Origin of the sequence: Sphingobium sp. SYK-6, from assembly GCF_000283515.1 — a bacterium.
Lineage (GTDB): Bacteria > Pseudomonadota > Alphaproteobacteria > Sphingomonadales > Sphingomonadaceae > Sphingobium > Sphingobium lignivorans.
In genome coordinates, this window is the sequence record NC_015976.1 from 1309012 (window position 1) to 1366682 (window position 57671).

Consider the following 57671-nt stretch of genomic DNA (forward strand, 5'->3'; position numbering starts at 1 on the left):
TTCCCAACAGTTATTCCGGTGCGCCCGGCATTCGCGTGGGCAATCTCTTCATCATGGCGGGCGTGCCGCACATCACGGCAGGCATGTTGGACCGGCTGACCGGCCAGCTCGAGGGCGGGGCGCCGCTGCTGTCCCGCACTGTCGGCTGCTGGGTGCCGGAAAGCGAGATCGCGGATCTCCTCGGCGCGGTCGAGAAGGCGCATGAGGGATGCCAGATCGGCAGCTATCCCTTCTTTCGCGAGGGGAAGGTCGGCGCCAATTTCGTGGTGCGTGCGACAGAGCAGGGGCGGCTGGACGCCTGCGTGGATGCGCTCGTCGCTGCCCTTGCGGCGGCCGGCTATCCTGTCGAGGAAGGCGGCATCTGAGCTCAGGGCTAATCGACATCCAGCGCTGGCGGCCTGCAAATGGCGCTTTCCCGGGCTTCCGGCTCCCGAAAAATCACCATTTTCGTCCCGCCATCATCTGGAGCCGAAGGCGTCCGTAGGACAATGTCGATTAGCCCTGGCGTTCTGGTGCGGGGGTGCCCCGCTCACCCCGAAGCGCGCGGGCCATTGTTCCGGAATGAGACATTCGGCCTCCGCCGGGGTCGCTGGAATGCCACGTTTCGGCGAGTATGCCGCGCATCTCCGGCGATCCCTCCGCCCGCAACACGCACGCCTCTTGTGCAAGATAATACAATATGTTGTATCGGTAATCTCATATAAGTCATGAGCATTGGCGCTCAGGCCGGCGCCAGCTTTTCGGCGCGCCGGCGACAATTTTCCGGGATGTGAATCCGCCGTTCGTTCGTTTCTGCACCGGAGCGGGGCTCGCAAAGGCCTCGCCCGGAAGGAGACCAACGATGAACATCAAAGCGATCATCCTCCCCCTCGCATCCCTGGGCATGGCCGCGGCTGCGACCGCCACTGTGCGCACGTCCGTGGTTCTGGACGAGGAGCGGATGGCCCGGCAGGAAGAGCGTCACGTCATCGCGACGCCCATCGCCGGGATCGAGAACCGCTTCTGGTTCAATTATCGCACCGACATCAACGAAGCGCGCAAGGAACTGACCAGCGACCTGCGGCGCGCCAGCGATACCGAGGACCTGCGCGATGCGTGGGACGAATATCGCCACGAACTCTCTCATAATCGCGGCCGCTACGTGAAGGAGATGGCCAAGCGCGGTTACCGCTACGGCACCGTTACCGTGGGATCCTGACGGTGCCGGGGTCTGCGGGCCTGGCTCCCGCCGTCCGCAGACCCGAAGCGCCGGGGTTCCCCGTCCATCCCGGGCTCAGCCCGTGCGCGCATCCAGCGGCCGGGCGCGTCGGGGGTTCGGGAGCGTCAGCAGACGCCCCAGCGCCGCTACTGCGAAGACGCTCGCCACGATGAAGCCGGCGCCCGCGCACTGGAAGGGCGCGGCGGGCGAGGTGAAATAGGCCATGGTCGGGTTGATGAGAAGTGGTGCGACAATGCCGCCCATGCCCTGCGCCATGGCGGCCATGCCCTGCACTTCGCCCTGCGCATCCGCCCCCGCCCGATTGGCGAGGATCGCCATCAGTGCCGGGCCCACCATCGACTGGGGCACGAAGCCGATCATGATGGCGAAGGCCATCCAGCCCTGCGTCACGAAGGCATAGGCCAGGAACGTCGCGATCCCGCCCGTCATGCCGATGATCGCCGCGCCGCGCTCGCCATAACGCCGAACGAGGCGGCCGGTGAGCACCGTCTGGCTCAGCGCGGTGATGGCGCCGACCGTCGCCAGCGAGGCGCCGATCATTCCGTTCGACCAGTCGAAGCGGGCAATGCCGTAATAGGGCCAGGTCAGCGGATAGACCGCCCCGGCGATGTACCACAGAGCGACGATGAGGATCGCCGCGGTCATGCCCGGCATCGCGCGCATCGAGCGCCAGGCGCCCAGCGCATTCGCCCGCCGCCACTCGAAGGGGCGTCGATTCTCCGGCCGGAGCGTGTCCGGGAAGACGAACACGCCGTAGAGCAGGTTGACGAAGGTCAGCACCGCCGCCGCGATGAAGGGCATGCGCTCGCCATATTCGCCCAGCAGCCCGCCAATCGCCGGGCCCACGATGAAGCCGAGGCCGAAGGCGGCGCCGACAAGGCTGAAATTATGCGCGCGGTCCTCCTTTGCCGTCATGTCCGCGATGGCGGCCTGGCAGGTGCCGATCGTGCCCCCGAACATGCCGCCCAGCATCTGCGCGACGAACAGCACCGGCAGGCTCTGCGCCACCGAGAGCAGCAGGAAATTGAGCACGAGGCCGGTGAGCGCGATGAGCAGCACCGGCCGCCGCCCGAACCGGTCCGAGAGGTTGCCGATCACGGGCCCCATCAGGAACTGCACGACGGCATAGGACGCCGTCATCCAGCCGGCGAAGCGGATCGCGGCGCTGATGTCCACATCGCCCACATTCATGATGAGGCGCGGGAGCACCGGCCCGGCCAGGCCATAGCCCATCGCATCGATGAAGATCGTGACGAGCACGAACCAGATGGATTGTCGCTTGCCGCTGGCTGCCATTGACCGTCCGAACGGGCCCCGGCGCCCGTCCCCCGCGGTCGGTCCCCTGCCTGCCCGTACCGGCCATGCCGGGCGAAATGGGCAAAGTCAACTTGGGGTGGGGCTGGCGCAGCAAGGGCGCGCGCGGCCATGGGCGCACTGAAGGGCTCGGAGGGAAGGGAATTAAGCTGGAGCGGGTGAGGGGAATCGAACCCCCGTCGTCAGCTTGGGAAGCTGCTGCTCTACCATTGAGCTACACCCGCGCTCGGGCTGTCCGGCGCGATTGCCACAGCCATGCGGGCGCGGTCAATGATTTGCTTGTCCTGTAACTGCGTTGCTTGCTCCTGGGGGCTGATCCCGCCAAGGTGGGGCGGTCGGGCATGTTTGTCCCCGATTTCCTGCGCCAGGGGATGGGCGGGGGAAGTCAGGGGCGGCATATCCATCGCGTGGGTTGGGGGAAATACATGCAGGCGGAAACGCGCGCATTGCTGAAGTCGCTGGGTTGCGAACTGACATATGGTCTCATCGAGCAGACCCAGCAGCGCCTTGCCGCTGCCCTTTCTCCCCCTGAAGAGCAGCCGCTCGTCATTCGCGACTTGCCTTATGGCCCGGATGCCCGCCACCGGCTCGATCTGTTCGCACGCGCCGGCCTGGAAGGCGCGCCGGTCCTCCTGTTCGTGCATGGCGGCGGCTATGTGATGGGCGACAAGTGCCTGGGCGGCCTGCCTTTCTACGACAATGTCGGGACATGGGCGGCCGCGCGGGGCTGGGTCGGCGCCACGATGAACTATCGCCTCGCGCCTGACAATATGTGGCCTTCCGGCGCCGAGGATGTCGGACGCGCGGTCGCCTGCCTGCGCGATCAGGTCGCGGAGCATGGCGGCGATCCGCGCCGGATCTTCCTCATGGGGCAGTCGGCCGGTGCGACGCACATCGCGACATATCTTTCCCTGACGGGCGTCCAGCCCGCCAGCGGGCCGGGCGTGGCCGGCGCGATGCTTGTCTCGGGCACTTATGATCCCGCCTTGTCCTCGCCCAATCCCTATCAGCTCGCTTATTACGGCCTGGAGATCGAGCGCTACGGCGATTTCTCGACCGTCCCCGGACTGGTGAAGACGACGGTGCCGCTGTGCTTTGCCGTGTCGGAATATGACGCGATCGACTTCCGCCGGCAGGCCGCGCTGCTGATCGGCGCGTTCGGCCGGGCGCGGGGCGACATGCCCCGGTTCCACTGGCTGCCCGGGCATAATCATCTCTCGCCGGTCCTTGCCATCGGCACCGCGCATGATGCGCTGGGGCCGCTGGTCTCGGATTTCGTCCGCGCCGTCTCGCCGGGCTGATCGCCGGGGCGCCTTCGCCACTTGCCTCAGGCGGCGCTAATTCTTCATGGCGGCCGGCGATCGGGCGCTCGGCCATTGCCAGGCGCGCGCATCCGGTCGATCGTCCACTGGTTTCGCGAAACGAACGGACGGGAGAGGAAGAGTGAACAGAGGAGCCGTGCGCCTGCTCGCCGCCGCGCTGCTGGCGAGCGCACCGGCCGCGCCGCTGACTGCCCAGACGCGCGCCGAGATCGATGCGCTGGCGCGGGACGTGGACAAGGTGGAAGCCATCCGCGCGATCAAGGATCTGCAGCGGCTCTATGCCCAATATGTCCAGCTGGGCCAGTGGCAGGCAGCGGCCGATCTTTTCTCCGATGGCGGCCGGCTCGTCCGGGGCACGGACGCGGTGCAGGGCAGGGCGGCGATCCGCGACTGGCTGAAGGCGCGCGGCGGCGGGCAGGATGGCCTCCCGTCCGGCGCGCTCCACACCGAGCTGATCGACGAACCGCTGCTGTCCATGTCGGCGGACGGGCGCACCATCCAGTCGCGCTGGATGAGCCTTTCCCTCACGGGCGACGGCAAGGGCGCGGCACGGCTGGAAAGCGGCGTCTACGAGAATGACTATGTGCGCGAGAACGGGGTCTGGAAGATCGCGCTCGCCCATTATCATCCGCAGTTCGAGGGGGATTACGCGACCGGGTGGACCAACATCGGCGGGGCGGACCTGCCGATCGTCCCCTATCACATCACACCGGCGCAGACCGGCCGGCCCATCCCGCCGTCGGCCGGCGCGCCGCCGCGCTCGGGCGAGACGCTGGCGGGGCTGGAACGCCGCATCGCCGCACTGAACGACGAGGATGCGGTCCGCAACCTCCAGCACAGCTATGGCTATTATGTCGACCGGCGCATGTGGGATGATGTGGTCGACCTGTTTGCCGAGGGCGGCGTGGTCGAGATTGCCGGTGAAGGGCGCCACGAGGGGAAGGATGGCATTCGCCGCGCCCTGGAGCGCATGGGGCCGGCGGGGCTGAGCGCCGGGGAGCTCAACGACCGCCCGCTGTTCGGCACGCTGGTCGAGATCATGCCCGGCGGCACGGAAGCCTATAGCCGCGGCATCGAGTTTGGTATGCTCGGCAGCCAGAGCCGGGATACGGCCGGGTGGTCAGTCACCATCTTCCGCAATCGCTTCGTCAAGGAAGATGGCATCTGGAAGCTCCGCGAGCTGCGGCTCTTCCCGCTCATGGCCGCGGATTATGCGCGCGGCTGGGGGGATGGCGGCACGCTCCGCCCCGCCGCCCTGCCGGCCTTCCTCTCGCCGCATCCGGTGACGGGCAAGGCGGTGCCGCTGCCCGGAGCGGTCGCTACGTCAGGGCCGCTCACCGGCGCCGCGCCGGGGCCGCGCGCCTTGCCCGCCGGCCCGGGCTCCGCGCGCTATGCGGACGCGAAGCGCCGCCTTTCCCGCTCGCTCGCCTTCGATGCCGCCGAGAACGTCTCCTCGGCTTATGGCTTCTACATCGACGATTTCATGTGGGACGAGATGGGCGCGATCTTCGCGGAGAAAGGCAACAAGCAGTCGCCGTTCGCAGGCTATTATCTGGGGCGGGACAGGATCATGGGCGCGGTCAACGCCACCTGGGGCCCCACGCCGCAGACCCGGCCGGGCATTTCCTATCACTGGCGCACACAGCCGGTGATCCTCGTCTCGCAGGATGGCCGCTCGGCAAACCTGCGCACGCGCCTGTTCCAGCCGCGCACCGGCAAGGAAGTGGATGGCGGCTTTTACGGCGCGGTCTTCTCGAACGGCATGTATCCCAACGACCAGCTCGTGCTGGAGGGGGATGTATGGCGGCTGTGGAGCCTCACCATCGACGAGCCCTATTTCTCGATGAAGACCTGGAAGGACGGCTGGAACGGCGTGAAGGCCGGCCCGCCCGGTCGCCGGCCGCCGCCGAGCGCGCTGATCGCCAAATATCCGCCGGACATCCTGCTGACCGAGCTTGGCGAGCGGGAAGCGGGCTTTCGCGGCGGCACCGGCGAGACGATCGAGTGGCCGGGCATCCTGCCCATGTGGTTCAATTACCGCAATCTGGTGAGCGGCCGCACGCCGGAACGCTACTGGCCCGATTGCGTGCCGTGCGGAATGCTCCCCGCCGCGCGCATGACCAGCCATGGCTACCAGATGCCGCCCACCGGCCCCTCCGTCGACGGGGTGGAGGTAAAATAGCACCCGCGCGACACGCCCCGGTCACGAGCGGGCAACTTCTGGTGCCGGTCCAAGCAAGCGGCCGGGCTGGCGCGCGGCGCACACACGGGCCATGGTCCGCATCGAAAACCGGGCCACTTGTCGCGCGCCTCTCGCGGGCCGCGCGTCGAATGGCCAGACAGAATAGCCGGAGGGGGCGCACACGATCATGATGACCTGGTACAAGGAGGCCGACAAGAAGACGCGGCGCGTCTTCTGGACGTGCAGTGCCGGCTGGGCCATGGATACGGCGGACGCGCTGGTCTATCAGTATATGATCCCGCTGCTCATCGTCGCGCTCGGCATGACGCTGGCGCAGGCGGGCGCCATCGCCAGCGCGAATTATTTCGCCGCCGCGCTCGGCGGCTGGGTCGGCGGCTGGCTGTGCGATCGTTATGGGCGCGCGCGGGTGCTGCGCCTCACCATCCTGTGGTTCTCGGTCTTCTCCTTCGCGTCCGGATTCGCGCAGACCTATGAGCAACTGCTCGTCATCCGCGTGCTGCAGGGCCTGGGTTTCGGCGCCGAATGGGCGGTGGGCGCAGTGCTGCTGGGCGAGCTGATTTCGCCGAAGCATCGCGGCAAGGCGCTGGGCACCGTGCACAGCGGCGCGGCCATCGGCTCGGGCATCGCTGCCCTGCTCGCCGGGCCGTTCGCGGCGCTGTTCGATCCCGATCTGGGCTGGCGGATCGTCTTCTGGATCGGCATCCTGCCCGCGATGCTCATCTTCTTCGTGCGCAAGGGTTCGGACGACAGCGAGATGTTCCGCCAGGCGGTGCAGAAAGCGAAGGAAAGCGGCCAGACGATGAGCCTCGCCAGCATCTTCCGCCCGAAGGTGCTGCGGATCACGCTGCTGGCCTCGCTGCTCTCGCTGGGCACGCAGGGCGCGGCTTATTCGGTGAGCAATTATCTGACGCCGTTCCTCAGCATGGAGCGGGGTCTGTCCATCTCGATGGCGGGCCTGTGCGTCATGTTCAATTCGCTGGGCGGCTTCTTCGGATTCCTCACCAATGCCTATCTCAGCGACATGCTCGGGCGCCGGGGCGTGTTCCGCCTGTTCGGCGCGGGCTTCATCATCACCTCGTCCATCTATCTGTTCGCGCCGCTGGGCGGATCGGTCATCCTGCTCATCCCCACGGGGCTGATCTACGGCTTCTTCCAGTTCGGCATGTATGCCTCGTTCGGACCCTATTTCACCGAGCTGTTCCCCACCGAGCTGCGCGGCTCGGGGCAGGCCTTCGCCTATAATTTCGGCCGCGCGGCAGCGGCGCTGTTCATCATGGCGGTGGCACTGGCCTCGCAGACGATGGTGCTGAGCGCCGCGATGGCGATCTTCGGCATCGTCGGCATTGCCTGCGCGATGACGGCGACCTTCTTCCTGCCCGAGACGGCGGGGCGGCAATTGCATGGACTGGACGATCTGGATGGGGACGAGGCCGGCGCCCCCGCCGCGCCTCCCGCCGTCGCGAAGAGCTGAGCGGCAGGCCCGTTCGCTGCCAGGCGTCGGGAAGCAGGGCGCGAAGAGGAAAAGGCAGGAGAGTGACATGAAGCCGATGACTGCCATGCTGCTGGGGCTGGCCTTGCTGTCCGCCCCGCCTTTGCTCCTCGCCGCGCCGCCCGCGCAGGCTGCCGATGTCGCGCGCGAGCAGGTCGCCCGCGTCGCCGAGCAGCTGCGGCGCGCCGAGGCGGTGCGGGAGATCAAGCGGCTCCAGCACAGCTATGTCCATTATCTCCAGCTCGGCCTGTGGGACGAGGCGGCGTCGCTCTTCGCGCGGGATGGCGCGCTGGGCGAGGGCCGGGCGCGCGTCATGGGACCGCAGGCCATCGCCGCGCATCTGCGCAAGACGATCGGCCAGGGGCAGGACGGCATCGCGCAGGGCCGGCTCCATGTGGACATGATCTTCTCGCCGGTCGTGACGCTGTCCGTTGACGGCACGCGTGGCAAGGGCCGCTGGCACAGCCTCGGCATCGATGCGCACTATGGCGAGCGGGCGGACTGGTCCGGCGCGATCCAGGAAAATGTCTATGTGCTGGAGGATGGCAAATGGAAGTTCGCCATGCTCCATCCCTACCCTCTGTTCGCCGGCTCCTATGAGGCGGGCTGGAAGAATGTCGATCCCGTGCTGCGCGCCGTGCCCTTCCATTTCAGCGTGGACAGCCTCGGCATCCCGAGCACGCGCCTGCAGGATGGCTGGACGGCTCCGGCCGGTCCCGCGCCTTCGCTGGCCGATCTGGAGCGGCGCGTGGCGCGGCTCAACGATGCCTCGCAGATCGAAAATCTCCAGAATGCCTATGGCTATTATGTCGACCGGCGGCTGTGGGACGATGTGACTGATCTCTTCGCGCCAGACGGGGTGATGGAAGCGGCGGGGGATCGCGCGCAGGGCCGCAAGGCGATCCGCGCGGCACTGGAGGCAGTCGCGCCGGCGGGCCTGCGGTCCGGCGAGCTCAATGACCGGCTCCAGTTCGACATGGTCATCACCGTCGCGCCCGATGGCGCCAGTGCCACCGCGCGCGGCATCGAGCTGGGGATGGTCGGCAAGGCCAATGAAGGGGGCGCATGGACGCTCGCGACATTCGAGAACCTCTATGTGAAGCGCGATGGCAAGTGGATGCTGGCCCATATGCGGCTCTATCCCCGCGCCCGCACCGATTATGCGCAGGGCTGGGCGAAAAGCGCGATTCCTTATGCGCCGTTCGGCCGCGCCGGGCCAGCCGTGCCGGCCCGGCAGGCGGCGCTGCAATATCCCGGCACTGCCTTCCCCGCGCTGAGCTTCACCAATCCGGTGACGGACAAGGCACCGGCCTATCCCGCCGGCATGACCATCCTGCCCGCGCCAGTCCCCGCCTCGGCCACAGCGTCCCCGCCACCGGCGAACCCGTCCGATCCGGCCGCGCGCCTCGCGGAGATCGAGCGCCAGCTCGCCATCGCGTCGGCTTATGACGGCGCGGAGAATGTCTCGACCGCTTATGGCTATTATATCGACGAGTTCCTGTGGCGGCCGATCGGCGATCTGTTCTCGAAGCAGGGGTGGAAGGAGCTTTCCTATGTCGGCACTTATGTCGGCAACGAGCGCGTCTTCCAGTCGCTTGCCCGGCGTTATGGCAATGGCGGGCGCTTCGTGCCCAGCATGGCCATTCACCAGAAGATGCAGCCGGTGACCACTGTCGCGGCGGACGGGAAGAGCGCGCGCATCCACCTGCGCCTGTTCCAGCTCGGCACCAGCAACGATCCGGGCGGCGCGCAGATCGGCGGGCATTACGAGAATGGCGCGGTGCTGGAGGATGGCCTGTGGAAGATCTCCGCCATGGACCTCGATTATGTCTGGACCGGCGATCTTGCCACCGGCTGGACGAAGGCCGATCCGGCCAGCAATAGCCGTTTCGTGCCCGATCCGGACGTGATGAAGGGCTATCCGCCCGATGGCCCGCTGCGGGGACCCTCGACCGCGCCCTGGCCGGACCTGCTGCCGGTGGCGCTGCATTTCCGCAATCCGGTGAGCGGTCGCGCCCCGGAACTGCTGTTGCCGCCGCGCCATTTCTGACATGAGGCGGGCAGGGCGCCGCAACGATCCCTGCCTGCTGGGGCAAGTGCGGCGCAGGCTGGCGGACCAGAGATGACGCGCAGGCGGGGGCAAGCCTGACCCAAGCAGGACAGCAGGCAAGGGGAGCCGAACATGAATCCACCCGTGTTTCTGGTGACCGGCGGCAGCCGCGGGATCGGCGCGGCCATCGCACATGCCGCGGCCGGGGCGGGCTACCGCGTCGTCCTCACTTATGCGAGCAATGCCGCGCAGGCGGAGGAGACCGTGGCGCAGATCGTCGCGCAGGGCGGCGACGCGCGCGCCATCCGCGCGGACACGGCCGATCCCGCCGATGTCGCGGCGCTGTTCGCGGCGGTGGAGGAGGCCGGACCGCTGCGGGTGCTGGTCTATAATGGCGGCATCACGGGCGCAGCCTCGCGCCTTGCCGATGCCGATCCGGAGACGCTCGCGCGCGTCGTCGCGGTCAATCTCACCGGCGCGATGCTCTGCGCGCGCGCGGCGATCCCGCTCATGTCCACCCGCACCGGGGGGCAGGGCGGCGCAATCGTCTTCATGTCATCGCGCGCCACCGCTTATGGCTCGCCCAACGAATGGGTCTGGTATGCCGCGTCCAAGGGCGGCATCGACAGCCTGACGCTCGGCCTTGCGCGCGAAGTGGGCATCGAGGGCATTCGCGTGAACGCCGTGTCCCCCGGCCCGATCGGCACGGAGATGCTGAGCCCGGAGAAAGTGAAGATGGCGACCTCGCTTTCCCCCGTGGGCCGCATCGGCACGCCGCAGGAAGCCGCCGCCGCCGTCATGTTCCTCGCCTCGGACGAAGCCTCCTTCATCACCGGCGCCAATCTCGCCGTATCCGGCGGGCGCTAGGCGGCGTGCAAGTTCGCGGCGTTTGAGGGAGCCAGAAGCGCGGGTTTCAGCCATTCTCGTTCGTCATGCCGGAGCGAGCCCGGGACGACGGCGTGAATGCTCAGCTCCCGGATCCGCTCGAAAACACGGGGAAGCATGCCGTGACCTGAAGATTTTCAGGCAGGAAGCCAAAGCTGGCAATCGGCGACAGAAACGGCGTGGAGATGACCACCTGGTGGGAGTTGGCCTGGCCGCGGCAAGACACGCCTGAGGTGGGCACAACCGCGCTGGGTGCAATGGAGATCGTGTAGTCGCTTGCGCGGGCAACCGCGAAGGCGACGCTCTGCGCTTGGTTGGCGCACGCTGTGTCCATTGCCATGCAACGGGCCGTATGAAAGGCCACCTCTGCCAGGCTCTGGCGGATCCAATAGGCCCGTCCGAATTCGATGAGGCCGACCAGCATGGCAATGAACAGCGGTGCCAGAATGGCAAATTCCAGGATCGAAGCGCCCCGCGCGCAACGCATCAGGCGCAGGATGGTCATTGCAGCCTCACCGTTGCCGTCTGGGATAGATGCGAGCCGACGCTTGCCTGTGAAATCAGCGCAGGGCTGAAGGACTGGCTGGCAGAGATCGTCAGATAATAGCCGGCGGTGACGCCGGGTGTCATATTTGCTTCGGAGCAGGGGATGCCGCATTGCCGCGCCACCATTTCCCCTTCGGTCGTCAGGCAGGCGCAGGAGCGGTCGACATTCGTGCAGCTCCCCGCAACGCCGTTGCAGCTCACGGTGACGGTGAGCTTGTTGTCGTTGGCAAGTGCTTTCACATAGTCGCCCAGTTCGGCGAAATTGACATCGTCCCGTTGGTCAAAGGCTTGCAGCGAGGCTGCTGAAACGGCCGACCCCATCTGCGAACGCTTGAAATACATGTCGCCAAGGTCGAAGGCCCCCAGCGCGGTGATGAAGAACAGCGTGATCCAGAGGGCGAATTCAACCGCGACCCCGCCTTTGTCATCTCGCCGCAAGGCATGAACAAGATTTCGCATATCAGCGTACCAGGCGAATGACGTCACCGCCGCTGCCTCCTCCTCCATAAGCTTCTTCCATCGTCCGGCATGCCGAACCTGCCGCCGCCCCGCCGGTCGCTGCGATCGTGTTGGCGATCACGGTGAAGCACTGGCCTGCCGAAAGATTGGTGCTGCCGCCGCTCATCGTCAGGTTCGAATTGGGCACGTGCACGGTTCCTACGAAGATGCTCTGTGAACCGGCCGCCCAGCTTGTATTGGCGCTTGTGAGGGAATGCAGCAGCATCTCGCGGATCTGCCCGCCCGGGACCGAACTGCTCGGCGCGATCAGCTTGGTGCGCGCGCCGCCTGCGAGATTGAGTGTTCCGCTCAGCACGAAGGTCACATCGACCCCGACCATGTCGAAGCCGCTCGCAGTAACCCCGTTCAGTGTCTGGCCCCAGGTGATCCCGGTATGGGGCGAGGTGAACGGCCAGACCGTTCCGCCCGTGCCATTGGTGAAATTGCCCGCGATGGTGTAGCGGCCGGCATCGAACAGGGCCGAGCCCGCGATCGTCATATTGCCATTGATCAGGTGGTTGGTCGTGGCCGGAAAGCGGATGCGGCTGCCGCCCTGGGTGACGATATGGCCGTTGGCACTGAAAGTCCCGTCGCCCATGAACATCCGGCCGCTGCCCGCCAGGCTGATCGCATTGCCGTTGGCGCGCGGGCCGATCAGCACATTGCCATTGCCGAAGGAAAGCTCTGAATTTCCACCGACATCGATTCCCTCATTGACCTGGAAATTGCCGGTGCCGGCCACCACGAAACTGCCGCCGGAGATGCTCAGGCTGCGGAACATGTGCTGGCCATTTCCCATGCGCAGGCTTGATCCGCCGCCGATCGTGATCGCCGCGTTGACGATGACGTCTCCGTCGCCCTTGATGTTGGTGCCGCTGAAATTCACTGTCCCGCTGCCGATATGGAGCGTGCCATTGCCGATCCGGATCCCGCTCGAGCCGCTGTTGAAGCCGCCGTTGACGAACAGGTTCACGTCGCCGAACACAACGCTGCTGCCGCCGTTGGAAAAGCCGTTGTTGATGGTGATGGTGGATCCGGAGGCGAAATTGACAGTGATGCCGCCCGCGACATTGAGCTGGCCGATCGTGTAATTGCCTGCGGGCACATTGTAGGTGCTGCTGCCGGCACCGGCCCGGAAGGCCGCGACGTTGGCGGCCGGGGACCAGTTGAAATCCCAGTTGCTGGCGCTTGCGGTCGTAGGGTTCGCAAGGTTCGAAATGGCCGTGAATGTGCCGATCAACGAACGGGCCGCGGCGAGATCGGCGTTGTCGGCCCACGGATCAGCCAGCGCGGTCGACTGGTTCACACGCTTGTCGGCTGCCGGGACGGCATTGTTCCAGCTCGGGTTCGAGAAGTCGGTCGCAAAGCGCAAGCTGCTGGCGGTGAGCGTGCCCCAGTCATTGCGGATCTGGCCGGCGCCTGAAATGATGTCGCTCGCACGGATCAGGGAACCGGCGTTGTTTATTTGACCGACCGCAGCGACCGAGCAATCTGGGGCGTCGAATGTACCCCCGCCGGAGGTGCGCAGGGCGTCGTTGCCGCTGCTGAGTGCGAGAAAACAGGGCGGGGCAAAGGGCTGTTCGCCTGAGACGACCGCGACGGCTTCGCTGCCGACGGTGAACGTCGCAGGGGCGCCAACGATCCGGGCAAGAATGAAGGGCAACTGCTTCGTAATGACGACCTTGACTGCCTGATCGCCTGAATTGGGGAAGTCATGGACCAGTTCGGCATGAACATCGGCATCCTGCAGGCCATTGCCTATGGCCAGATCACGCGCGATTGCGGTGAGGTTCGCCGCATCGTTGCTGGTCTGATAGGCCAGGGCAGCACCCAGAGCCGCAGAATCCGCCACCCGCTGGGTGACCATGCGTTCATCAAGGCCGCGCCCGAGATCGACGGCAAGGCCCAACCCGCCGACCACGACGGGCAAGCTCAGGCCCGCAATCAGGGCGACACCGCCCGCTGAATCATGACGTAGTTTCGCGCAAATTCGCCCGAGATTTGACCACATCATACCATCAGATGCTCACAGTTGATTTGCAGCGCCAGACACGTCGGCCCTTTTGAGGCGCGAGGTTAACTTCGTCGGAGAGGTGACGTTAACCTCGACCCGCCTAAAAAAAGATTAAGCCAAACAGCGGGTTCATCGCCTCGCGAGGGATTGCGAGATGGCTCGCGCCAGGAGAATGCCTCTTGCGGATTAAGGATATCGGTTGGCAGCACGTCGACCATCCCGACGGACGCGTCACCTCTCGCCGGGGATCAAACCGGCTTGCCGCTTCGGTCAAGCCCGCCGCGCTGGTCTCCCGCTAAGGCAGGGCGCATATTGCCTCAGGAATCAGGGACGGAGCCTCATGTCCGCAGCCAACACCATGTACACGTCCGACGATCCGCGCTCGAAGTTGACCAGTGGCAGCGCGGTGTCGGGCGGCGCGCCCGCCGCGACGGGCTTCGGGCCCTCGCATTATGTCATGTTCGGCTCGACGCCGCCGCAGATCGATGACGAGAGCGGCCAGACCTGGTTCGGGCGCGGCCAGAATTTCGTCGTCGCCTACACCCGCGCGAAGCCCGGCGCCGTGTTCGAGCGCAAGGGGCAGGTGGACGAATATGTGCTGCTGATCGAAGACCGGGACGTGCCGGCGGTCATCGCCGCCAATGGCCAGGTCGAGCAGGTGCCGGGCTATGCCATCGTCATCGTGCCGCCCGGCGAGAGCAGCATCACCTTGCCGGAGGGCGGCGAGATCGTGCGCCTCTTCTCGCGCGAGAATGGCGATGTCGCGGCGCTTGCGGCCAATGCCGCGGGCTATGCCGTGCAGCAGCCCAATATCCCTGCCTACCAGACATGGCCGGAGCCGCCGGGAGGCTACAGGATCCGGCCCTACAGCCTGGATGTTCCCGCGCAGCCGGGGCGCTTCGGGCGCATCTGGCGCTGCACCACTTTCATGGTCAATGTGTTCGAGCCGGACGGGCCGCGCGACACCACGAAGCTCTCGCCGCATTTCCATGACGATTTCGAGCAGTGCTCGCTGGCGCTCGGCGGCTCCTATGTCCACCATCTGCGCTGGCCGTGGACCGCCAATCAGGCGGAATGGCGCGATGACGAGCATATGGTCTGCCCCGCGCCCTCCATCGCGGTGATCCCGCCCAAGTCGATCCACACCTCGGCCTCCATCGCGCCGCAGGACAACCGGCTGGTGGACGTGTTCGCGCCGCCCCGGCGGGATTTCTCCCAGATGGAGGGCTGGGTGCTGAACGCGGACGACTATCCGATGCCCGAAGCATGAGCGCGTCCCCTCCCGAGACGCCGCAGCAGCGCTTGCGCCGCCGCCTCGTCGGCGGGGAGGGCTTGCTCGGGACCTTCCTCAAGACGCCCACGGCCCATGCCACGGAGATACTCGCTGACGCGGGCTTCGATTTCGTGGTGGTGGATGCCGAGCATGCGCCGTTCAGCCGCGCGGATATCGATCTCATGATGCTGGCCGCTCGCGCCGGGCAGATCGCCAGCGTGGTGCGCGTGCCTTCGGCGGCGCCCGAGCACATCCTGACTGCACTGGATGCCGGGGCGGCGGGCGTGCTGGTGCCGCACGTCTCCTCGGCTGTGATCGCCCGTGCCGTAGTGGATGCGGCCTGCTTCGCCGGCGGGCATCGCGGCTTCTCGAACAGCCCGCGCGCGGGCAGCTATGGGCGCCTCGGCTTCCGCGACTATATGGAGACGTGCGACAGCAGCACGTCGGTCATCGCCATGATCGAGGATCTCGACGCGCTTGACCATCTGGACGAGATCTTCAGCGTGGCCGGGCTCACGGCCGCTTTCATTGGCCGCGGCGATCTGTCCGCCGCGATCGGGGCCGAGACGACCGGGGACGCGCGCATCGCGGAGATCGTGGGCCGCATTGCCGCCGCCGCGGCGCGGCACGGCATGCCCCTCATTGCCCATGTCGGCGCCACGGACGATGCCGAAGTCGCGAGCCTGCGCGCGGCCGGCGTCACGAACTTCCTCGTCGCGTCCGATCAGGGCCTCATGCGGCAGGCGGCCCTGCGCATGCGCGCAGCCTTCTAGGACAGACGGTCTGGATGGATCGTGGCCGCCCCACGCTCCACGCGCGCCCTCCGACATGACCATTCCACCGCGCCGCTTTGCGCAACCTTGGCTACCGGAACGGACAAGTCGCACGGCGGGCCGTGCCGCTACAGCGTCTCCCGGTCAGGTGGAAACAACGGACGGCGCGGAAATGCGGTAAGGCGGAAGCATCGAAGGCCGGCTCTGAGTCGCGGAGCCGAGCCAGTTTCGCAACCGCCCCGATGTCCCGGGGCCTCGCCGTTTCCGGTTTGCGTGGGTCAACAGGCCCGGGCGGGCCGGCAGCCGCAGCCAACATCACGGAGCCTTTCGTGGATCAAAGTCAGCGCAACGCCGTCATCGCCTACAAGCCTCTTCTCCGCGCCGCCGCTTATGTCGATGGCCAATGGGTGGACGGCGCGGCCGGCCGGACGATCGAGGTCACCGATCCGTTCACCGGCGGCCTCATCACCACCATTCCCGCGCTCGAGCAGGCGCAGGTGCAGGCAGCGATCGATGCCGCCGCGCGCGCGTTCCCGGCATGGGCGCGCACCCCGGCGCGCGAGCGCGGCAAGATCCTGCGCCGGCTGCTGGATCTCATCATGGCCCATCGCGACGATCTCGCGCGGCTCATCACGCTGGAGAATGGCAAGCCGCTCAAGGAAGCTTATGGCGAGGTCGATTATGGCGCCGGCTTCGTCGAGGTCTATGCCGAGGAAGCGCCGCGCGCGCTGGGCGAGATCATTCCCGCGCCGGTGCCGGGGCGCAAGCTCTATGCTGAGCGCGAGCCGGTCGGCGTCAGCGTGGCGATCACGCCCTGGAACTTCCCGCTGGCGATGCTGACGCGCAAGTTCGCGCCCGCGCTCGCGGCGGGCTGCACGATGGTCGCCAAGCCTGCCAGCCAGACGCCGCTTGCCGCACTCGCGCTGGCCCAGCTCGCCGAGGAAGCGGGCGTGCCGCCGGGCGTGTTCAGCGTCGTCACCGGCAGCGCGGGCATGATCGGGGACCTGTTCACCTCATCGCCCATCGTGCGCAAGCTGAGCTTCACGGGGTCGACCGAGGTCGGCGTGAAGCTGATGGCGGCCTGCGCGCCCACGGTGAAGCGGCTCTCCATGGAGCTGGGCGGCAACGCGCCGATGCTGATCTTCGACGATGCCGATCTCGCCACCGCCGTCGATGCGGCGATGATCGCCAAGTTCCGCAATTGCGGCCAGAGCTGCATCGCGGCCAATCGCATCTATGTGCAGAGGGGCATTTACGACGCGTTCGTGGAGAGCTTCGCGCAGCGCGTGGCCGCCATGAAGCTGGGTGACGGGCTGGAGGAGGACACGGACATCGGTCCGCTCATCGACGCGCCGGCCGTCGCCAAGGTCAACGAACATCTCGAGGATGCGCTTTCCGGCGGGGGGCGGCTGCTGGTTGGCGGCAAGGGCGAGGGGCGGATGCAGCCGCCGACGCTGGTCGTCGATGTCGCGCCCGGCGCCCTGCTCACGCGCGAGGAGACATTCGGTCCGCTGGCCGGCCTCGTCGCCTTCGATGGCTATGAGGATGCGATCCGCCTCGCCAATGATACGCCGTTCGGGCTCGCTTCCTATGTCTGCTCGACCAGCTCCACGACCATCGCGCATGCCAGCCGCGACATCGAAAGCGGCATGGTCGGCGTGAACACCGGCCTCATCTCGACGCCTTATGCGCCGTTCGGCGGCGTCAAGCTGTCGGGCATCGGCAAGGAGGGCTCCTCGCATGGCCTCGATGAGTATCTGAACATCAAATATGTCTGCCACGCCGGCCTTTGAGGCATGATTTCCTGTCATGCTGAAACGGGTTCCGGGTGGCCATGCCGTCCGCGGGAAGGGAAGAGGACTGAAATGCGCCGCTCGAAGAAAGTGATCCTGACCTGCGCGCCCACGGGCTCGATCCACACGCCGTCCATGTCGCCGCATCTCCCGGTGACAGCGGACCAGATCGCGCATGCGGCGATCGAGGCAGCGGAGGCGGGCGCGACGGTGCTTCACCTCCATGCCCGCAACGAGGCGGACGGCAGCCCGAGCCCGCGCGCGGAGGATTTCGCCCGCTTCCTGCCGCGCGTCCGGCAAGCGACGGACGCGGTCATCAATATCTCCACCGGTGGCAGTGCCACCATGAGCCTCGATGACCGGCTGGAAGGCGCGAAGGCGTTCCAGCCGGAAGTCTGCTCGCTGAACATGGGGCCGCTGATCTTCGATTTCAGCGCGGCGGGCGCGCGGGTGGAGGCCTGGCAGCATGGCTGGGAACAGCCTTATGTCGAGGGCTCGCGCGGCCGGATCATGTATAATGACAATGCCTATATCGAGCGGATCATGGTCGAGGTGGGGCAGGCGTTCGGCACCAAGTTCGAGTTCGAATGCTATGATATCGGCCATCTCTACACGCTCGCCCATTTCGTGGACCGCAAGCTGGTCGAGCCGCCCTTCTTCATTCAGGGCGTGTTCGGCATTCTCGGCGGCATCGGCGCCGAACCGGCCAATCTCGCGCATATGGTGGCGACGGCTGACCGGCTGTTCGGCGAGGACTATATGTTCTCGGCCTTCGCTGCCGGGCGCAACCAGATGAATTTCGGCACGCTTTCCGTGCTGAACGGCGGCCATGCCCGCGTCGGGCTGGAGGACAGCCTCTATATCGGGCGCGGTGAACTGGCGCGCTCCAATGCCGATCAGGTGCGCAAGCTGCGCGGCGTGATCGAGACGCTGGGCTACGAGATCGCCACGCCGGCCGAGGCACGCGCCATGCTCGGCCTCAAGGGCGGCGACCGCGTCGGCTTCTGAGCGCGCGCGCCGGTCCTCCGCCAAAACCCTCGCGCGGCTCTTGATCCAGCCGGACTGTTGACGGGACTGATCTGGAAATAGGGGCCTTTCCCGGTCGCTGCGGCGTGACAAGGCCGCCGCGCTGCCCTTATGCTGCGCCCATTCATCCTCATAGCCCGGCCATCTGCAACCGGACCGGGCACGCGAGGGGCGAGACAGGAGGGGAATCCGTGCGACACCAGATTTACCGTTGGCCTATGCGCTTGCTGGCGACGGCGGGCGTGGCGGTCCTTGGCGGGCTGCCGGTCGCCGCGCAGGCGCCGGGCGAGCCGAGTGCCGTCAACATCCCGACATGCGATCGCGCCTGCCTCATCGGCCATGTGCGCGGCTATATGGCAGCGCTGGCCAAGCGCGATCCGGCGGCCGTCCGCTTCGCACCGGACGTGCGCTTCACCGAGAACAATGCCCTCGTGCCGATCGGCAAAGGCCTGTGGAGCTCGATCAGCAAGGTCGCCCCGAACGCCCTGGAGGTCGCCGATCCGCTGACGCGCCAGGCCGCCTGGTTCGGCGTGGTCTGGGAGCATGGCGAGCCGGCTTATTACGCGATGCGCCTCAAGGTCGATGATGGCGCGATCAGCGAGGTCGAGACGGTGGTTCATCGCAAGACCGGCCTGCCGGCGCCCTTCGGCGATCCCGACAAGGTGGAGCATGATCCCGAGTTCGAGAATGTCCTGCCGCCCGAGCAGCGGCGGCCCCGCCAGCGGCTGATCGCGGTGGCGCAGAGCTATTTCAACACGGTCGAGCTCAATGACGGCATGGTCTTCGCGCCGTTCAGCGAGGATTGCGGCCGGCTGGAGAACGGCATCAGCACGACCGCGCCCGGCAAGGGCCCCTCGGCAGCGCCGGGCGAGCGCAATGGCAATGCCGCCGCCATCGCCTCGGGTTGCCTCGAACAGTTCAAGCTCGGCATCTACCGCATCAACAAGCGCATCCGCGAGCGGCGCTTCCCCATCGTGGACGAGGAGCGCGGCGTCGTGGTGGCGACCGGCTTCTTCGATCATGACAATGAGCGGGACCGCTATCTGCTCACCAACGGCATGGAAATGAAGACAGCGCTCAAATGGCCCAATTCCATCAGCCTCATCGAGGCGTTCCGGGTGAAGAACGGGGAGATTCAGCGGATCGAGGCCGTCTTCACTTATGTGCCCTATTTCACGCACAATCCGTGGGCCACGGGCCGCGCGCATGGGGAGGTGGGCGAATGAGCCGGCTCCTGCTGCGCGCCGCTGTCGCGCTTTGTGTCGTTACCTTCCCGCCCGCCGCCGCGCAGGCGCAGGGGAAGGCGTGCGACGAGGCCTGCCTCACCGGCCTCGCCAATGATTTCATGGATGCGATGACTCGCAGCGATCCCAGGGGCCTGCCATGGGCCGGGCGCGTGGGCTATGCCGAGAACAGCACCCGCGTGCGCATCGGCGAAAGCTCGTGGGTGACGATCAAGAGCCGCAGCCGCGCCCCGCTGGTGGTGGCGGACAGCCGCACCGGCCATGTGGTCTGGGCCGGCATGATCGACGATCATGGACAGCCCGGCTTCTATGCCATGGACATGAAAGTGAAGGACGGCAAAATCGCGGCGGTCCAGTCGGTCATCCGCCGCAAGGAAGGGCGCCAGCCCTTCGGCGATCCGCTGGCTTATGCGCCGGACCGCGCCTTTTCCGCTGCTCTCCCGGCGAAGGCACGCTTGCCGCGCGGCAAGATGATCGCACTGGTCGACGCCTATTTCGATGCCGTCGAAGCCAATGGCGCCTCCGCCATCCCCGGCTTCGACAGGGGCTGCACGCTCATCGAGAATGGCGTCGCCATGACGGGCAATCTGCCTGCGGGGAAGGGCGGCGACGCTTCCTGCGAAGCGGCGCTGCGGCGCGGCCTCTACGGCGAGCTGGAAGCGGTTCGCCATGAGGTGGTGGCGGTGGACGAAGCGAAGGGGCTGGTCGCCGCGATCGGCTATCGCGACCTGCCCGGCGCGACGCTCAGCTTCACCGCGAAAGACGGCAAGACCTATCCGGCGGAAGCGAAATATCCGCGCACCGTCGGCTTCGTGAGCGTCTTCCGCATCGAGAACGGCCGGATCGCCCGGCTGGAGACGATCGCCAACGAAGTGCCCTATCTGACTGCCGCGCCCTTCAACAAGCCGCTGCCGCCCGATGTCGTGATCGACGATACCGGCGTGTTCCCGGAGAATGCGACGGCGGACGCCGCCGGCAATCTCTACATCAGCAGCTTCAAGGGCAATATCTACCGCGCGCTGCCCGGTGCCGATCGCGCCATCGCCTGGATTCGCCCGGACGGGGTGAACAAGCTTGCGGCCGTGCTCGGCGTCCTTGTCGACGAGAAGACGAACACGCTCTGGGCCTGCTCGGTGCCGATGGGCAAGGCGGGCGAGGTCTCCGCGCTCGTCGCGTTCGATCTTCGCAGCGGCGCGTTCCGGCAGCGCTACGAGATGCCCGCGCCGGCCAGCGCCTGCAACGACATCGCCATCGCGAAGGACGGCACCGCCTTCATCGCGGAGACGACCAACGGGCGCATCTTCACGCTCAGCCCCGGCGGCAAGGCGGTCTCGCTGCTGGTCGAGGACAAGGCGCTGCTCGAGGGCGTGGACGGCATCGCGTTCAGTGAGGACGGCACGCTCTATGTGAACAATGTCCGCCAGAACACCATGCTGCGCGTCAATCGCAGGGCGGACGGCAGTTTCGCGAGCCTCACGAAGCTCAACGTCTCGCAGCCGCTCGACGGGCCGGACGGGCTGCGCCCGATCGGTGGCAACCGCTTCCTGCAGGCGGAAGGGCCGGGCGGCCGGATCAGCCTGCTGACCATCGAGGGGGATGATGTGACCATGAAAGTGCTGAGGGACGGCATGGACGGTGTGCCCGGCGTCACGCATATCGGCGACACGGCCTATGCCATCGAGAGCAAGGGGCGTTTCCTGTTCGATCCCAAGCTGAAGGGGCAGGATCCCGGCGAATTCGCGCTGCGGGCCGTGCCGCTGGGAGGCATACGGTGAGGGCGGCGCTCTTCGCGCTGGCCGGCGCGGCCTTGCTCGTGGGCGCACCGGCGCAGGCGCAATCGACCGATGCCGAGATCGCGGCGCTGACCCTGCGCGTCCAGAAGCTCGAAGGCGCGCGCGCGGTCAAGAAGCTCCAGCGCGCCTTTGGCTATTATGTCGATCGCGGCCTGTGGCAGGACGCGGCCGACCTGTTCACGGACGACGGCACGATCGAGATCGGCATGGACGGCGTCTATGCCGGCAAGGCGCGCATTCGCGATTATCTGAAGGCCCTGCACGGCGGGCAGGACGGGCTGGTCTACGGCCAGCTCAACGAGTGGGTGACGCTCCAGCCGGTCGTCGATGTCGCGGCGGACGGGCGCAGTGCCCGCGCGCGCTGGCGTGACCTGGGCATGCTTGGCCAGCACAAGAAACATGCCGAATGGCGCGACGGTATCTACGAGAATGACTATGTGAAGGAGGATGGCGTCTGGAAGATCCGCGCGCTGCATCTCCACGTCAATTTCGTGGTGCCTTACGAGAAGGGCTGGGCGCGCTTGCAGCCGGGCGAGGGGCTGGTGCGCAGCGAGGCGAGCCGGAAGATGCCGCCCGACCGGCCATCGACCGTGCGCGCGCGGGGTTTCCCGGAGCCGCAGCTCCCGCCCTTCCATGCCCCCAATCCCGTCACCGGCCGGCCCGTCACCGGCCAATCTGCCCCGGAGACCGCGAAATGAGCGCCCGCATCGCCATGAAGGGAGCCATGCTCCTCGGCCTCGCGACCATCCTCGCCTTGCCGGCGGCCGCGTCGGCGCAGGGCGGCGGGGATGTCCGCGGCAAGCTCGCGGCCTACAAGCAGCGGGTCACGCTGCTGGAGGACCAGGACGCGATCGAGAATCTGCAGGGCAATTTCGGCTATTATTTCGACAAGGGGCTCTGGGACCAGGCATCCGCCCTGTTCGCTGCGAAGGGCAGTTTCGAATATGGCCAGCGCGGCGTCTATGTCGGCCCGGCGCGCATCCGGCAGGCGATGCTGCTGTTCGGCCCGCAGGGGTTGGGCGCGGGGCGCCTCAACAATCACATGATGCTTCAGCCCATCGTCGTCGTCGCGCCGGACGGGAAGACCGCGACCGGCCGCTGGCAAGGCATGGTCATGCTTTCCGAGCCGGGACAGAACGGCAAATGGGGCGTGGGCATCTACGAGAATGACTATGTGAAGGAAGGCGGCGTCTGGAAATTCGCCAAGGTGCATTTCTTCATGACGGCGCTGACCGATTATGATCTCGGCTTCGCGAAATATGCCATCCAGATGGAAGGGCCGAGCGCGCTCTTTCCGCCGGACCGGCCGCCGACCGACGTCTATCGCTCGTTCCCGAACGCCTATCTGCCGCCCTTCAGCTTCAGGCATCCGGTCACCGGCCAGTCGCTCGCGGACCTGCCGCTCGCCGGGGACGACATCGTCGGCCGCCCGGACAAGGGGATGGACAGCCAGAAGCTGAAGGAGAGCAGCGCATCGAAGGGGATGAGGCAACAATGAGCATCCGCACGCATTTTATCGCCGCGCTGCTGGCCGGCCCGTCACTGCTGGCGGCAGCGCCCGCGCTGGCCCAGTCCGCCGAGGAGCAGCTTGCCGCACTGGACAAGCGCATCACCCGGCTGGAGGACATGAACGCCATCGAGCGCTTGCAGCGCACTTATGGCTATTTCGTGGACAAGAGCCAGTGGACGCCGCTTTCGGAGCTGTTCGCGGACGATGCCACGCTGGAGATCGGCGGCAAGGGCCTGTTCCTGGGCAAGCCCCGCGTGCTCGAATATATGCAGACCGCCTTCGGGCCGGACGGCGTGAAGAAGGGCTCGCTTGCCAATCACATGCAGTTCCAGCCCATCCCGGACATTTCCGAGGACGGGAAGACCGGCTGGATCCGCGCCCGCGCCTTTGTGATGAGCAATGGCGGCTGGGGCCTGCCGCTCTACGAGAACGAGTATCGCAAGGAAAATGGCGTCTGGAAGATCAGCCGTCTGTCCGGGCCGTTTACCATGTACACGAGCTGGGATGGCTGGGGCAAATGGGCCATGAACAATACCTGGCCGGACAAGTTCGATCCGCCGCCGGATCTGCCGCCTTCCACGGTCTACCTGACCTATCCCTCCTATTACATCATCCCGTTCCATTATCCCAATCCGGTGTCGGGCAAGGCCTTCCCGATCCTCAAGTCGGACATCGGCGCCCATGCCGGCGTGCCGGGGTCGGCGGCGCAGGAGCAATGGAGCCGGACCGGCCGTGTCGTGGACGGCACGCAGCCGATCGGCCAGCCCCCGAAGGAATGAGCGCATGAAGCGATGGACGCGTCCGGTCCTGTCGGCCGGCGCCGCGATGCTGGTGCTTGGCAGCCTGAGCCTTGCCGGTGCGCAGGATGTGCGCGGCCCGGCCGCGGTGGACAGTGCCCGCATGGCCGCGCAGGAGAAGGACGGCACGGACTGGCTGCATGACGGGCGGACCTACAGCGCCCAGCGCTTCAGTCCGCTCGATCAGATCAATCCCGGCAATGTGAGCCGGCTCGGCATTGCCTGGTATGACGATCTCGATACCTATCGCGGGGTCGAGGCGACGCCGCTTTATGCCGATGGCGTGCTCTACAACATCCTGCCGTGGAACGTGACGGTCGCCTATGACGCGCGCACCGGCAAGAGGCTGTGGACCTACGACCCGGAGGTGCCGCGCGAATATGGCCGCTATGCCTGCTGCGAGCCTGTCGCGCGCGGCCTTGCCATGTGGAACGGCAAGATCATCATCGCCACGCTGGACGGGCGGCTGATCGGGCTGGACGCGCGCAGCGGCAAGCCCGTCTGGTCCGTGCAGACCACGCCGGACGACATGCCCTATTCCATTACCGGCGCACCCCGCGTGTTCGACGGCAAGGTGGTGGTGGGCAACAGCGGCGGAGATCTGGGCATTCGCGGCTTCGTCTCCGCATGGGATGCGGATACCGGCCGCAAGCTCTGGAAATTCTTCCTCACCCCCGGCGATCCGGCGAAGGGGCCGGACGGCGAGGCGTCCGACGACATCATGGCAATGATCCGCAAGACCTGGGCAGGCGACTACTGGAAGCTGGGTGGCGGCGCCAATGCGTGGGACAGCATCGCTTACGATCCCAAGCTCAACCTCGTCTATATCGGCACGGGCAACGGCTCGCCGCTCGCCTGGCATCACCGCAGCGCGAGCAAGGGCGACAATCTCTTCATCTGCTCCATCGTCGCGCTCGATGCGACGACGGGCAAGTACAAGTGGCACTACCAGATGGTGCCGGAGGAGGACTGGGACTATACCTGCACCATGTCGATGATCTCGGCGGACCTGAAGATCAAGGGTCGCACGCGGCAGGTCATCATGCAGGCGCCCAAGAACGGCTTCTTCTACGTGCTGGATCGCAAGACCGGCGCGCTGATCTCCGCCGAACCCTTCGTGCCGGTCAACTGGGCCAGCGGCATCGACATGAAGACCGGCCGGCCGAAGATCAATCCGCAGGCGCATTTCGGCACCGATCCGGTGCTGGTGATGCCGGGGCCAGGCGGCGGGCACAACTGGTTCCCCATGGCCTTCAGCCCGCGCACGAAGCTCGCTTATTTCCCGATCTACGAATCCGCGATGGTCTATGCGCTGGATCCGGACTTCAAGCCCAAGCCCTTCCGCTCCAATGCGGGCTGGGGCGGCTATACCGGCGAGGCGCTCAAGAAGCGCACCGAGCTGATGAAGCAGGTCGTGGCGATGGAGAAGACCTTCCTCCTCGCCTGGGACCCGGTGGCGCAGAAGGAGGCATGGCGCGTTCCGCTGCCGCGCCATGGCAATGGCGGCGTGCTCGTCTCGGGCGATCTCGTCTTCGAGGGGACGACGAAGCAGACCTTCGCTGCCTTCGATGCGAAGACGGGGCGGACGCTCTGGGAAATGCCGGTGCAGAGCGCGCCTGTCTCAGGTCCGATCACGTATATGCTGGATGGCGTGCAATATGTCGCGGTGAATGCCGGCTGGGGCGGCGGCGCCGCACAGATCGAGCGCGCCGGCGGCATCGAGCTGCCCCGGGCGGCCGCGCGGCTGCTGGTGTTCCGGCTGGACGGCAATGTCGTCCTCCCGCCCGTCAAGGCCGAGGACAAGGCGCCCGAGCCCCCGCGTTCCACCGCCAGCGAGGAAACCATCGCGCGTGGCGCCCGCCTCTTCGCCGAAACCTGCCAGGTCTGCCACGGCCAGCAGGCGATCGGCGGCGTCAAGGACCTGCGCCGCATGACCGCCGAGACGCACAAGCTGTTCGCCGACATCGTGCTCAAGGGCATCTATGCCGACAAGGGCATGGCCAGCTTCGCCGATCTCCTGAAGCCGGACGACGTGGAAGCGATCCACGCTTATGTGATCGCCCGCGCCCACGAGGACTGGGGCCGCAGCACCGACGGCACCGGCCCGCACTGACGGCGGGGCGGGGGGGTAGGCGGTGTTGAAAAACTGCCGAATTGCGGTGCCGGTTTACTAAATATACTTATCCACCGCCCCCGCTGCCCGAATTGCCGCGCCTTGTTCCGCCGCCGGCCTATGCAGGATGCCGCCCCGTTCGGGACCGTTCGCTCTCAATTTAATGGTTAATAAATCCGTAACCGGAGCGTCATGCCGAATTGGCATACACCCTCCCCGGTCGCTTCCATCCTGTGGGACGGGTGATCTGGATTCGAACCGAAGTGGGGAAATGCTATGAACACTGTTTTTCTGCGTGGCTGCGCGGTCATGCTCGCTTGCACGGCTGTTTCCGCCAATGCCGCCAGCATCCTGAATTCCTACAGCGTCGGCTGGGCGACGCCAATCGCGACGCGGGAAGCGAGCGCGATCGCCTATAACTGGGATCAGAACCGGCTGATGGTCACGAATGACGAGGAAACAAACAACGGTGACGGCACCTACTACGCCAGGTTCGGCGAATATGACATGAGCGGCAATTTCCTGGCGACGATCACGGTCCGGGGCTGCGAGACCACCTATGATGGCCGGCGGTGCGACCCCGAAGGCCTGACCTATATCGGCAACAACAGCTATGTCATGGCCGCGGAGCGTCCGCAGGACATCTATCGCATCACCAGCGACAGCATGGACGGTGACCGCGAATATACCTCCATCGCCGTCGCGCCGCAGATCGACGTCGGCTCCAATGCCGGCAATAGCGGCCTCGAGGGCATCGCCTATAACAGCATCACCGGCGAATATTTCGGCGTGAAGGAGCGCAATTCGCAACTCCTCTACAGCGTCGCCAATGTCGACTGGGATGCGGAGGCGGCCACGGTCACCAATCCCTTCGACGTCAGCGCACTCGGCCTTGAGTCCCTGCAGGACGTCGCTGTGCTGTCCAATGGCATCTTCGCCGGCACCAGCGCTGGCGAGAATCTGCTGATCCTCAGCGGCACCTCGCAGATGATCCTGGAGGTCAACCTGACCGGTGAAGTGCTCGGCACCTTCTCGCTCTCCGACTTCAATGCGCTGATCGATCCCGAGGGCGAGGGCGGCAAGTTCGAGGGCATCACCCTCGACCTGGATGGCAATATCTACCTCGTCAGCGATGATGGCGACGGGCTCAACCAGTCCTACATCGTGAAGCTGCAGTATAATGCGCCGTCGCCAGCCGTTCCGGAGCCCGCCACCTGGGCCCTCATGATGGCGGGCTTCGGCCTCGTCGGCGCCGGCCTGCGCCGGCCGCGCGCCACGGTCCGCTTCGCCTGAAGCGCCGCCAGGCTATAGAACTTCCAGGACGGGGAGAAGCGCAGGCTTCTCCCCGTCTTCATTCCATCGCATGCACTCGTCCCAGGGGTTGCATCGCCTGCGTGACCAGACTGACCTCGATGAGGTGGAGCGCGTTGAGCCGGGGGAGCGCTCGCCTGTGCCGCCACCACGCGGTAGCCGAAAGACGGCCCGTCGATCTCACCCTGTTTCAACAGGCTCGGGGCCTGTCGCGCCGCCGCGCCGCGCGGGGCTCACAGCTGACGGGATGTTCCTGGCGAGCCTGGCATAACCGGCGGCCATGCGGCGGAAGTCCTTGAGACGGAAGAACATGGCCTCGACCCGCCAGCGGCCCTTGTAGCGGCCTTCGTCTACCGGACCGGAGATCGAGCGCCGATCGCGCAAGGCGGCCTTGATGCGGATGGCGCCCCCGTCCAAACCCGCACCCCATCCCCTCACCAGTCCTCCTGCGCCCGGGTGATGAGGTAGCCGTGGATGTCCTTCGCCTGCGCTTCGGTCAGCACGCCCTCGAAGCTTGGCATGCCATTGTGGAGGCGGGTCCCCCTGAGCACGATGTCCAGGAAGCTGTCATGCGCCTCCTTGTTCATCTTGCGCAGGTCCTTGATGCCGCCGGTCGCGTTGTCGCCATGGCAGCGGTTGCAGCTCTCGCCGTAGAGCGTGGCGCCACGCGCGGCGACGTCGGCGGGGATGCGCTCGCGGGGGAGATAGGCATCCTGCGTCGCGGGAGGCATTGGCGGCAGCGTGACGCCCTTCGCGCCGAGCTTGAAGACCATCAGCTTGGCGGTGGCGAAGCGGAAGGGCCCGTCCCGGTTGAGATTGTAGACCGGTGAGCCGCCCCATCCGGCATTGATCGCGATATATTGCTCGCCATCGACCATGTAAGTGATCGCGCCCGCCACCGGCGCCTGATCGATGTTCATTTCCCAGAGCTTGCGGCCATTGTCGGCGCGGTAGATGGCGAGCGTCCGGTTGATCGTCCCCTGCACCAGGATGTTGCCCGCCGTGGTCAGCACGCCGCCTGAGCCGGGCATGGGATAGCTCACGCGCCAGGCCTCGCGCTGCTTCACCGGGTCCCAGGCGAGCAGATAGCCCTTCTCGCTGGCGAGGGCCTCCTCCATCAGTGTCTTGCGCAGCTCGGGCTGGCTGGCATGGTCCTGCCCGGTATTGTTGCGGCCTTTCACATAACGATACTGGCCGTCCTCCGCCCGCGCATAGATCGCGGCCTGTTCCTGCGCGGAGAGATAGACGAGCCCGGTCTTCGGGCTGTAGCTCATCGGGTGCCAGGTGTGGGCGGCCATCCAGCTCGGGTTCATGAGGTGCGGGGTGGTGGTGTTATGGGCGGTAGGCAGCACCGCCGGGCGCCCGGTCTTCATGTCGACATGGCTGGCCCATGTGTTCACCGAGACATAGGACTTCGCCGAGATCAGTTGGCCCGTGCCCCGGTCCAGCACATAGAAGAAGCCGTTCTTGGGCGCCTGCATGATGACCTGCCGCGTGCGTCCCTTGATCTTCAGGTCCGCGAGCACCATCGGCTGAGTGCAGGTATAGTCCCAGTCCTCCTCCGGCACCATCTGGTAGTGCCATTTATAGGCACCGGTGGTCGCATCGACCGCGACGATGGAGCAGAGGAACAGGTTGTCGCCTTTCCCCTCGCTGCGGAAATGCCACATGTGCGGGCTGCCGTTGCCGGTGCCGATGTAGACGAGGTTGAGCTTGGGATCATAAGCGAAGCTGTCCCACGCATTGCCGCCGCCGCCCGCTTCCCAGAACTTGCCGTGCCATGTCGGCTGGGCGATCCTCATCGCGCTGTCCGAGGCCTCCCCGTCCGGGCCCTTTGCCGGGTCCGTCGGCACGATGTAGAATTTCCACAGCCGCTTGCCGGTTGCCGCGTCATAAGCAACGACGAAGCCGCGCGAGCCATAGTCCGCGCCGCCATTGCCGATGATGACCTTGCCATCATACACGCGCGGGGCGCCGGTGATCGAATACTGGTCCTTGCGGTCGAATGTCTGGGCGGACCAGATCTCCTTGCCGCTGTGTCTGTCGATGGCGATCAGCCGCCCGTCGAGCGCGCCGATGATGATGCTGTTGCCCCACGCCGCGATCCCGCGCGAGGAGGGGCCGCAGCAGGCGAGGCCCGCCCATTCCTTGCCCACCCCGGGGTCGTAGGTCCAGAGCTTGCGGCCGGTCCTGGCGTCATAGGCCGTAACGACGTTGAAGATCGTCTCGTTGTAGAGCACGCCGTCGATGACCAGCGGGCTTGCCTGCACGCCGCGATAGGTCTCCAGATCGTCATACCAGGCGAGGCCCAGATCCTGCGCATTGCCGTCGTTGATCTGGTCGAGCGGGCTGTAGCGCTGCTCGTCCCATGTCCGGCTGTAGCTGGCCCACTGGCCGGGATGCGCATCGGCGTTCACCATGCGGTCATGGTCGATGCCCTGCCCAACAGTCCCGGCGCCGGCTCGTCCGCCGGCGCTGGCCTGATAGGCCGTGGTGCCGAGCAGGGCCGCCACGGCCAGTGCTCCGATCAGGCGATGCGTCATGTCCTCTCCCCTTCGCGCGGCCGCCGGCGGACCGGGCAAGACCTCGCACGGCAGCTCCCCGGCTATGCCGCAGCCCGGCGGCGCTGCCAACGGTCCGGCCTTGCCCGTGACGGACGGACCCCTTGACCCTGCTGGCACTCCGGCCACCACCCGCCATGTTGCACCTGCGAGGGCGAATTGACGCTTGCGGCGATTCGGGTTATCCAGCCCTATCGATCACGCCAGCCAGGGAGGGCAATTGATGGCTAATCCGTCCATGCACATGCGCAGCTCCCGACGCGGGCCCGGCAAGGCCTGACGCTCGTTCCGGTGGCTTTCCTGCCGCCGCCTTCGTGATCTTTTCAGCACCATAAGGGGATGGCACGCCCGCCGCGTGCCTGCATCATCGTCATGACCAACCCACGCGCAACGCGCCGCGCGGACGCGATCCGTCTCGGCCTCGGTTTCACTTTCAGGCACTGGGCCCGGCACAAGGGCTGGGTCGCCTTCATCATGGTCGTGCTGGTCATCAGCACGGCGGCGGAGATGCTGGTGCCGCTGTTCGCCGGCCGGCTGACCGATGCCCTGCAGAAGGGCGTCGCCGGCCGGGCCGAGGCATTGCAGGCCTTCCTCGCCATGACGGCGCTGGCGCTCGGGCCGGTCGTCTTCGGCCGCGCCGCCATCTTCGGCATCATCGGCCTTACTCTGCGCGTCATGCAGGATATCGGCAACGAGGCGTTCCAGCGCGTCCAGCGCTTCTCGACCGACTGGCATGCGAACAGCTTCTCCGGCTCGGTCGTGCGCAAGATCACGCGCGGCATGTGGGCGCTCGATCTGCTGGATGACGTGCTGCTGCTCGGCCTGTTCCCGGCGCTGCTCGTGCTTGGCGGCACGATGGCGCTGCTGGCGTGGCACTGGCCGGTGCTGGGGCTCGCCATGGCGCTGGGCTCGGCGGTCTATATCGGCTTCGTCGTCTGGTTCTCGACGCGGATCGTCGCGCCGGCGGCTACGCTGTCCAATCGCTGGGATACGGCGCTTGGCGGCATGCTGGCCGATTCCATCGGCGCGAACAGCGTGGTGAAGGGCTTCGGCGCCGAGCAGCGCGAGGATGCGCGCGTGGCGCAGGTGGTCGGCAAGTGGCGGCAGCGCACCCGGCGGACCTGGATCTTCGGGACGGTCGGCAATGCCGTGCAGACCGCGCTGCTCTGGATGGTGCGCGCCACGGTGACGGGCGGGGCGCTGTGGCTCTGGTGGCGGGGCGAGGCGACCACCGGGGACATCATCTACGTGCTCACCACCTATCTCGTCATCCACGGCTATCTGCGCGACATCGGCCAGCACGTCACGCATCTCCAGCGCTCGGTGAACGACATGGAGGAACTGGTGCGCATGCATGACGAGCCGCTGGGCATCGAGGATCGCGCGGGCGCGCAGCCCATCCGGGTGGAGCGGGGCGAGATCCGCTTCGATCGGGTGACTTTCCGCTATGGCGGGCATGAAAAGCCGCTTTACGAGGCGCTGGATATCACCATTCCGGCGGGGCAGCGCGTGGGGCTGGTCGGCCGCTCGGGCTCTGGCAAGACGACGTTCGTCAAGCTGGTGCAGCGCCTCTATGACGTGACGGACGGGCGCGTGCTGATCGACGGGCAGGATGTGCGTGCCGTCACGCAGGCGAGCCTGCGGCGCAACATCGCCATCGTGGCGCAGGAGCCCATCCTGTTCCACCGCACGCTGGCAGAGAACATCGCTTATGGCCGGCCGGACGCGACGATGGCGGACATCGAGTGGGCTGCGGAACTCGCCAATGCGCATGGCTTCGTCGCGCGTCTGCCGCGCGGCTATCGCACGCTGGTCGGCGAACGGGGCGTGAAGCTCTCGGGCGGCGAGCGGCAGCGCGTGGCGCTGGCCCGTGCCTTCCTGGCCGACGCGCCGATCCTGATCCTCGACGAGGCGACCTCCAGTCTCGATTCGGAATCGGAAGTCCTGATCCAGGATGCGATCCAGCGGCTGATGGCCGGGCGTACGGCGATCGTCATCGCGCACCGCCTCTCCACCGTGCGCGCGCTGGACCGGATCGTGGTGTTCGATGCTGGGCGGATCGTCGAGGATGGCACGCATGAGGCGCTGCTCCGACTGGAAGGCGGCCAGTATCGCCGTCTGTTCGAACATCAGTCTGGCGCCGCCGAGCCGGTTCTGATCGGCGAGGCTGGGTAGTAGTGGAGGGCGTTCCTGCGCCGGCTTGGCGGTGCCGGGGCGGGATGGCGCAGGCGGGTCAGGAAAGTGTCCGTATTCTTCTGCCTCACGCCGCGCCCCAAGCGCAGCCGGGAGGGGAAGGGGCAAGCCAGCGGGAGTGAGCTTTTCGCTTGCCTTGGCCCGCCCACGCCTCTCCCCGCAGGGCGGAGGCTCTTGTGCGACTGAGGCAGGGAGGGCGGCCCGCAGATTCGTGAAATCCCGCGGAAATCTGCCAATTCGGCACGCGGGCATTTCTATTTTCCTGAAAAGTGTGTCTCGATTTATCGCACTGATCCGGCAAGAACTCCCGCGCTAGAAGGCGTTCAGCGGTGCTTCCCGCGCCTTTCGAACAGGGAGTTTCCAATGACCACATCCTCCATTCAGGTCCCCCGGCCTGAACCCCGTATTGGGGTGTCCTGTTCTGTCCAGTGGCTGTCCCTCGCCGGACGTCTTGCGCTTGCCCCGATCTTCATCCTGAGCGGCCTTTCCAAGGTCGCCGCGCCGGAAGCGAGCATCGCTTATATCGAAGCGGTTGGTCTGCCTTTCGTGCAGCTTGCCCTTGCCATCGCCATCCTTGTAGAGATTGTCGGCGGCGTCTTTCTGGTCGTGGGGTATCGCACCCGTCTGGCCGCTGCCGCGCTCGCGCTGTTCTCGATCGCGACCGCGATCTTCTTCCATGCGGATATCGGTGACCAGAACCAGTTCATCCATTTCTTCAAGAATATCGCCATCGCCGGCGGCCTGGCCCAGCTGGTCGCCCATGGCGCCGGCGCGCTCGCCCTCGATGCCCGCCGCTGAACCATCCATCACCACCGGCAGTGCCCCGCTTCCAGCAGGCGGGCGCGCTGCCCCATTTCCCGGAGATCCATCATGACCAACCGCACCACCGACACTGCGCTCGACAAACTGTTTCTCGATCGCTGGTCCCCGCGCGCCTTCGATGGCAGCGCCATTCCGGACGCGGACCTGCGCACCATTCTCGATGCCGGCCGCTGGGCTCCGTCCGCCTATAATTACCAGCCCTGGCGCATCCTCTATGCCGTGAATGGCGATGCGAACTGGGAGACCTTCCTGTCCATCCTCGTGCCGTTCAACCAGAGCTGGGCGAAGAATGCCTCGGTGCTGCTGTTCTTCGTCTCCGACACGCTGATGCAATTGCCGGAAAGTGCCAATCCCTCGCACAGCCACAGCTTCGACACCGGCGCCGCCTGGGCGCAGATCGGGCTTCAGGCGCACATGCTGGGCTATCATGCGCACGGCATGACCGGCATCGATTTCGACAAGGCGCGCGATCTGCTGGCGGTGCCGGAGCGTTTCCGCGTGGAAGCCGCCGCCGCGATCGGCCGCGCGACCGATCCCTCTATCCTGCCTGAAGGCCTGCGCGAGCGGGAAGTGCCCAGCGACCGCAAGCCGCTGGTGGAGATCGCTTATCCCGGCAAGTTCGTCGCCTGAGCAAAGACTGGCGCATTCCCTTCGGGGAATGCGCTTCGGGCGCACCGGAGGAGCGGGGCGCGTTGCCGCTGCTCAGGGCCGGGTCAGGCGACCGCCCGTGACTGCAGCGCCTCGACAGCTTCATACTGGACGATCGTCCCCGCGCGCTTGCTGGCATAGAGCGCCTGGTCGGCGAGGCCGAGCAGATGCTCCAGGTCTTCCTCCCGTCCGTCCGCCACGACGAAGCCGAGACCCGTCGAGATGCTGATCGTGTGCTCGCCGATCTGGAACGGCCGCGCGATCGCTTCGGCGAGCCGCCCGGCCAGCTTCTCCGCTTCCTCGGCATTCTTGATGCCATATTGAATGACCGCGAACTCGTCGCCGCCCAGGCGCGCCGCGATGTCCGTCTCGCGCAGGGAACGGATGATCCGCTTGCCCACGATCGTGAGCAGCGCGTCGCCGACGGGATGACCATAGCTGTCATTCACCGGCTTGAAGTCGTTGAGATCGATATAGTGCACCGCGATCAGACCGGCGCCGCCCAGCGCCACGCGTTCCTCATACCATTCGCGCAGGGCGATGCGGTTCGGCAGCGCCGTCAGCGCATCCTTCCGCGCGAGATTGGCAAAGGCGAGGCGCAGGCCGATGTCCCTGACCAGCCGGCCATGGCGGCTGTGCAGGCTGTGCGTCCCTCCCGCGAGCAATCCCGCGACGAGTGCGCTCATGACCCAATAAATCGCGTCTTGCTGGAGCAGCGCAACGAGAATGGCCGGGACCGTCGAGATCAGCATGCTCGGCACCGCGATCCACAGCCGCAGCCCGATACCGACCGCCACGCCCGCGCAGTAGCCGATCAGCAGCGCTATCGTGAGCATGTGGATATCGGGGAAGGGCAGCATGAAGGCACGCACGCCAAACAGGCCGAGCAGGATGGCGAAGCTCAGATAAGGGATGGCGAAACGGCGCTCGAGCCAGCGGGCCTCGTTGAGCGTGAGGCGCGGTTCGGCTGCTCGGAGCGCCAGCTGCCAGGCGACCAGCAGACGCGCCATGGATGCGAATGCCCCGGCGACGAGCAGGCCCAGCATGATGCCGTCGTGCGTGCGAGTATAGACTACCACCCCGGAGGCAATGAAACCCAGCGTCATGATCGATGACGGGAGGAAGGCGTGAAACAGGCTGCGGATCAGCTCGATTTCGACAGCCTCGGGGACCGCACGGTTGGATGGGATTCGGTTCTTCATGGCAGTGGATGCGTCTGCAACTCTTCAAGATGGCAGTGCCTGAAAACCGTCGACGCTGCGACCGGGGTGCGGGCATGGTTCGACATCGTGGTAACGGGTCAAGGTGTCGAAATATTTAAGGCTTTTACCTCAGCTGCGTTTCTGCGACCAGCCGATTCCGCAGCGTCAGCCGCCGGGGTCCTCAGTCATCGCCCGGATGAGCGCACCCCTCTGGCGCCGGGGCAGGCGATCGAGGGGAAGGGCATAAAGCGCGCTCAGGAAGGTGGCATCTTCTTGCGTGACGGCCTGCGCATTGGGGCCGCTTCCGAAGAGACCCAGGATGGATTGGGCGGGCGGGTCGTCCAGGGCATTGATCTCGGCGAGCGAGACCATCGCGGCATAGGAAGCCACCGTATCCAGCGGCAAGCCTTCCACCCTGGATACATCGATGACCACGGTCGCCTGCACGAGCGCCCGCACCGCGCCGGTGGAGATCAGGCTGGAACTATATTGGCTGAGCGACGGTGCGCCGTCCACCAGCGGCAGAGCCGATCCGCTGCCTCCGCCTTCCCCGCCGGTCCATGGCGCCGGGGTGTCGCCGCTGCCGGATGTACCTTTCGCCTGGATGGCATCGCCATACCACCAGCGTACCGGTTCCTCGCCTTCGCGTAGTTCGCGCATGCGGGCGGGCGACACCCGGGTGAACTGCCGCGGCGCGCGGCGAGAGAGAGTCCGCACGAAGCGTCCGCCATCCATGGTGAAGGTGATAGCGATATTGGCCTTGCACTCGGCCGGTGCCACGGGCGCGCCGGCGTCGGCGGCAATCGCCCGCACTTTCGCTTCAACCAGCGCTGCATGTTCGGATGAAAGGCCGAAGGCCCTCGGGCAGACCGGTTCCACCCATCGCGCCACCTGCTTGAAGGTCGTCGCCGCGCCGGTCTTCCTCAGGAAGTCGACCGCCGCCTTCCGGCTTTCCTCGCGGGTCTGCCGCGCGCCGGTCACAAGAATGTCGTCGCTTTCGCCGCGCTCGTTGCCCCCGGGGCTGTCCTGCGAAGCGGACGCGGTGCTGCCCAAAAGAGCGGCGCCCATGGCCATCAGTTTCAGCGCCTGCCTCATGTCGAGGGCCATCATCGTCTTTCGTGTTTCCCGGTGGATAGTCTCAGCCTATCCCCTTTCGGCTGCCTTCGCCAGTATCCGCAGGATAGTGAAGAGGCGCCCCCCGCGGGGGACGCCTCTTCCCGGGACATGGCCTGCGGGGGAGGGGACAGGCCAATCGCCCGGCATCGACCTCTCAGGCCGCGTCGACGAACACGATCTCGCTGTCCTCGATCGCGGTGATACGCAACCTGTCCAGCTCCGCGATCGCGGCGCCGTCGCGCGCGTTCACGCGCACGCCATCGATCTCGACCGCGCCGGTGGCGGGCACGAGATAGGCCTTGCGATCCGCGCCGAGCGGATAGTCCAGCGTCGCGCCGGCCTTGATCGTTGCGCCGATCACGCGGGCATTGGTGCGGATCGGCAGAGCATCGTCGTCATCGTCGTAGCCGCTTGCCAGCACCACGAACTGGCCGGCCCTGTCCGCCTTGGGGAAAGGGCGTGCGCCCCAACTCGGCTGCTCGCCATCACGGGTGGGGATGATCCAGATCTGGAAGATCTGCGTCACTTCATCCTCCATATTGTACTCCGAGTGACGGATGCCCGTGCCGGCGGACATGACCTGAACGTCGCCCGCTTCGGTCCGGCCCTTGTTGCCAAGGCTGTCCTGGTGGGTGATCGCGCCCTTGCGGACATAAGTGATGATTTCCATGTCGCGGTGCGGATGCGGGGGGAAGCCGGTGCCGGGCTGGATCGTGTCGTCGTTCCAGACGCGCAGATTGCCCCAGTGCACGCGGCGCGGGTCCTGGTAATTGGCGAAAGAGAAGTGATGCTTGGCATCCAGCCAGCCATGGTTCTCGCCGCCAAGGCTTTCAAAGGGGCGCAGTTCAATCATCTCGGGTCTCCTCGGTGGGACGGGGTTTCGTCCGCTTGAGGCCGAGATAAGGCGGCTTGCTTGTCCGGATAAGTCGGATAAGTTCGTCGGGAACGTTCTGGAAAATTGAAATGTCGAACCCTGGCACGCCTACATTCGATCAGCTCCGCATCTTCCTGACGGTCGTCGAGACGGGGAGTTTCGCGGCCGCGGGGCGCAAGCTCAACCGGGCCGTATCGGTCATCAGCTATGGCATCGCCAATCTTGAGGCGCAGCTTGGCCTCAGCCTCTTCGAGCGGGAAGGGACGAGGAAACCGCAGCTCACGCCCGCGGGAAAAGCTGTTCTTGCCGAGGCGCGAACCGTGTCGACAGGGATCGACGCCTTGCGCGCCAAGGTGAAAGGGCTGCTGGAAGGGCTGGAAGCGGAAGTCAGTCTCGTGGTCGATGTGATGTTGCCCGCCGAACGGCTTGCCCTGATCCTTCGCAGCTTTCGGACGCAGTTCCCGACCGTGTCTCTCCGCCTTCATGTCGAGGGCTTGGGGGCGGTGGCGGCGCTGGTGCTGGAGGGGCGGGCAGACCTCGGCATCGCCGGTCCGGTCGCGGCGCAGATCGAGGGGCTGGAGCGCTGTGCCGTCGGCTCCGTGGCGCTGGTGCCGGTCTCGGCGCCCGACCATCCTTTGGCCAGGGCAGAAACCCTGCTGCCCGGCGCCGCGAGGGAGCATGTCCAGCTCGTGCTGGCCGATCGCTCGCCACTGACGGAGGGTCAGGACTTCGCCGTCAACAGTGCCCATACCTGGCGCCTCTCCGATCTTGGCGCCAAGCATGCGTTGCTGCGCGAAGGGATCGGCTGGGGCAACATGCCGCTGCCGATGGTGGAGAGCGACCTCGTGGCCGGCACGCTGGTGCGCCTTGCACTGCCTGATGCGCCCGGCGGCCTCTATCGCTTCTCCGCCATCAGTCGTCGGGATGCACCGCCCGGCCCGGCGGCGTCGTGGCTCATGCAGCGCTTCATCGATCTCGGCGCCGAAGACGACCATGGCATCTTGCCGGACGTGTGAACGCAGGGGAGGGCGGCATCCGGCGGCCGCGCCGCTTGTCGCCGCCCGGGCCGGGCGCTAGGTCGGCCCGAACCACGAGCGCGGGCGGCGACGGAGGAAAGATGCGGAGAGGACGAGGGACATGAAGGCAGAGACAAGCGATGCGCTGGAAAGGGCACAGGCCTGCTCGCCTTTCCTGGCCCGGTTGATCGCCTCTCATCCCGATCTCGTCGCTCTCGTTGGCGCGGGCGCGCTGGATGAGGCCTGGCAGGCCGCGCGTTCGCTCGCGCCTGAGGCGCCGATCGATCGGCGCCTGCGGTCGCGGCGCGGCGCCGTGGCGCTGGTCGCCGCGATGGCTGACCTGTCGGGGGCGTGGGATCTGGACGTGGTGACGCGCCATCTTTCCGATTTTGCGGACGAGGCGATCGGCGATGCGCTCGCTGCAGCCTTCGCCGAACGTTATCCCGAAGACGAAGCGCGCGGTATCGCCGTGATCGCACTGGGCAAGCATGGCAGCCGGGAGCTCAATTATTCCTCGGACATCGATCCGATCCTTGTCTTCGATCCCCGGACGATCCCCACGCGCGGGCGCGAGGAGCCACAGGAAGCGGCGCTGCGCCTTGCTCGTCGACTGGTTGCGCTCCTGTCCGAGCGCACTGGCGATGGCTATGTGTTTCGCGTCGATCTGCGGCTGCGGCCCTCGCCGGAAGTGTCTCCGATCATCCTCCCGGTGGACGCGGCGATTTCCTATTATGAGAGCGCGGCGGTCGGCTGGGAGCAGGCGGCTTTCATTCGCGCCCGGGCGGCTGCGGGCGATCTCGCGTTGGGCCGCAACTTCCTCTCGGCCATCCGCCCGTTCGTGTGGCGACGCAGCCTCGATTTCGGCGCCATCCGCGCGATCAGCGACGTGTCGCGGCGCATCCGCGCGCATTATGCCAGCGGCCAGCGCTTCGGTCCGGGCTTCGATCTCAAGCGCGGGCGTGGCGGCATCCGCGAAGTGGAGTTTTTCGCGCAGGCGCATCAGCTCATTCACGGCGGGCGCAATCCCGCGCTGCGCCAGCCTGCGACCCGCGTCGCCCTGCGGGCGCTTGGCGATGCCGGGCTGATCCCGCCCGATGCGGTGGCGCAGCTGGACGCGGCCTATGTGACCTTGCGGACGATCGAGCACCGGCTGCAAATGGTGGATGATCGCCAGACTCACAGCCTGCCGGATTCAGCGGGCGCGCTTGGGAACGTCGCCCGGCTTGCGGGGCTGGCGAATGGGCAAGAGCTGCTCGACGCGCTGGTGCCCCATGTGGACGCCACGGGCCTGATCTTCGATGGCCTTGTGGGGGAGGAGGCGGAAAGCGATGCCGCGCTGCCCGGCGATGAGCGTGCGCTCGCCGCGCGCCTGCACGACATGGGCATCGAGGATACGGAGCCCTTCGTGCAACGCATCGCCCGGTGGCGCGACGGCAGCCTGCGCCCGCTGCGCAGCACGGCCGCGCGGGAAGCGCTCGAGGAACTTCTCCCCGAGCTGATGCGCGAGATCGCCCACGCGCCTGCCCCGCTGAATGCGCTCAACAAGCTCGATCAGGTCATCTCCGGCCTGCCCAGCGCGGTCAATCTGCTGCGGCTGCTCGTTGCCCGGCCCGGGCTGGCGGAACTGCTGGTGCTCATTCTGTCGCACACGCCGGCGCTCGCCGATGCGCTCGGGCGGCAACCCGCTCTTTTCGATGGCCTGATCGACGCGAGCGCACTCGATCTTCCGCCTGATGTGCCCGTGCTCGTCGCGGACATGCGCGCGCGGGATACGAGCGAGGACTTCCAGCAACGGCTGGATCATGTCCGCCACGTGGTGAGCGAGCGGCGGTTTGCGCTCGGCGTGCAGATCATTTCGCGCGAGGTCGATCCACTGGAGGTGGGGCGGGGCTATGCCCGCGTCGCCGAAGCGGCGGTGGACGTGCTGGCCGATGCCGCCATCGCGGAATTCGCCCAGGCGCATGGCCGCGTGGCGGACAGCGAGCTGGTGATTCTCGCGCTCGGCCGCTTCGGTGGCGGACTGCTCACCCATGCCTCGGACCTGGATCTCGTCTTCCTGTTCACAGGCGATTACCGGTCGGAATCGGACGGTCGCCGGCCGCTCGGCGCAACGCTCTATTACAACCGGCTTTCGCAGCGCGTCATCAATGCGCTTTCGGTGCCGACTGCGGCCGGTGCCCTGTACGAAGTCGATACGAGGCTGCGCCCATCCGGCAATCAGGGGCCCCTGGCAGTCAGCTTCGAGAGCTTCGCCCGCTATCAGGCCGAAAGCGCGTGGACATGGGAGCATCTGGCGCTCACGCGCGCACGGCCCGTCTTCGGTTCTCCCGCGGCAAGGGCCGAGCTGGAACGGATCATTGACGAGGCGCTGATGCGGCCGCGCGACCCGGATGCCCTGCGGCGCGACGCCGTGAAAATGCGCGGCGATATTGCGCAGCATAAACCGCCTGCCGGTCCGCTCGACGTGAAGCTGGCGCAGGGAGGGCTGGTCGATCTCGAGTTCCTGATCCACGTCACGCAACTCACGCATCGAACCGGCTTCTCGCCCAGCCTGAACATCGCTCTGAAGAAACTGACGGGCGCCGGCCTGCTCGACGAGCGGCTGGTGGGCGCGGCGGACCTGCTCACGCGTTATCTGGTCGTTTCCCGGCTGGTGACGCCCAGTTCCACCGAACCGGCCGCGGAAAGCCGCTGGCTCGTGGCGCGGGCCTGCGGCGCGGACGACTGGGCCGCCCTGCTTGCCCGAATCGAAGAAGCGCGGCAGGTCATCGGCACCAACTGGAATCGGCTGGTGGAAGTCTCCGCCGCATAAGGGGCCGGTTTCGCACCCGATCATGCAGGGAAAGGACAGGAAATGCTCAGCGAAGGAGACATGCTGCCGGACGTCACGCTGACGGGGGCGGATGACACCCCGATCCGCCTTGGCGACTATCGCGGCAAGCCGCTCGTGGTCTATTTCTATCCAAAGGCGGACACCCCCGGCTGCACGACGGAAGCGATCGACTTCACCGGCCTCGCGGAGACGTTCGCGGGGCTGGGCGTGCCGGTCATCGCCGTGTCGAAGGACCCGACGGCAAAGCTCAGGCGTTTCGCTGACAAGCGTGGCCTCGCCGTGACGCTCGCTTCGGATGGCGATGGCAGCGTATGCGAGGCGTTCGGGACCTGGGTGGAGAAAAGCCTGTACGGGCGCAAATATATGGGCATCGAGCGCGCCACCTTTGTGGCGGACGCGCAGGGCAAGATCGTGCGGGCCTGGCCCAAGGTGAAAGTGAAGGGTCACGCGGCCGAGGTGCTGGAAGCCGTGAAGGCGCTCGCCTGAGCACGGTGGATTCAAGGGATCCCTGAGGGGGAGCGCGGGCAGCGGCCATGAAGAGCCGCTGCACCCGCGTCCGCGCCTTCACATGGTGGGCGCGGGTTCCGCGTCCGGCACCAATGCGGAGGTGGGCACAGCGGATCGTTCCTCGCCGCTTTCATTCACATTGGCCCGCCGCAGATCACGCTTGTAAGTTGCGTAATCGAATTCCGTGCCGCGGTGGAGCATGCAGCGATTGTCCCAGATGAGCAGATCGCCCTGCTTCCATTTGTGGGAATAGATGAAACGCTCCTGACTGGCGAAGGCGAGCAATTCCTCGATCAGGGCCGCGCCTTCCGCATCATCCATCCCGACCACGCGATAGGCATGGCTGCCGACGAACAGGCATTTGCGGCCGTCGGGACTGATGCGGACCAGCGGCTGCTTGGCGCCCGGCATCAACTGGCGCAGACGCTCGGTCTCTTCCGGGTCGACGCCACCCTTGATGCGGCTTGCGAGAAAGCTGTGCTCCGCCACCAGATCCTGGATCCTGTCCCTGGTCTCCTGCGGCAGCTGCTCATACACATAGCGCAGATCGACGAACTGGGTGTCGCCCTTTTCCGGCGGGACGATGTGACCGAGCAACATCGACCATTTGCTCGGCATGTCGTTGAACGAGCTGTCCGCATGGAAGATCTCATTGCCCTTCGCGAACTTGGCACGCAGCGAGGCGGGATCGACGATCTCTCCGTTCGCATCGAGGTTCGACGCATCATAGAGTTCGGGCGCCATGCGGCCCGGCTGATCTTTTCGCGCGGCATAGCCCGGCGGCAGCTCCAGCGGACCGAAGGCGCGGGCAAAGCGCAGATGGTCGGCATCGCTGATATGGTGCTGGTTGCGAATGCAGACCATGCCGTACTGCCTCATCGCATCTTCGATGAACGTGACGAGGGACGGGTCCGGCTCCCGGGACAGATCCGCGCCAATGATCTCGCCGCCAAAAACGGGGTGTAGCTTCCTCACTTCCATGGCTCGTCTCCTGCGTTTCGCGTTCTGGCATGCCCGAACAGACGCAGCGTCCACGTCCGTCCCTGCGCCCGCGAGGCTTCCGCCCTATTTATGTGTCTTCTATTAATTCAAGGCCGAACCATTTGTAAATATGCTCATCGAGACGGGCCGCACATGAGAATGGGGCCGGAAACGCGTTCCGGCCCCCTCCCTCCCTGATTTGAACCGATCAGAAGTTGCGCTTGATCGTCGCTGCCCATGTGCGCGGCAGGCCGACGCCGGCCGAGACGGTGCTCGAGCTGAAATGCTGGTCGAACAGCGAGGTGTAGTAATATTTGTCCGTCAGGTTCCGCACTTCCAGCGCGAAGGTCCAGTCATTGTCGGCTGTGCGATAAGCGAGGCGCGCATTCATGAGAAAGCGGCCATCGATCTTGTTGTAGCGCGGGTCGTTGATCGCTTCGGCATACATGTGGGACTGATAATCGCCATCCAGGCGAGCCGTGAGCGTGTCGCTGCCGAGCGGAAAGTCATATTGAATGCCGCCGCTCCATTTCCACTTGGGCGTATAGGGCGTGATCATGTCCAGGGTGAGACCGCCCAGTTCGGCTTCGGTCCCGTTGAGTTCGGTATATTCGAAGTCCAGATAACTGAACGAACCATCGATGGTGAAGTGGTCGAAGGGGCGTGCCGTGAACTCCAGTTCCACGCCCTTCACGTCTGCCTTGCCGACATTGTTCGGCTGGAGGCAAGGCGAGATCGGGCAGGCGGAGAGCGTCAGGATGATGTCATTGTACTTGTTGAAGAACAGGGCGCCGTTGAGCCGCAACTTGCGGTCGAACAGATCGGTCTTGAAGCCCACTTCATAAGTGGTGAGCGTTTCGGGATTGAACGCCTTGAGCTGATTGTTGGGACTGGATGGCCCGAAGAAGGGGCGCGGGTTGACGCCGCCGCCCTTGTAGCCCGTGGTGACCTGAGCGTAGACCATGGCTGCCTCCGAGAAGCGATAGTCTGCCGCAACGCGCCAGTCGGTGCGCTCGCCCTTGAACGTGTCGCTCACGTCATAGAGGCCAAGCAGCAGGCAGTTGGGATCGTTGCCGATGCCGGTGGGGCCGGCCGTCGGTGCGCCAAGGAAGAAGGCGCAGGGGAGGGGGCCGGGGATGGTCCCGTCGGGATTGCTGCGGAAATAGGTATATGTCTTCTCATCCCAGCTGTGGCGGATGCCGCCGGAGATGTTGAGGGCGTCCGTCGCATGGAAAGTGCCGTTGAAATAAAGGGCCTTGGACGTCGAAGGCGTGCTGTCGGGGCCGTGAATGAAGTCGATGCCCGCATAATTGAGGTCGACACGCGCGTTCAGCGAGCCGTCCTGGTCATGGTAGAAGCCGCCCAGTGTATATTCGAACAGCCCTTCCCCAAGGCTGCCGTTGAGGCGGATTTCCTCGCTCCACATCCTGTGCTCCAGGGTCTGGAGCAGTTGCTGGCTTGGCAGGGGAGAGCCATCCTCGCCTTGCGCCCATGAGGAATCATAGCGGCGATAAGCGGTGATCGACGTCAGTTTGAGCGTCGGCGCGAGCTCGATGTCGATCGTTCCCTGAACGCCCCATCCGTTGAAATGCTGGATCGGATTGACCGCATAGGGCTTGTACGGCGACTGCGATGTCGGCGCCATCTGGTCCTGGAATGTCTCGTAGCTGATGAAGCGACGATCATAGCCGGCGGGCGGCGTGTCGCAGCTATAGCGGCCATAAGGCACGAATTTGCAGTCATAGAGGATCGGTGCGCCCGTGATGGTGTTCGCGACCCAGGGCTGCCCGTCCGCATTGGTGCCCGTGCGATTGGTGACCTGGAGGCCCGTGATCGGATCGATCCACGGATTCTGGCCGTTGGCATCGGATGCGGCGTGCAGCAATACGGACGCGCCGGCCTCGGAATTGTCCCGCGTATAGTCGCCCGCAATGTTGATCTCGACGGTTTCACTGGGCAGCCAGCGCAGGGAGAGCCGTCCGGCCACATAGGATTTGCCGCCCAGCGTCCCCAGTTCGACGCCCTTGCCGGTATTGTTGTTGGAGGGCACGCCCGAGCCGGGATGCGTCAGGCCATAATCGAGCCGGGTGACGTAACCATCCCGGCTCTGCGCGGAACCGGCGATACGGGCGAACAGCTTGTCGGTGATCGCGAAATCGGCAAAGCCGCGCGCTTCCACGCGGTCGAAGGAGCCATAGGTGACCTGAAAGGAACCCCGGCCGCTGCCGTCCGGCTTGGTGGAGAACAGCTTGATCGCGCCGCCGATGGAGTTCTTGCCCGCAAGCGTGCCCTGAGGTCCGCGCAGCACCTCGATGCGGTCGAGATCCATGAGGTCCAGCAGCGAGCCGGTGACGGTCGGATAGTAGACATCATCAACGTAGATGCCGACGCCCGGCTCGAGCGCATAGTTGAAATCGACCTGCCCGACACCGCGGATGAAGGCCACCAACCCGGAGCCATTGAACTGGCCTTGCGGCTGAAGCGTGACGTTGGGCGCCTGCGCGGCGATGTCGGAGACATTGGTCTGCGCGCGCTGCTCAAGCATCGCTGCATTCACGGCCGTGATGGCGATGGGTGTGTCCTGCAGGCGGGTTTCGCGAAACTGCGCAGTGACGATGATATCCGTGGGATCGGCGCCAGGATTGTCCTGTGGCGTGCTTTCCCCCTGAGCCCACGCCGGTGCCGCGATAACAGTGGAAATCGCAAGCAAAGCTGTACTACATGCGTGTTGAACCCGCATATCCCCTCTCCTCTTTTGTCGGCAATATTGCTGTCTCGAACTGGACTTTCGCCGACTATTGTTGTTCTAGCATGGCTGTATGTGTCTAGTAAGTAACACGGCTGTGCTCGGAAGGCCGTTTTCACGCGATGAAATGGACAAAATCAATAAAACTTGCATGTCGCAAGACCCGCACGGGCAGGGCCGCTCTCGTTTGCTGTGGGGATCCAGTCGCTCCCTTCTTCAGGAGATTTCATTCAGATGATTGATATTGGCGTTACGCATGTCGGCAGTCTGCCTCGTGGCCCGGAGCTCACGCCGCTCCTCATCGCCCGTGACCATGGCGAGCCTTATGATGTCGAGGAATTCGACCGGGTCGTTCAGGCGGCGATCGATCAGGCCGTTGAGCGACAGGTCGCGTCCGGCGTCACGATCGTTTCGGACGGCGAACTGGGCAAGGTTGGCTATTCGACATATATCATCGAGCGTCTTGAAGGTTTTGGCGGACATAGTCCCCGCAAGCCCGCGCTGGACCTGGCGCCTTATCCAGACCTGCGAAAGAAGCTGGCGGCGATCATGGGAGATCAGGAGTTTACGCGCGCCTCCTGCATTTCCCAGGTGAAGCTCAAGAATCTCGACCCCTGCCACGAGGATATTGCCCGCTTCTCGAAAGCCATCGAGCGCAAGGGCGACGGCGTGCGCGGTTTCATGAACGCGGCTTCGCCGGGGCTGATCACGGCTTTCCAGCCCAACGCTTATTATCCCACTCACGAGGCCTATCTTGCCGATCTTGTGACGGCGATGCGTCCGGAATATGAAGCGATCATTGCCGCGGGATTTGATCTGCAGCTCGATTGCCCGGATCTCGCCATGTCCCGTCACACGGGCTACCAGGACCTCTCCGACGAGGATTTCGTGAAAGTGGCCGAGGCGAATGTCGAGGCGCTCAATGCGGCGACAGAAGGACTGCCGCGCGATCGCCTGCGGATGCATATCTGCTGGGGCAATTATGAAGGGCCGCACGATTGCGACATCGATCTTGCGAAGGTGTTGCCGACGATCCTGCGCGCGCGCCCCGGCACGCTGCTGTTCGAGGGCGCCAATCCGCGCCACGAGCATGAATGGGCCGTGTGGCGCGACGCGAAGCTGCCGGACGATGTCGTTCTGGCACCGGGCCTGATCGACAGTTGCTCCAATTATGTGGAGCATCCGGAACTCGTCGCGCAACGCATCGAGCGCTTTGCGGCGTTCGTCGGTCCCGAGCGCGTGGTAGCCAGCACGGACTGCGGCTTCGGCACGTTTGCCGGCTACGGAAAGATCGACCCGGAAGTTGCCTGGAAGAAGCTTGCCGCGCTCAGCGAAGGCGCGCGCATTGCTGCTGCGCGGATCTGACGACGCGCGGCGTTTGCGTAAAGAATAGGTCCCGGTAGCGACACAAATTACCGGGAATTGCAGGGGGGCAAATCCGATTTTGCCCCCCTCGTTCTTTACCAAGCCAGTGGCCGGTCTCAGGCCGCTGCCGCCGCCTTCTTTCTCAGCTGGGAAGGAGCCGTCTCGTCGAGGAACATCGCCACCACGCCCGAGACGATGGCGAGGCCGAGCATGATCCAGAGAGGCGCGGAAAGGTCGGTGGCGTCGGCGGCCATCCCCGCGAGCACAGGCGAGAAGACGCCGCCCAGCACTTCCGCCACGCCCATGGTCAGGCCAAGCGCCGTGGCAGCATGGCGCGGGTCGACGCTTTCCGAAGGGACAGTGGCCATGAACATCGGGAAGATGCCGTTCATGGACCAGCCGATGAAGAACAGCAGCGCCATCATCCAGGCGGGGCCATGATAATAGATGGCAGCCAAAGGCAGGATGATGCCGACAAAGGGCATGGCGATCATAACCGGTCGCCGGCCGATCCGGTCTGAAAGCCCTGCCACGGCGAAGCTCGCGACGGCGGCGGAGATCCCCAGGGTGCCCATCAACCAGCCCATGGTCTCAGGCGCGAAGCCGCGCATCCGGGTGAGGAAGATCGGCATGAAGGCCCAGCAGATCACCAGATAGGAAACCAGCAGCACGCCCAGCACCACGCAGATGAGGATGTTGCGACGGAGCAGCACGTGCAGCGTACCATGCTTCTCTTCCATCATTCCGGGCCGGGCGCGGGGTGGCGGCGCGGCTTCATCGATGAGCCACCAGAGCAGCAATGCGCTGATAATCCCTGGAATGCCGGCAAGATAAAAAGCCGATCGCCAGCCGAATGTTTCGGCGAAGAGCACGAGCAGCACCGGGGCCGCGAACGATCCCAGCAGGCTGGAGCCCAGATTCTGCGCCACGCCCTGCGCGATGCCGCGACGCTCGGGCGCCACGTCGCTGGCGATCATGGCATGGCTGATCGGCATGATGCCGCCTTCGGCAGCGCCCATCAGCAGTCGTGCGCCCAGCAGCATGGCAAAGGAGGACGCGAGGCCGCTGAGAAAGGAGCAGAGCGAAAAGGCAAAGGTGGCGAGGATCAGGAGGCGTTTGCGACTGCCCAGCATGTCCGACAGTTTGCCGATCCCCAGAGCGGCCAGCGCCCAGGTGAGCGAGAGGCCGCTTGCCAGCGCCCCCACCTGCGTATGGGTGAGCTGCAGCTCCGGCTGAACGAACGGCATCAGGAAATTGAGCGCGTTGCGATCGAAGAACACGATTCCGAAATTGAGGCTGAGCAATGCCACGAGAAGGATCTGATAACGCGGGGAGCGCGTGGCGCCCGGCGCGGCGGGCAGATCGGACCGCATCAACCTCGCCTCCGGAAAGTGCCTGTTCGGAAGAAGCGGTATCCTTGCCCCTGGGTCATGGGTTTACGCCCACGCGGGCCGGGGCGGTCTCCCGCAGGAAGGTCGCCACCACGCCGCTCACAAGGGCAAGCGCGATCAGCATCCAGAGAAAGGCGGAGGGGCCAAAGGCATCATTCAGGACACCGCCGATCGGCGGACCGAACACGCCGCCCAGGATCTCGCACGAGCCCATCGCCAGGCCAAGCACAGTGGCATGGTGGCGCGCATCGACGCTCTCGGACGGGATCGTCGCCATGAAAATGGGGAAGATACCGTTCACGGCCCAGCCGATGAAGAAGATCGCCGCCAGCACATAGGCCGGTCCGTCGAAGTAGAGCGCACCCAGCGGCCCCAGCACGGAGAGAAAGGGCAGAGCGACCATGACCGGCTTGCGCCCGATCCGGTCGGAAAGGCCGGAGATCAGAAAGCTGTAGAGCGCGGCGGCGAGGCCCAGCGAGCCCATCAGCCAGCCCATCGACGGACCGTCCATTCCGCGCTGCTGCGTGAGATAGAGCGGCATGAAGGCCCAGGTCGTCACGAAATGCGCGACCATGAGGACGCCGACCACGACGCAGATGAGGATATTGCGGGTGCCGAGCGCCTGCCTGATCGTCATTCGGTCGGCGGCGTTGGCGGAAGACGATGGTCGCCTTGGTTCATCCAGCGCGAACCAGATGATGATCGCGCTCAGGATGCCCGGGATGCCCGCCAGGAAGAAGGCCTCGCGCCAGCCGAACGCGGCCGCGAAGGGGATGAGGATCACCGGCGCGAGGAAGCTGCCGAGCAGGTTGGAGCCGAGATTCTGAGCCACGCCTTGCGCCAGTCCGCGCCATTTGGGTGAGACTTCCGTGGCCACCATCGCGTGGCTGATCGGCATCACGCCGCCTTCCGCCGCGCCCATCAGCAGCCGGGCACCGAGCAGGAAAGCGAAGCTGGACGCAAGGCCGGTCAGGAAGGAGCAGAGGGAGAAGGCGATCGTGGAGAGCACCAGCAGCATCTTGCGGTTCCCGATCGTGTCGGAAAGCTTGCCGATGCCGAAAGCGGCAATGGCCCAGGTGAAGCTGAGCCCGCCCGCGAGCAGGCCGATCTGCGTCTGCGTCAGTCCGAGTTCGGGCTGAACATAGGGCATCAGCACGTTGAGCGCTTGCCGGTCGAAGAACACGATACCGAAATTGAGGCTGAGCAGGCCGACGAGCCAGGACTGATAGCCTGCCCCGCGCCGCCCAGCACTTTCCTGATTCCCCTCCACGCCCTCTTCTCCGGTCAGGCCTGTTCTGATTCTCCTATCTGTGTAGATGTTTCGCGCATCTTTCCAGTGCTATTTCCCGGTGAAATAGGCCACCGCGCGAAACTCGATGCTCTCGCGCACATGCGCATCGGCGCTGGTGCGGTTCTCGAAGGCGCAGTGCAGCGCGCGCCACGCACGGCGATGATCGCTGTCATGGAATTTTATGAGGATGATCTCCTCCCGACGCATGTCCGGATACCACCACCAGCGATGCGCGGGGCTGGCATGGAACAGAGCGCTCGCGCCTAGTGCCGCCTCCCCGGGAATGGGTGCTGAGAGCTCTTCGTCGCTCGGCAATGCTGGAACGTCGATCTTGACGTTGCGGATCTCCGGATCGTCCCGCGTACTCTCGAAATCGCACAGGGCGAGCGGCCAGTCCTGCGGCGGATCGGACAGGGGCCGCCAGACGCTGAGGATGAGAAAGCGCTGCCAGGGCGGTCCATCCGGCCGGGCGCGACGGTAGCGGTTCTGCGCGATACGATGCGCGGTCGGCGTATCGAAATCGACATGCGCGCGGGCGGCGGGGCGCTGGATCCGGCCAGCGGGGCCGGCGCTCGATCGAAGCTCCGCGCCCATCGGCAAGACGAGATCAGCGCCAGTCCTTTCCTGCACGATTCGCACGATTTCCTCGGCATAGGCGCTTCCCGGGCCGGCGGCCTCGCGTGGGTCGGCTACGAAGGACGGGCGATGCAGCAGCTCGAAACCATGCGTATCCAGCGCCGGGGCCGGGGTTGCCGTTCGGGCGTTTCGCAGCGTGACCGGCACGTCCACGAAGCGGCCGGTGGAAAGCCGCCCGTCCGGTGCCCAGTAGAAGCGATTGATGTGCGAATCCGGCGCGAGATAGCCGATGGTGGCCGCGAGCTGGTCCCGCGCCATCGGTCTCAGGCAGCGGAGCCGAACATGGCCCGGATGTCATCGGGCACGCGCTCGGCGCGCATCCCGCCCGGACGCTCGGCATCGCGCACGGTCCACACACGCTTCTCGGTCCCCTCGACGCAGGGGTGCCCATCCTTCAGCAGGCGGTGGCGGATGGTGAAGGAGGAGTTGCCGAAATCCGGCGCTTCCACTTCCAGCACCACATCGTCGCCATAAGCGGCCGGGCGCATGAAACGGGCCGACACATCGACCATCGGGAAGCCGACGACGCCCCGCGTCTTCACCATGTCCCTCTTGCGCACGCCCAGCGCCTTCTCGAACAACATGATGGTGCTTTCGCCGAACATCTCCAGGAAGCGTGGCGCGTAGACGATGCCCGCCGGGTCGCAATGACCCCATTCGATCCGATAGGGGCGGGAGAGGAAAGGCGTGAACGCGCGCGGCTCGTCGGTCATGGGGCGAAATCCAGTCCGCCGATCCGCTCGGCGAACCGCCAGCCCTCGGTGGTCTTGCACAGGCGGTCCGTATAGGTTCCGATCAGCGGGCCGTTCGGATCGCGGATCGGCAGGCCACCGTCCGGGTTCGCGGAGCCCTGATAGAGGAGGATGATGCTCTTTGCCGTCGCTTCCGTCTCGCTGATCACGTCCACCACGACATTGGAGACGACATGACGCGCGGCCCGGGCGGGGCGGGCGAGAAAGGCGGCGAGGATGGCATCGCGACCGATGACCGGCTTGTCCGGCGCGCTGGGGCGGGCCATTTGCCCATCCTCCGCATAAAGCGCCGCAACCGCTTCCCAGTCCGCCGCGTCGTTGAGCAGCGTGTACTGGTTGATGAGCCGGGTGCAGTCCCACTCGATCGCGCGACGGGTGGTTTCGTCCATGGCCATGCTCATGCCTGCGCGGTTTCTTCGGGCAGCAGTTCGGTATCGATCTGCGTTTGCGGCCCGGCCGGGTAGCGCGGGCCGGCGACGGCACCCGGCGCGAAGATGGCATCGACCTGCGCGATGGCATCGACCGGCAGCGTCAGATGCGCGGCCGCGACATTCTCCTCGAGATGCGCGATGGAGCGAGTGCCGGGAATGGCGATGATGCCCGGTGCGCGCGCGAGGACCCAGGCGAGGCTGAGTTGCGCGGGGGCGATATCGAGCTCTGCCGCCAGCGCGTTGAACCGCTGGGCGAGCTCCAGATTGTGGCTGAAATTCGGCTCCTGGAAACGCGGCATCGGGGTGCGGATGTCGCCGGGCGCGAAATTCGTGTCCGTGATCGAGCCGGCGAGCATCCCGCGGGCCAGCGGCGAGAACGCGACGAACGCGATGCCCAGGTCCCGGCATGCGTCAAGCACGGCCACTTCGGGGTTGCGGACCCAGGGAGAATATTCCGACTGGATCGCGGCGATGGGGTGCACCGCATGGGCGCGGCGGACGGTCGCCGCGGACATTTCGGACAGGCCGATGGCGCCGATCTTGCCGGCTTCCTTCGCGCGGACCAGCGCGCCGATCGACTCCTCGACGGGGACGTTCCGGTCGAGGCGATGCATGTAGTAAAGGTCGATATAATCGGTGTTCAGGCGCTTGAGCGAGCGCTCCAGCGAACCTGCGATCGTCTCCGGTCGCCCGTCGAGCACGCGGTTGCCGTCGATCAGGTCGAGGACGCACTTGCTCGCCAGATGATAGTCTTGCCGCCGGTGGCCGACGGCCTTGGCGAGCAGGGTCTCGTTCTTGCCCCCGCCATAGAGCGCCGCGCTGTCCAGATGCGTCACGCCGATGTCCAGCGCGTGGTTGAGCAGCCGGATCGCGTCCTCCTCGCTGGGCGAGACGTCATAGGCATGGCTGAGGTTCATGCAGCCCAGGCTGATGGCGGAGACGGCGATCCCGCCGAGCGGGCGCGTGGGGAGGGGCGTGGATGGCAAGGTCATGCGGGGCTTCTGTCCCCGGTCATCCCAAAAATCAATGTCGGGATGCATGGAACGCGCTGCGCGGGGGATGAAGCGCCCGCGCAGAGGGGGGCTCGAAGGGCGTTCGCAGGGACGACACGTTTCCGACGGTGGCTGGGGCCACGAAAAGGGCGGATAAGCTGGGCTGGCGCGGGATGAGACGCGCGCATTGGCGGACAGATCAGGACATATCTTCAGGGGGTGCCAGCGGGAAGGTCGAACTGCTGCTCGACCCACTGCCAGAAGGCCCTTGAGCTGTGCGCGACCGACTGCGCCGCGATCCTATATTGTTGGACGTTGTCGCGCACGCGGATCACTGGCCAATCCGCCTGATTGCGCGAGTTTTCGGTGCGAAAGGCCGCCAGAAGCCGTGTTCCCTGAGCCAACAACTCGGGCTCGGCCTTGAGCTGCGGGTCGGTCTCCAGCGCGTTGCCCAGACGGGCGAATTCGAGCACCAGATCGCGCCGAAGCATCACGAATTCGCTTGCGGTGCTCGGTTCGAGCCGGGGGCCAAGCTCGACGATGCGCTTCTCCACAGCCGCGAACGACTTGAGGGCATCGGTCAGTACGGCGCCGGCGCGCATGGCATTCCTCTCCTTCGATGCGGCCCGCCTTGTCGGGGTGCCGGGGCCATGTTCGTGGCCTTCTATTGTCGCTTTGTGACGGTTCCACCGCCATGATGCAATGACGGCGTGCCTGCCGCCAAGAAAAAAGCCTTGCCAGATTGCTCCGGCAAGGCTTCCGTTTCATTCCGGTGCAGGTTTTCAGCCCTGCTTTTCGAGCTGGACCTCGAGTTCGCCCAGCACCCGATAGCAATCGAGCACTCTCGCCACCGACGAATTGGGCTCGCGACCTTCGCGGATCGCCGCGATGAATTCCCGATCCTGCAGCTCGATCCCGTTCATCGACACGTCGACCTTGCTGACGTCCACGGGTTCTTCCTTGCCGGTCACCAGATCGTCGTAGCGCGCGATCCAGGTGCCGTTGTCGCAGATGTAGCGGAAGAAGGTGCCGAGCGGCCCGTCATTGTTGAACGAGAGGGACAGGGTGCAGATCGCGCCCGTCTCGCTCTTGAGCTGGATCGACATGTCCATGGCGATGCCGAGCTCGGGATGGATCGGCCCCTGCACGGCATTGGCCTGCACGATCTTGCCGGCCTGATAAGCGAACAGGTCCACCGTGTGCGCGGCATGGTGCCAGAGCAGATGGTCCGTCCAGGACCGCGGCTCGCCCTTGGCGTTCATGTTCTTGCGGCGGAAGAAATAGGTCTGCACGTCCATCTGCTGGATGGCGAGCTCGCCGGCCACGATCTTGTTGTGGATATACTGGTGGCTCGGGTTGAAGCGGCGGGTGTGGCCGACCATGCAGACGAGGCCGGTTTCCTGGCTCTTCTTCATCACCGCTTCGGCATCGGCCCAGCTGTCCGCCAGCGGGATTTCCACCTGGACATGCTTGCCGGCATTCATGCAGGCAATGGCCTGCTCGGCATGCATCTGGGTGGGGGTGCAGAGGATCACCGCGTCGACATCGTCACGGGCAAGCGCTTCGGAAAGATCGGTGCCGCTGTGCTTCGCGCCATATTTCGCGGCGACTTCCGCGGCCTGCTCGGCCTTGCGGCTGATGATCGAGACGATCTCGACGCCGTCGATATTCTTGAGACCGTCGAGATGTTTTTCGCCGAATGCGCCGGCGCCTGCGAGAGCTATTCTCATGGGGCAGTCCTTTCACATGAGCGCCCTCTCACCTGCGAGGGAGAGGGCCGGGAAGGGGGGCGGGGAGGAGAGGAGCGGGCTGACACGCCGCAGCGTGGCGACCCCTCTCCCAACCCTCTCCCCTCGAGAGGGGAGAGGGCTAGGGCGGATCGACATTCAGCGCTGGCGGTCTGCAAATGGCGCTTTCCCGGGCTTCCGGTGCTCACGTACCTTGAGTACGCTGCGCTCCGGGTCCCGAAAAACCACCATTTTCGCCACGCCATCATCTGAATGTCGATCCGCCCTAGTGGACGATCAGGCCTGGGCCAGGCTGTGTCCGCTCATCACCTTGCGCGGTTCGAGCGGTGTACCTGCGGTCTCCTCCGGCTGCAGGATCATCGCGCCGAGCGCGGTGTTGGAGGCCGGGATGTGATAGAAGGTGTAGAGATCCCGCACCTTCTCCGGCAGCGCGCCGCGCATGATGAGCCACATGACCAGCTCGATGCCTTCCGATCCGCTTTCGCGCAGATACTGGATGTGCGGCATCTTGCTCAGCTCCTCGGGGTCGCTGATCAGCTTGTCGATGAAGTTCAGGTCGAACTCCTTGTTGATGAGGCCGGCGCGCGGGCCCTGAAGCTGGTGGCTCATGCCGCCGGTGCCCCAGACATGGACGTTGAGGTCTTCCGGGAAGCTCTCGACCGCGGCGCGGATGCTGTCACCGAGCGCGAAGCAGCGCTTGCCCGACGGCGGCGGATAAGTGACGACATTGACCGGGAAGGGGATGACCTTGCACGGCCATTCCTCGGGCTCGCCGAAGATCATCGAGAGCGGCACGGTGCAGCCATGATCGACGTCCATCTGGTTCATGATGGTCATGTCGAACTCGTCGAGGATCAGGCTCTGGGCGATGTGCCAGGCAAGGTCCGGATGGCCCTTCACGTCGGGCACCGGGCGCGGGCCCCATCCCTCGTCGGCGGGCTTGAACGTTTCCGCGCAGCCGATCGCGAAGGTCGGGATGATGTTCATGTCGAAGGCCGAGGCATGGTCGTTATAGACCAGGATCACGACGTCCGGCATGTTGCCGGGCTGCTTGATCCAGTCGCGGATCGGCTGGTAGCCCTTGAACACCGGGCCCCAGTAATCATTGTCGCTGGTGCCGGTCTGGATGGCCGCGCCGAGCGCGGGAATGTGGCTGGACGTGATGCCCGTGGTAACGCGTGCCATATCAGTAGCCTCCCTTGATCGAGCGCACACCCGCGGGCGAACGGCCGCCATCGATCATCATCTGTGCATATTCTTCCTGAGTCATGCCGGTCATCGAGCCGGCGGCGAACTGGAAGCTCTTGCCGTCGGTCGAGAACAGCTTGGACAGGAAATAGACATTCCCGCCCTCGTCGATCATCGCATTGTAGTCGCGGGCCAGCACGGCGGCCTTGGCGGCGGGCGTGAGGTTCCACTCGTCCAGATAGGCGCTCTCGTCGGCCTTGAACCGCTCGCGGTTCTCGGCCTTCATCAGGCTCATCGCGAACTGGTTGAGATTATAGCCCTTGCGCGCGCGCTGGGCGGTGAACACGCGGGTGCCGGGAATGTCGTCAAACTCGGCGAGATAGGCGTGAACGTCGATTCTCTCTTTCTTCTCGGTCATATGGTCCTCTCTTTAGTGATTTCGAGCAGGATGGGCACATCCTGCGGCTCGGAAATCACGGGAAACAAAGCTCTAGAGCCCGCGGGCCTTCAGCTTGGCGTCGAGACGCGGGAAAACGCGGCGGGTGTTGCCCTCAAAGATGGCGTGGCGTTCCTGGTCGGAGATGTCGAGCGCATCGATATAGCGCTTCGTATCGTCGAAATAATGGCCGGTGGTCGGGTCGATCCCGCGCACGGCACCGACCATCTCGCTGCCGAACAGGATGTTCTTGTTGTCGATCACGTCGGCCAGCAGGTTGATGCCCGGCTGGTGGTAGACGCAGGTATCGAAGAACACGTTGTTCATGAGCAGTGTGTCGAGGCTCGGCTGCTTGAGCATGTCAGCCAGGCCCCGGAAGCGGCCCCAGTGATACGGCACCGCGCCGCCGCCATGCGGGATGATGAAGCGCAGCGTCGGGAAATCCGCGAAGAGATTGCCCTGCAGCAACTGCATGAAGGCGATGGTGTCGGCCGCCAGATAATAAGCGCCGGTGGCATGCATCGCCGGATTGCAGCTGCCCGAGACGTGGATCATCGCCGGCACGTCCAGCTCGACCATCTTCTCGTAGAAGGGATACCAGAACCTGTCGGTGAGTGGTGGATGCTTGAAATGGCCGCCGCCCGGATCGGGATTGAGATTGCAGCCGATGAAGCCCAGCTCGTTCACGCAGCGCTCCAGCTCCGCGATGGAGCTGGTCATGTCCGCTTCGGGCGACTGGGGCAGCATGCACACGCCCGCGAACGTCTCTGGGAAGAGGTCCACCACGCGGGCGATGAGATTGTTGCACGCCTGCGCCCACGGGACCGCGACCGACTGATCGCCCACATGCGGGGCCATGGCCGAGGCGCGGGGGCTGAAAATCGTCATGTCCGCGCCGCGCTCCTTAATGAGGCGCAGCTGATTGGCCTCGATCGTCTCGCGGATCTCGTCGTCCGAAATCTCGGGATAAGGCGGGGCGGGCTGGCCGGCCTTGAAGGCGGCCTTCTGCTGCTCGCGCCATTCGTCATGCGCCTTGGGCAGCACCGTGTAATGGCCATGGCAGTCGATGATCATCATCATTCGGTTACCTCTCGTGATCGTCTCTGTATTTCTTCATTGTCGGTCTTCACTTCATCGCTCCGGCCGGACCCGGCGTGAGGAAAGGGCTGCTTAGTCCCTCATGCGGCGCTCCTGCCGGCCGGGGTCGACGCCCGTTCGGGATGCCGCTCGTCCAGCAAGGCCAGCTTGGCCTCCAGATCCTGCGGCATGTCCGCCCCGGCAAGCAAGGTGCCCATCGCCCGCTGGCGCGCCACCGTGCCGCGCGTCATCAGCGGATCGATGCCCAGCTCCGAGAGCGTCGCCACGACTTCTTCCATCTCGGCGGCACGACGCGTGCCATGTGCCAGCATGCGATCGAGATTATAGTCCGCCTTCTGCGGCCAGTCACCGCCGAGCGAACGCAGCACCCCGTCCGTCACGCCCGCCGCGCGGGCCGCGAGCAGCATCTCGGCGGTGAGCGCCTCGATGCCCTTGACCATCACCGAGCGCACCATCTTGGTGGCGCTGGCCGCGCCGATGGAGGCGCCGCAAGGCTGCACTTTCGAGAATCCGATGCTGCGCAGCATGGCTGCACCATCCTCGCCATGCGGGCCGCTCACCAGCAGGGGCGCCGTCAGCGCGGCGGGCTGCACGGGGGACATGACCGCGACATCCACATAGCGCCCGCCGGCCGCTTCCAGCACGGCGGCATTGCGCGTCTTGGTGCCCGGGGACACTGAATTGAGATCGCAGAACAGCGCGCCCGGCGGGATGTCCTGCGCTGCCGCCTGCGCGGCCGGGGCGGCCTGATCGGCGGTGACGAGGCTGAGCACGATGTCGGCGCCATCGAGTGCCTGCGCCAGAGTCTCGCAGCCGATGACGCCGTGCGCGGCATAAGCGGCGCGCATGGCAGGCGCCGTTGCGGGATCGAGCGTCTTGATGTCGAACACGCGCACAGTCGCGCGCCATTCGCCGGCGGCGGCAAAGGTTCTCCCGGCTTCGCCAAAGCCGATCAGGGCAATCCTCGGACTCATGCATCCTCCTTGCAGGCTCGCGCGCGCGAGCGCAAATTTGAACGCGCCGGTGGCTATAAGGTCAGGCGAATGGTTCGGCTGCAGCCCTGTCCAGCTGCGCGATGAAATCGGCCTGCGCGGGCGAGGGGCGCCACTGGGCGCGCGTGGTGATGCCGATGGTGCGATCGAACTGGCCGGGCGGCTCGCCGAGCGAGATGAGCCAGCCCGCCTGCCGCTCCACCGAGACCTGGTCCGGCGCGAGCAGCGTGAGGAAATCGGTCTGCATCAGGATCTCGCGGATCATCATCACCGAGCCGCACTCGATCGGCACGATCGGCGGATCGAGCCCGGCGGACCGGAACATGGCCTCGAATCCCGTGCGCAGCGGCGCGCCCGAGGAAGGCACGATCCAGGGATAGCGGGCGAGCGCGGCCAGTGGCGGGAGCGTCGGCGCGTCCGTATCCCCGGCCAGCGCGGCGATGGGATGGCCGGCGCGGGCCAGCGCGATCACGCCGGCATGGAACAGCGGGCGCTGCACCAGATCGGGCCCCGGCGGCGGCTCGCGCAGCGCGCCGATCATGAAATCGAGGCTCCCGTCGCGCAGCGGCTCGGTGAGTTCGCCATGCGAGCCTTCCACGATGACGATCTCGACGTCCGGATGCGCGGCATGGAAGCGCGCCAGCGCCATGGGCAGCACCCGTGCGCGGGAGAGCGGCAT

Annotated in this window: 47 protein-coding genes, 1 tRNA gene and 3 pseudogenes (2 of these 51 only partly in view); 26 read left to right on the plus strand and 25 right to left on the minus strand. The window is 65.8% G+C overall.

The window, feature by feature from the left end; all coding sequences use genetic code 11:
- Positions 1–365 carry the 3' portion of a competence/damage-inducible protein A gene (locus SLG_RS05895; RefSeq protein WP_014075532.1) on the plus strand. Its footprint begins 391 nt before the window's first position, so 365 of the gene's 756 nt are visible here — the last part of the coding sequence; its start codon lies beyond the left edge, outside the window; its stop codon occupies positions 363–365.
- 476 nt (positions 366–841) lie between these two features.
- Positions 842–1198, plus strand: coding sequence for a hypothetical protein (locus SLG_RS05900; protein WP_014075533.1), 357 nt, complete (start codon positions 842–844; stop codon positions 1196–1198).
- Positions 1199–1273: 75 nt separating this feature from the next.
- Here the strand turns inward: SLG_RS05900 and SLG_RS05905 are convergent, their stop codons facing one another.
- Positions 1274–2515: a tetracycline resistance MFS efflux pump gene (locus SLG_RS05905; protein WP_014075534.1), complete on the minus strand. Its 1242-nt coding sequence runs from the start codon at positions 2513–2515 to the stop codon at positions 1274–1276.
- A 168-nt stretch (positions 2516–2683) separates the two neighbouring features.
- Positions 2684–2757: transfer RNA gene (locus SLG_RS05910), tRNA-Gly, on the minus strand.
- Positions 2758–2958: 201 nt separating this feature from the next.
- Here SLG_RS05910 and SLG_RS05915 point away from each other — a divergent pair.
- From SLG_RS05915 to SLG_RS05935, 5 genes are all read left to right on the plus strand, one after another.
- Positions 2959–3834 carry an alpha/beta hydrolase gene (locus SLG_RS05915; RefSeq protein ID WP_014075535.1) on the plus strand — a complete coding sequence of 292 codons (876 nt, stop codon included), beginning with the start codon at positions 2959–2961 and terminating at the stop codon, positions 3832–3834.
- 142 nt (positions 3835–3976) lie between these two features.
- Complete coding sequence (locus SLG_RS05920; protein ID WP_231848764.1) at positions 3977–6037, plus strand: nuclear transport factor 2 family protein; 2061 nt, start codon at positions 3977–3979, stop codon at positions 6035–6037.
- A 187-nt stretch (positions 6038–6224) separates the two neighbouring features.
- Complete coding sequence (locus SLG_RS05925) at positions 6225–7529, plus strand: MFS transporter (protein ID WP_014075537.1); 1305 nt, start codon at positions 6225–6227, stop codon at positions 7527–7529.
- 67 nt (positions 7530–7596) lie between these two features.
- Positions 7597–9597, plus strand: coding sequence for a nuclear transport factor 2 family protein (locus SLG_RS05930; RefSeq protein WP_014075538.1), 2001 nt, complete (start codon positions 7597–7599; stop codon positions 9595–9597).
- Positions 9598–9729: 132 nt separating this feature from the next.
- Positions 9730–10464, plus strand: a complete 735-nt coding sequence (locus tag SLG_RS05935; RefSeq protein ID WP_014075539.1) for an SDR family oxidoreductase — start codon at positions 9730–9732, stop codon at positions 10462–10464.
- A 100-nt stretch (positions 10465–10564) separates the two neighbouring features.
- On the opposite strand, the gene SLG_RS05940 is transcribed toward SLG_RS05935, so the two are convergent.
- The 3 genes from SLG_RS05940 to SLG_RS05950 are packed head-to-tail and all read right to left on the minus strand — an operon-like array spanning position 10565 to position 13540.
- Positions 10565–10987: a TadE/TadG family type IV pilus assembly protein gene (locus SLG_RS05940; protein ID WP_014075540.1), complete on the minus strand. Its 423-nt coding sequence runs from the start codon at positions 10985–10987 to the stop codon at positions 10565–10567.
- The gene (locus tag SLG_RS05945; RefSeq protein WP_158512686.1) at positions 10984–11514 is read right to left on the minus strand and encodes a TadE/TadG family type IV pilus assembly protein; all 531 of its coding nucleotides are present in this window, start codon (positions 11512–11514) and stop codon (positions 10984–10986) included. Before SLG_RS05945 ends, SLG_RS05940 begins: the two co-directional genes overlap by 4 nt.
- Positions 11489–13540, minus strand: coding sequence for a Tad domain-containing protein (locus tag SLG_RS05950; RefSeq protein WP_014075542.1), 2052 nt, complete (start codon positions 13538–13540; stop codon positions 11489–11491). The genes SLG_RS05945 and SLG_RS05950 overlap by 26 nt, the downstream gene beginning before the upstream one ends.
- 340 nt (positions 13541–13880) lie before the next feature.
- On the opposite strand from SLG_RS05950, the gene SLG_RS05955 reads away from it, so the two are divergent.
- The 12 genes and pseudogenes from SLG_RS05955 to SLG_RS22455 all read left to right on the plus strand — a co-directional run.
- Entirely contained in the window at positions 13881–14810 is a 930-nt protein-coding gene (locus SLG_RS05955; protein WP_014075543.1) for a hypothetical protein, read from the plus strand.
- Positions 14807–15586: an HpcH/HpaI aldolase family protein gene (locus SLG_RS05960; RefSeq protein WP_014075544.1), complete on the plus strand. Its 780-nt coding sequence runs from the start codon at positions 14807–14809 to the stop codon at positions 15584–15586. The genes SLG_RS05955 and SLG_RS05960 overlap by 4 nt, the downstream gene beginning before the upstream one ends.
- Before the next feature lie 329 nt (positions 15587–15915).
- Positions 15916–17379, plus strand: a complete 1464-nt coding sequence (locus SLG_RS05965) for an NAD-dependent succinate-semialdehyde dehydrogenase (protein WP_014075545.1) — start codon at positions 15916–15918, stop codon at positions 17377–17379.
- 72 nt (positions 17380–17451) lie between these two features.
- The gene (locus SLG_RS05970) at positions 17452–18387 is read left to right on the plus strand and encodes a 3-keto-5-aminohexanoate cleavage protein (RefSeq protein ID WP_014075546.1); all 936 of its coding nucleotides are present in this window, start codon (positions 17452–17454) and stop codon (positions 18385–18387) included.
- A 209-nt stretch (positions 18388–18596) separates the two neighbouring features.
- Positions 18597–19631, plus strand: coding sequence for a hypothetical protein (locus SLG_RS05975; protein ID WP_148276510.1), 1035 nt, complete (start codon positions 18597–18599; stop codon positions 19629–19631).
- Positions 19628–21424, plus strand: coding sequence for a hypothetical protein (locus tag SLG_RS20825; RefSeq protein ID WP_014075548.1), 1797 nt, complete (start codon positions 19628–19630; stop codon positions 21422–21424). The genes SLG_RS05975 and SLG_RS20825 overlap by 4 nt, the downstream gene beginning before the upstream one ends.
- Positions 21421–22140 (plus strand): nuclear transport factor 2 family protein, encoded by a 720-nt coding sequence (locus tag SLG_RS05985; protein ID WP_014075549.1) that lies wholly within the window; start codon positions 21421–21423, stop codon positions 22138–22140. Before SLG_RS20825 ends, SLG_RS05985 begins: the two co-directional genes overlap by 4 nt.
- The gene (locus SLG_RS20290) at positions 22137–22940 is read left to right on the plus strand and encodes a nuclear transport factor 2 family protein (RefSeq protein ID WP_014075550.1); all 804 of its coding nucleotides are present in this window, start codon (positions 22137–22139) and stop codon (positions 22938–22940) included. The genes SLG_RS05985 and SLG_RS20290 overlap by 4 nt, the downstream gene beginning before the upstream one ends.
- On the plus strand, positions 22937–23731 hold the full coding sequence (locus SLG_RS05995; protein ID WP_014075551.1) for a nuclear transport factor 2 family protein: 795 nt from the start codon (positions 22937–22939) through the stop codon (positions 23729–23731). The genes SLG_RS20290 and SLG_RS05995 overlap by 4 nt, the downstream gene beginning before the upstream one ends.
- A 4-nt stretch (positions 23732–23735) precedes the next feature.
- Positions 23736–25862 carry a PQQ-dependent dehydrogenase, methanol/ethanol family gene (locus SLG_RS06000; RefSeq protein ID WP_014075552.1) on the plus strand — a complete coding sequence of 709 codons (2127 nt, stop codon included), beginning with the start codon at positions 23736–23738 and terminating at the stop codon, positions 25860–25862.
- A gap of 309 nt (positions 25863–26171) precedes the next feature.
- Positions 26172–26987, plus strand: a pseudogene (locus SLG_RS22125) (SdiA-regulated domain-containing protein); the annotation flags it as partial.
- Positions 26988–27050: 63 nt separating this feature from the next.
- Positions 27051–27155, plus strand: a pseudogene (locus SLG_RS22455) (PEPxxWA-CTERM sorting domain-containing protein); the annotation flags it as partial.
- Positions 27156–27353: 198 nt separating this feature from the next.
- Here SLG_RS22455 and SLG_RS06010 read toward each other — a convergent pair.
- Positions 27354–27611: a hypothetical protein gene (locus SLG_RS06010; protein WP_148276511.1), complete on the minus strand. Its 258-nt coding sequence runs from the start codon at positions 27609–27611 to the stop codon at positions 27354–27356.
- Complete coding sequence (locus tag SLG_RS06015; RefSeq protein WP_014075555.1) at positions 27608–29716, minus strand: PQQ-dependent dehydrogenase, methanol/ethanol family; 2109 nt, start codon at positions 29714–29716, stop codon at positions 27608–27610. The genes SLG_RS06010 and SLG_RS06015 overlap by 4 nt, the downstream gene beginning before the upstream one ends.
- Positions 29717–30106: 390 nt before the next feature.
- On the opposite strand from SLG_RS06015, the gene SLG_RS06020 reads away from it, so the two are divergent.
- The 3 genes from SLG_RS06020 to SLG_RS06030 all read left to right on the plus strand — a co-directional run bounded on the left by SLG_RS06020 (position 30107) and on the right by SLG_RS06030 (position 33379).
- Positions 30107–31909, plus strand: a complete 1803-nt coding sequence (locus tag SLG_RS06020; protein ID WP_041392756.1) for an ABC transporter ATP-binding protein — start codon at positions 30107–30109, stop codon at positions 31907–31909.
- Positions 31910–32290: 381 nt separating this feature from the next.
- Positions 32291–32725 carry a DoxX family protein gene (locus SLG_RS06025; protein ID WP_083853332.1) on the plus strand — a complete coding sequence of 145 codons (435 nt, stop codon included), beginning with the start codon at positions 32291–32293 and terminating at the stop codon, positions 32723–32725.
- Between the two features lie 72 nt (positions 32726–32797).
- Entirely contained in the window at positions 32798–33379 is a 582-nt protein-coding gene (locus SLG_RS06030) for a nitroreductase family protein (protein WP_014075558.1), read from the plus strand.
- Positions 33380–33462: 83 nt separating this feature from the next.
- Here SLG_RS06030 and SLG_RS06035 read toward each other — a convergent pair whose 3' ends face one another.
- The 3 genes from SLG_RS06035 to SLG_RS06045 all read right to left on the minus strand — a co-directional run bounded on the left by SLG_RS06035 (position 33463) and on the right by SLG_RS06045 (position 36568).
- A complete protein-coding gene (locus SLG_RS06035; protein ID WP_014075559.1) occupies positions 33463–34599 on the minus strand; it encodes a GGDEF domain-containing protein in 1137 nt (378 codons plus the stop codon).
- 165 nt (positions 34600–34764) lie between these two features.
- Positions 34765–35694 (minus strand): hypothetical protein, encoded by a 930-nt coding sequence (locus tag SLG_RS06040; protein ID WP_148276512.1) that lies wholly within the window; start codon positions 35692–35694, stop codon positions 34765–34767.
- A 175-nt stretch (positions 35695–35869) separates the two neighbouring features.
- Entirely contained in the window at positions 35870–36568 is a 699-nt protein-coding gene (locus SLG_RS06045; protein WP_014075561.1) for a pirin family protein, read from the minus strand.
- 110 nt (positions 36569–36678) lie between these two features.
- On the opposite strand from SLG_RS06045, the gene SLG_RS06050 reads away from it, so the two are divergent.
- From SLG_RS06050 to SLG_RS06060, 3 genes and pseudogenes are all read left to right on the plus strand, one after another.
- Complete coding sequence (locus SLG_RS06050) at positions 36679–37605, plus strand: LysR family transcriptional regulator (protein WP_014075562.1); 927 nt, start codon at positions 36679–36681, stop codon at positions 37603–37605.
- A 73-nt stretch (positions 37606–37678) separates the two neighbouring features.
- Positions 37679–40417, plus strand: a pseudogene (locus tag SLG_RS06055) (bifunctional [glutamine synthetase] adenylyltransferase/[glutamine synthetase]-adenylyl-L-tyrosine phosphorylase); the annotation flags it as partial.
- A 42-nt stretch (positions 40418–40459) separates the two neighbouring features.
- Positions 40460–40924 (plus strand): peroxiredoxin, encoded by a 465-nt coding sequence (locus SLG_RS06060; RefSeq protein WP_014075564.1) that lies wholly within the window; start codon positions 40460–40462, stop codon positions 40922–40924.
- Between the two features lie 78 nt (positions 40925–41002).
- On the opposite strand, the gene SLG_RS06065 is transcribed toward SLG_RS06060, so the two are convergent.
- Both SLG_RS06065 and SLG_RS06070 read right to left on the minus strand, forming a co-directional pair.
- Positions 41003–41926: a TauD/TfdA dioxygenase family protein gene (locus SLG_RS06065; RefSeq protein WP_014075565.1), complete on the minus strand. Its 924-nt coding sequence runs from the start codon at positions 41924–41926 to the stop codon at positions 41003–41005.
- 208 nt (positions 41927–42134) lie between these two features.
- Positions 42135–44636: a TonB-dependent receptor gene (locus SLG_RS06070; protein ID WP_231848765.1), complete on the minus strand. Its 2502-nt coding sequence runs from the start codon at positions 44634–44636 to the stop codon at positions 42135–42137.
- 270 nt (positions 44637–44906) lie between these two features.
- On the opposite strand from SLG_RS06070, the gene SLG_RS06075 reads away from it, so the two are divergent.
- On the plus strand, positions 44907–46037 hold the full coding sequence (locus SLG_RS06075; protein ID WP_014075567.1) for a cobalamin-independent methionine synthase II family protein: 1131 nt from the start codon (positions 44907–44909) through the stop codon (positions 46035–46037).
- Positions 46038–46153: 116 nt separating this feature from the next.
- Here SLG_RS06075 and SLG_RS06080 read toward each other — a convergent pair whose 3' ends face one another.
- From SLG_RS06080 to SLG_RS06140, 13 genes are all read right to left on the minus strand, one after another.
- Positions 46154–47410, minus strand: a complete 1257-nt coding sequence (locus SLG_RS06080) for an MFS transporter (RefSeq protein WP_014075568.1) — start codon at positions 47408–47410, stop codon at positions 46154–46156.
- Between the two features lie 55 nt (positions 47411–47465).
- Entirely contained in the window at positions 47466–48698 is a 1233-nt protein-coding gene (locus SLG_RS06085; protein WP_014075569.1) for an MFS transporter, read from the minus strand.
- A gap of 69 nt (positions 48699–48767) precedes the next feature.
- Entirely contained in the window at positions 48768–49613 is an 846-nt protein-coding gene (locus SLG_RS20295; protein WP_014075570.1) for a CmcJ/NvfI family oxidoreductase, read from the minus strand.
- Between the two features lie 5 nt (positions 49614–49618).
- Positions 49619–50068 (minus strand): acyl-CoA thioesterase, encoded by a 450-nt coding sequence (locus tag SLG_RS06095; RefSeq protein WP_014075571.1) that lies wholly within the window; start codon positions 50066–50068, stop codon positions 49619–49621.
- The gene (locus SLG_RS06100; protein ID WP_231848766.1) at positions 50065–50496 is read right to left on the minus strand and encodes a nuclear transport factor 2 family protein; all 432 of its coding nucleotides are present in this window, start codon (positions 50494–50496) and stop codon (positions 50065–50067) included. The genes SLG_RS06095 and SLG_RS06100 overlap by 4 nt, the downstream gene beginning before the upstream one ends.
- A gap of 8 nt (positions 50497–50504) precedes the next feature.
- Entirely contained in the window at positions 50505–51530 is a 1026-nt protein-coding gene (locus tag SLG_RS06105; protein WP_014075573.1) for an aldo/keto reductase, read from the minus strand.
- A gap of 212 nt (positions 51531–51742) precedes the next feature.
- Positions 51743–52132, minus strand: a complete 390-nt coding sequence (locus tag SLG_RS06110) for a hypothetical protein (protein WP_014075574.1) — start codon at positions 52130–52132, stop codon at positions 51743–51745.
- 180 nt (positions 52133–52312) lie between these two features.
- Positions 52313–53260, minus strand: coding sequence for a Gfo/Idh/MocA family oxidoreductase (locus SLG_RS06115; protein ID WP_014075575.1), 948 nt, complete (start codon positions 53258–53260; stop codon positions 52313–52315).
- A gap of 294 nt (positions 53261–53554) precedes the next feature.
- A complete protein-coding gene (locus tag SLG_RS06120) occupies positions 53555–54463 on the minus strand; it encodes a class III extradiol dioxygenase subunit beta (RefSeq protein ID WP_014075576.1) in 909 nt (302 codons plus the stop codon).
- Between the two features lies 1 nt (position 54464).
- Positions 54465–54884 (minus strand): protocatechuate 4,5-dioxygenase subunit alpha, encoded by a 420-nt coding sequence (gene ligA, locus SLG_RS06125; RefSeq protein WP_014075577.1) that lies wholly within the window; start codon positions 54882–54884, stop codon positions 54465–54467.
- Positions 54885–54956: 72 nt separating this feature from the next.
- Positions 54957–55982: an amidohydrolase family protein gene (locus tag SLG_RS06130; RefSeq protein ID WP_014075578.1), complete on the minus strand. Its 1026-nt coding sequence runs from the start codon at positions 55980–55982 to the stop codon at positions 54957–54959.
- 98 nt (positions 55983–56080) lie between these two features.
- Positions 56081–56974 carry an NAD(P)-dependent oxidoreductase gene (locus SLG_RS06135; RefSeq protein WP_014075579.1) on the minus strand — a complete coding sequence of 298 codons (894 nt, stop codon included), beginning with the start codon at positions 56972–56974 and terminating at the stop codon, positions 56081–56083.
- A 61-nt stretch (positions 56975–57035) separates the two neighbouring features.
- Positions 57036–57671, minus strand: partial view of a LysR family transcriptional regulator gene (locus SLG_RS06140; protein ID WP_014075580.1) — the 3' portion only. 546 nt of this gene lie beyond the right edge of the window; 636 of the gene's 1182 nt are visible here — the last part of the coding sequence; its start codon lies beyond the right edge, outside the window; its stop codon occupies positions 57036–57038.

What these genes read in the sequence shown, in the direction of transcription:
- SLG_RS05905 (WP_014075534.1), bottom strand. Translation starts at nt 2,515, where the DNA reads ATGGCAGCCAGCGGCAAGCGACAATCCATCTGGTTCGTGCTCGTCACG.
- SLG_RS06100 (WP_231848766.1), bottom strand. Translation starts at nt 50,496, where the DNA reads ATGGACGAAACCACCCGTCGCGCGATCGAGTGGGACTGCACCCGGCTC.
- SLG_RS06095 (WP_014075571.1), bottom strand. Translation starts at nt 50,068, where the DNA reads ATGACCGACGAGCCGCGCGCGTTCACGCCTTTCCTCTCCCGCCCCTAT.
- SLG_RS05970 (WP_014075546.1), top strand. Translation starts at nt 17,452, where the DNA reads ATGCGCCGCTCGAAGAAAGTGATCCTGACCTGCGCGCCCACGGGCTCG.
- SLG_RS06065 (WP_014075565.1), bottom strand. Translation starts at nt 41,926, where the DNA reads ATGGAAGTGAGGAAGCTACACCCCGTTTTTGGCGGCGAGATCATTGGC.
- SLG_RS06075 (WP_014075567.1), top strand. Translation starts at nt 44,907, where the DNA reads ATGATTGATATTGGCGTTACGCATGTCGGCAGTCTGCCTCGTGGCCCG.
- SLG_RS06110 (WP_014075574.1), bottom strand. Translation starts at nt 52,132, where the DNA reads ATGCGCGCCGGCGCCGTACTGACCGATGCCCTCAAGTCGTTCGCGGCT.
- SLG_RS05955 (WP_014075543.1), top strand. Translation starts at nt 13,881, where the DNA reads ATGTCCGCAGCCAACACCATGTACACGTCCGACGATCCGCGCTCGAAG.
- ligA (WP_014075577.1), bottom strand. Translation starts at nt 54,884, where the DNA reads ATGACCGAGAAGAAAGAGAGAATCGACGTTCACGCCTATCTCGCCGAG.
- SLG_RS05995 (WP_014075551.1), top strand. Translation starts at nt 22,937, where the DNA reads ATGAGCATCCGCACGCATTTTATCGCCGCGCTGCTGGCCGGCCCGTCA.
- SLG_RS06080 (WP_014075568.1), bottom strand. Translation starts at nt 47,410, where the DNA reads ATGCGGTCCGATCTGCCCGCCGCGCCGGGCGCCACGCGCTCCCCGCGT.
- SLG_RS05925 (WP_014075537.1), top strand. Translation starts at nt 6,225, where the DNA reads ATGATGACCTGGTACAAGGAGGCCGACAAGAAGACGCGGCGCGTCTTC.
- SLG_RS20290 (WP_014075550.1), top strand. Translation starts at nt 22,137, where the DNA reads ATGAGCGCCCGCATCGCCATGAAGGGAGCCATGCTCCTCGGCCTCGCG.
- SLG_RS06135 (WP_014075579.1), bottom strand. Translation starts at nt 56,974, where the DNA reads ATGAGTCCGAGGATTGCCCTGATCGGCTTTGGCGAAGCCGGGAGAACC.
- SLG_RS06025 (WP_083853332.1), top strand. Translation starts at nt 32,291, where the DNA reads ATGACCACATCCTCCATTCAGGTCCCCCGGCCTGAACCCCGTATTGGG.
- SLG_RS05900 (WP_014075533.1), top strand. Translation starts at nt 842, where the DNA reads ATGAACATCAAAGCGATCATCCTCCCCCTCGCATCCCTGGGCATGGCC.
- SLG_RS06040 (WP_148276512.1), bottom strand. Translation starts at nt 35,694, where the DNA reads ATGAGGCAGGCGCTGAAACTGATGGCCATGGGCGCCGCTCTTTTGGGC.
- SLG_RS06130 (WP_014075578.1), bottom strand. Translation starts at nt 55,982, where the DNA reads ATGATGATGATCATCGACTGCCATGGCCATTACACGGTGCTGCCCAAG.
- SLG_RS05950 (WP_014075542.1), bottom strand. Translation starts at nt 13,540, where the DNA reads ATGATGTGGTCAAATCTCGGGCGAATTTGCGCGAAACTACGTCATGAT.
- SLG_RS05935 (WP_014075539.1), top strand. Translation starts at nt 9,730, where the DNA reads ATGAATCCACCCGTGTTTCTGGTGACCGGCGGCAGCCGCGGGATCGGC.
- SLG_RS06045 (WP_014075561.1), bottom strand. Translation starts at nt 36,568, where the DNA reads ATGATTGAACTGCGCCCCTTTGAAAGCCTTGGCGGCGAGAACCATGGC.
- SLG_RS20295 (WP_014075570.1), bottom strand. Translation starts at nt 49,613, where the DNA reads ATGGCGCGGGACCAGCTCGCGGCCACCATCGGCTATCTCGCGCCGGAT.
- SLG_RS06120 (WP_014075576.1), bottom strand. Translation starts at nt 54,463, where the DNA reads ATGGCACGCGTTACCACGGGCATCACGTCCAGCCACATTCCCGCGCTC.
- SLG_RS06060 (WP_014075564.1), top strand. Translation starts at nt 40,460, where the DNA reads ATGCTCAGCGAAGGAGACATGCTGCCGGACGTCACGCTGACGGGGGCG.
- SLG_RS05930 (WP_014075538.1), top strand. Translation starts at nt 7,597, where the DNA reads ATGAAGCCGATGACTGCCATGCTGCTGGGGCTGGCCTTGCTGTCCGCC.
- SLG_RS06105 (WP_014075573.1), bottom strand. Translation starts at nt 51,530, where the DNA reads ATGACCTTGCCATCCACGCCCCTCCCCACGCGCCCGCTCGGCGGGATC.
- SLG_RS06050 (WP_014075562.1), top strand. Translation starts at nt 36,679, where the DNA reads ATGTCGAACCCTGGCACGCCTACATTCGATCAGCTCCGCATCTTCCTG.
- SLG_RS06035 (WP_014075559.1), bottom strand. Translation starts at nt 34,599, where the DNA reads ATGAAGAACCGAATCCCATCCAACCGTGCGGTCCCCGAGGCTGTCGAA.
- SLG_RS05915 (WP_014075535.1), top strand. Translation starts at nt 2,959, where the DNA reads ATGCAGGCGGAAACGCGCGCATTGCTGAAGTCGCTGGGTTGCGAACTG.
- SLG_RS05960 (WP_014075544.1), top strand. Translation starts at nt 14,807, where the DNA reads ATGAGCGCGTCCCCTCCCGAGACGCCGCAGCAGCGCTTGCGCCGCCGC.
- SLG_RS06020 (WP_041392756.1), top strand. Translation starts at nt 30,107, where the DNA reads ATGACCAACCCACGCGCAACGCGCCGCGCGGACGCGATCCGTCTCGGC.
- SLG_RS06015 (WP_014075555.1), bottom strand. Translation starts at nt 29,716, where the DNA reads ATGACGCATCGCCTGATCGGAGCACTGGCCGTGGCGGCCCTGCTCGGC.
- SLG_RS06000 (WP_014075552.1), top strand. Translation starts at nt 23,736, where the DNA reads ATGAAGCGATGGACGCGTCCGGTCCTGTCGGCCGGCGCCGCGATGCTG.
- SLG_RS20825 (WP_014075548.1), top strand. Translation starts at nt 19,628, where the DNA reads ATGAGCCGGCTCCTGCTGCGCGCCGCTGTCGCGCTTTGTGTCGTTACC.
- SLG_RS06030 (WP_014075558.1), top strand. Translation starts at nt 32,798, where the DNA reads ATGACCAACCGCACCACCGACACTGCGCTCGACAAACTGTTTCTCGAT.
- SLG_RS06115 (WP_014075575.1), bottom strand. Translation starts at nt 53,260, where the DNA reads ATGAGAATAGCTCTCGCAGGCGCCGGCGCATTCGGCGAAAAACATCTC.
- SLG_RS05940 (WP_014075540.1), bottom strand. Translation starts at nt 10,987, where the DNA reads ATGACCATCCTGCGCCTGATGCGTTGCGCGCGGGGCGCTTCGATCCTG.